This window comes from Mycoplasmopsis caviae (assembly GCF_024498215.1).
Lineage (GTDB): Bacteria > Bacillota_I > Bacilli_A > Mycoplasmatales > Metamycoplasmataceae > Mycoplasmopsis > Mycoplasmopsis caviae.
On record NZ_CP101806.1, the window covers coordinates 403700 to 461370 of the forward strand.

Below are 57671 nucleotides of genomic sequence, written 5' to 3' on the forward strand. Positions count from 1 at the left end.
TCAATCAACAAATAAATTGTTGATTGAAATAAAAATAACTTATTTAATAAGTATTGAGCCGTTGGCTCTTATTAAGACCTGTCGGTCTTAAGAAGCAAAACTTCTTTTGTCTTGCTAGACAGGCTTTCTTCTTTTTAAAAAGAAGAAACAAGAAAAACTTACTTAAATGATTTGTAATTAGCGTCAATAAATTCCTTCATTTCTTTTGTAATATCATTTAACTTTTCAAGATTTTCACTTAATAGTTTTTTAATAAATTCAATGTCTTTATTGTTTGGGTTTGCAGAATTCTTAAATATATTTTCAAGTTTTTCAAATGTACTGGATGTTCATGTTCTATTATGAAGCATGGTTTTAATTGTAGCTCTTACACCTTGATGTTGTGGATCAAGATTTTTTGATATTGCATATACATCGATTGCGCTCAATTCGTTTCCTTTCGGTACTCTGGCTTCATATTTTCTTTTCCCTCAACAAAGAATAATTTATTTTCAGGAGTTACCATGCTTTGCCTCTCCACTTTCAAACATAGAAACCCTAGCGCCATTATTATCAAATGGAGCAAGATATTTGTTGTCATATCTCACAGTATGATTAACTATTTTTCTTTTAATTACAAGATTCATCTCTTCTTCAAAAATTTCAGTATTTGGCTTTCTAAAAACATTTGATTTTTTACTTACTGCTTCGGCCTTTTTAAATTGTTTGTTGTATTCATCAATTAAAAGTTCAATTTTTCCCAAAAAGTCTTCAAAACAGTTGATTCCGTTTGTATGAAAGAATGTTCCTATTCATCTTTGTAATGTTCAAAATGATCTTTCAACATTTGGTTTTGCCTTTGGATTGTCGCTTGTTATAAGTTCAATTCCTCTTGCATTTAGCGCTTCTTCCATACTTGTTCTTGTACTATCTGAACCTCAAAAGTTCTTCTTCTATCCGTTATTATTACTTGTGGAATGCCATACCTTTTAAATAATTGTGTTAGAAGATTTTGATATCCAATTGTTGTTTCCTCAATGTCAATTCAGATTGCTAACAAACTTTTTGTTGCCGCATCAACAACGATTATAAATATGGTACTTCTTACTTTCTCCAAAAAGATGAAGTGGTGTTGCATCAATTTCAATAATTTGCCCAAAATCATAGTCAGAACTTTTATTTTGGTAAACACCTTTTAATGGATTTTTATTTAGAATTTTTTCATAAATTTTAATAAACTGTGCCTCGATTTTAGAAATATCTTGACCGTTTTCTAAAAACATTCTTCTTCTCTTAGCTCATTTTTTTACTTTTCTCGTTGCATATGAACTGCAATAACCAAGTCTAAGCATTCTTTTATAAAAGGTAGTGAAAGGCAACAATTTTTTTTCATCATTAGTAAGCTCATTATTGTAAAAATGCAACAAGGCTACACTAAGATCACCTTTTGATATTTTCTCAATATGTTCCACTAATTCATAATATCTATTAGTTAAATCAATAATAACTGAATCACTTACTTTCACACCCCTAAGTTTATTTTTATTACCATGTGATATACTGATTGCATCTTGGTTATTTGTAGATGCAATCAATATTTGATTTCTATATCTTTTAATTGTTTTTGTTGATGTTCTACAACCCAATTTTCCTAATATTTTTGATATTTCGGCATTTGGTCTATTTCAATATTGTTGAATTTTTTAAATCTAAAATTTTTTTATCTTCATAATCAGTTGTTTTACCTGTATCAACTGCTTGAAATCTGGTTTTAATTACAAGATTTTCCATAATTTAAATTCTCCTTTTTAAAAAATAATTGAAACCTAAAAATGGACAAAATAAAAGATAAAAACAGGGTGGACAAAATAAAATAAAACCATTATTATTTTTCTTAAAAAGAAAAAAGTCTTTAGAAAACTATAAAATTAAATTGTAGGGTATTTTTCCTTACTAATGTTTAATAAACATTATTTAATTACTATTTATTTTTAAGGAGATAGATTTTATGGCAAAAACAATGAAGGCTTTTGTTGTTGATAAACCAAAACAATGAAGTATTAAGGAAGTCGCAATTCCTACACCAGGACCAAAACATGTACTTATTCGTATGGAAACTTCAGGTATATGTCACTCAGACTTACATGCTGCAAATGCTGATTGATTAGTTCAACCTAAATATCCATTAATTCCAGGCCATGAAGGTATTGGCATTGTTGAGAAATTAGGACCTGGATGTACACGTCTTAAAAAAGGCGACAGAGTTTGTTTTGCTTGTTTCCACGAGGCTTGTGGTTCATGTGAGTTTTGTCTACAAGGTGAAGAAACACTTTGTCCTAAACAAAATTTAACTGGTTTTACAGTTGATGGCTCATTTGCTGAATATGGTATTGGGCATGAAGACTATGTTGGAATAATACCTGAAGGTTTTGATTTAGTATCAGGTGCTCCAATTGGTTGTGCTGGTGTTACAACATATAAAGCAATTAAGAGATCTAATGCGCGTGCTGGCCAATGAGTTGCTGTTATTGGTGTTGGTGGTTTAGGTCAAGTAGCTATTCAATTTGCAAAAGCGATGGGTTACAAACCAATTGGTATTGATCTTAGTGATGAAAAATGTGAATTAGCTATCAAATCAGGTGCTGAATTTGCATTCAATTCAAAGAAGGATCCAGACTTTATTAAAAAGTTGATTGAAAAGACTGGCGGTGGAGCACATGCTGTAATTAACACATCTGTTGCCACAATTGCTGGTGAACAAGGTATGGAAATGCTTCGCCGTGGTGGACGTCAAGTTTTAGTTGGTCTTCCTCCTACGGACCAATTAGGCAAAGATAATGTTGGTGTTTCTGTGTTCTGGACAGTTTTATTTGAAAAAGAACTTGTTGGCTCAATCATTGGTACAAGACTTGACTTGCAAGAAGCTATTCAATATGCTCTTGAAGGAAAAATTAAATCTGAAATTACCAAAGTTATAAAACTTGAAGAAGTTCCTGAAGTTTTTGACAAACTACAAAAAGGTGAATTCCTTGGTCGTGCTGTTATTGACTTTGGTTACAGAGGCAAAAAATAGAATTACTATAATTTTAGCAAGATCATAAGATCTTGCTTTTTACTAATTACACTGTTTTATACGTAAATAATAAAAATTGCACATTAGTTACAATGTGCAAATATTTGATATTACTTAACTGATTTTTTAGCTGAACTAACTTTTTTAGTTGTTGCAGGTTTTTTTGTAGCACCAGTTTTTTTAGCAACTGTTGTTTTTGATGTTGAGGTTTTTTTAGTAGATGTTTTTGGTTTAACTTCTTTCTTATCTTCAACTTTTTTAGCAACAACAGGTTTTGAAAGAGAATTTGAAACTCTTTCTGGATATACAGAGGCATATGTTCTGTTTCTTCTTGTTTCAAATTTTACATATCCAGTAATTAAAGCAAATAATGTATCATCATTTCCACGCCCACAATTTGTACCTGGAAAAATCTTTGTACCACGTTGTCTAAAGATAATTGATCCAGCTGTACAGAATTGACCGTCACCTAATTTAATACCTAGTCTTTGACCACGAGAGTCACGACCATTACGGGTTGAACCACCGGCTTTCGTATGTGCCATTTTTTAAGTCCTATCCTACTATTTTAGTAATTTCTACACGTGTGTAAGGTTGACGGTGTCCTAATTTTCTCTTGTGAGTTGATTTAGGATTATGACGATATACAACTATTTTTTTTGCTTTGCCTTGTTTTTGGATTTTGCCAGTAACTTTGGCTCCTTTAAGATATGGTTTACCAATTTTGTTGTCAACTAGTAAAACTTTGTCAAAGTCAACGGTTGAACCTTCTTTACCTTCTATTTTTTCAATAAAGATTGTTTGACCCTCTTTAACTAAAATTTGTTTGCCCCCTGTTTCGATAATAGCAATCATGCTATACCTCCTGAATTTTGTGGCTCATCTTTGAGGTGGCTATATTTAGCTCTTAAACCTGTTTAGAATGGTTACAAAAGTAACAAAGTAATTATATATCAAAATTAATTTTTTTAGCATAAATTATAAGTCATGTAATGGTTTTATTTTATTTTGTCCACCCTGTTTTTATCTTTTATTTTGTCCATTTTTAGGTTTCAATTATTATTTTAAAAAGGAGAATTTAAATTATGGAAAATCTTGTAATTAAAACCAGATTTCAAGCAGTTGATACAGGTAAAACAACTGATTATGAAGATAAAAAAATTTTAGATTTAAAAAATTCAACAATATTGAAATAGACCAAATGCCGAAATATCAAAAATATTAGGAAAATTAGGTTGTAGAACATCAACAAAAACAATTAAAAGATATAGAAATCAAATATTGATTGCATCTACAAATAACCAAGATGCAATCAGTATATCACATGGTAATAAAAATAAACTTAGGGGTGTGAAAGTAAGTGATTCAGTTATTATTGATTTAACTAATAGATATTATGAATTAGTGGAACATATTGAGAAAATATCAAAAGGTGATCTTAGTGTAGCCTTGTTGCATTTTTACAATAATGAGACTTACTAATGATGAAAAAAATTGTTGCCTTTCACTACCTTTTATAAAAGAATGCTTAGACTTGGTTATTGCAGTTCATATGCAACGAGAAAAGTAAAAAATGAGTTAAGAGAAGAAGAATGTTTTTAGAAAACGGTCAAGATATTTCTAAAATCGAGGCACAGTTTATTAAAATTTATGAAAAAATTCTAAATAAAAATCCATTAAAGGTGTTTACCAAAATAAAAGTTCTGACTATGATTTTGGGCAAATTATTGAAATTGATGCAACACCACTTCATCTTTTTGGAGAAAGTAAGAAGTACCATATTTATAATCTTGTTGATGCGGCAACAAAAAGTTTGTTAGCAATCTGAATTGACATTGAGGAAACAACAATTGGATATCAAAATCTTCTAACACAATTATTTAAAAGGTATGGCATTCCACAAGTAATAATAACGGATAGAAGAAGAACTTTTTGAGGTTCAGATAGTACAAGAACAAATATGGAAGAAGCGCTAAATGCAAGAGGAATTGAACTTATAACAAGCGGCAATCCAAAGGCAAAACCAAATGTTGAAAGATCATTTTGAACATTGCAAAGATGAATAGGAACATTCTTTCATACAAACGGAATCAACTGTTTTGAAGACTTTTTGGGAAAAATTGAACTTTTAATTGATGAATACAACAAACAATTTAAAAAGGCCGAAGCAGTAAGTAAAAAATCAAATGTTTTTAGAAAGCCAAATACTGAAATTTTTGAAGAAGAGATGAATCTTGTAATTAAAAGAAAAATAGTTAATCATACTGTGAGATATGACAACAAATATCTTGCTCCATTTGATAATAATGGCGCTAGGGTTTCTATGTTTGAAAGTGGAGAGGCAAAGCATGGTAACTCCTGAAAATAAATTATTCTTTGTTGAGGGAAAAGAAAATATGAAGCCAGAGTACCGAAAGGAAACGAATTGAGTGCAATCGATGTATATGCAATATCAAAAAATCTTGATCCACAACATCAAGGTGTAAGAGCTACAATTAAAACCATGCTTCATAATAGAACATGAACATCCAGTACATTTGAAAAACTTGAAAATATATTTAAGAATTCTGCAAACCCAAACAATAAAGACATTGAATTTATTAAAAAACTATTAAGTGAAAATCTTGAAAAGTTAAATGATATTACAAAAGAAATGAAGGAATTTATTGACGCTAATTACAAATCATTTAAGTAAGTTTTTCTTGTTTCTTCTTTTTAAAAAGAAGAAAGCCTGTCTAGCAAGACAAAAGAAGTTTTGCTTCTTAAGACCGACAGGTCTTAATAAGAGCCAACGGCTCAATACTTATTAAATAAGTTATTTTTATTTCAATCAACAATTTATTTGTTGATTGAAGAATATTTAAAAAGAAATTAACAAATGATGTCAATCCCCAAAAGTTATGAAAAAACTTTAGGATTGAAGACAAAATGAATTAATTAAAAGCAACTTCTTAATGATGTTGTATGTTTTAATATGCAAAATTTTAAAAAATGTAATTTAACATTTAAAAAATGCGGTAAACCTTAATGTTGTACACACAAAAACAAAAAAATAACACATTTTTTGCTGTTTTGGTTAAAAAAATAGCCAAACTTTTATGTGTTTTGGCTATAATTTTACAACCTTAAAAATTGGACAAAATAGAAGAAAATTATCATTTTTTTAGCATAAATTATAAGTCATGTTTAGGCCCCTGTGAATTCCAAAACAATTTGAACACTTTATGGTAATTTTTCATAAGATGATTTTATGAATAAAGACGTAAAAAAATAAGTGTCAAATTGAAGAATCATTCAGAATTTTAAAAACAACATTTGAAGTTAGACCGATTTATCTTTAAAAAAAGAATGTATTGAATGACATTTTGCGTTGTGTTATTTAACATTAGCAATTCATAGATTATTAGAATTCTCACTTGAGTCAGTTATACATCCTTTATGTTTACTACAGACAACATTGTCAATACATTAAGGAAACTTTGACTGGTTAATTTTAAGGATTTAAACAGTTCAAATAAGTACTTTTAAAACTAAAAGAAACAATAATTTATAAGTGTTTAAGACAAGTTTTGGGCATAAAACGATTGCCAAAACGGGGAAAAACAAAAGAACTTGAACAATGATAACACAAATTTAAGCGGTTTAAAATTTACTAATACAACTATTTTCTTGACTTTGACACTTTAGCCATTAAAACATATTAAAAATAAGGCTCATATACATAGTATATGAATTTTTTATTTTTTCTTGTAATTCTAGTAAAACATAGTATAATATAATTATGTTTGTTAAAGTTATTAGAGTTAGAAATAAAGAATATGTTAATATTGTGAAAAGTTATTGAGATAAGGAAAGCAAATCTTGTAAACATAAGGTTGTCCAAAATTTGGGATTATTATCCAAATTAGAAGAAAACGATCCTAATTTTTTAGAAAACCTGAGAAATGAATTTAAAAAGTATTCAAAAGATAAGGAAGAAAAGAAGTACTTTTAGGCAGAATGCTTGGGACATTTAAAGATGTTTTATCTGACGATAACGTTGACGGTGAATATGATATTAGAGATGAAAACAAGATACACAATAAATATCAGAATGAATTAGAAGTTTTAAATTATGGCAATTTAATACTAAACAATGTTTACCGAAAGTTAGATCTAGATAAATATTTTGAGAAATCAAAGAGTATGAAAAGAATCAAATATGATTTGAACAATATTGTCCAAAATTTAGTCGCAATGAGATTTTTAAAACCTTGTTCAAAAAGTAAAACATTTAATATTTTTAATGAGTATACAATAAAGAATGATGACACTCTTAAATCAATTTACAGAAGCCTTGAAATTTTGTGTGATGAAAGGCTAGATATCATTGAACATATCAACAAAAAATTAGCTGAACTATTTGATAGAAACCTAAAAGAAACATTTTACGATGTTACAACTGTTTACTTTGAAAGTATTGAAAAAATGACTTGTTAGATTACGGATTTTCTAAGGATGCAAAAATTAATAATGTACAGGTTGTTCTTGGGATGATGATTGACGCTTATGGAATTCCAATTGCATACAAATTGTTTGCCGGAAATACATGTGATTTTAAGACTTTTATCCCTTTTATAAAGGAAGTTAAGGAAAAATTAGGTATTGAAAATATTACTGTTATTGCAGACAGAGGGTTAAACTCTGGTCCTAATCTTTTAGAACTTAAAAAGATGGTTTTGAGTTCATAATGTCTCACAAAATTAAAGGAAATAAGAACCTTGTTCCGGCATTATAGATCTTGCAACATATGAGCAAGCAGTGAAGCGTTTTTATGTAAAAAAGCACCATTAACTAAAAAATTAAGGATGAATTAGGACTTGATAATTCATTGGATGGAAATTTAATTTTAAGTTTTTCAGAAAAAGAAGAAAAAAGATCAAAGTGATAGAGAAAGACTGATTAAAAAAGCCAAAAGTTGTGTTGAAAAAATGGCTCAAAAGCGATGAGTGAATTAAAAAAGGTGGCAAAAAATATGTCAACTATTCTGTTGGAGAAATTTCATTAAATGAAGAAAAATTATAGATGACGCAAGATGAGATGGATTTTACGGAATATATACAAGCAACAAAAATTTAAGCATTGAAACAGTAATAAGAACATATTCAAATTTATGAAAGATTGAAGAATCATTTAGGATTTTAAAAACAACTTTTGAAACTAGACCGGTTTATTTGTCAAAAGAAAAAACAATTGAAGGTCATTTTATGATTTGTTATTTGGCATTGGTTATTGAAAGATTCATAGAATTTTCATTAAGTTCATTAGCTAATAACAGTTTAACAACTGACAGAATTGTTGATGCGTTGAGAAAGGTAAAAATAGTACTTATTGAGAGTTTAGACAAGAAAGAAAAATACTTTTTAAGAGTTAGAGAACCAGAAGATTACACAAATTTAAGAGAATCATTGGGTTATCAAATAATTCCTAAATGGGGAAAAGTTGATGAATTAGGCCCTGTTTTACTAGAATCTAAATAATAGACTTTCCATAAAAGCCTATTTTATAGGCTTTTTAAAAATGAATTTTTAAAGTGTCAAAGTCGAGAGGAAACTTTGACTGGTTAATTTTAAGGATTTAAACAGTTCAAATAAGTACTTTTTAAAACTAAAAGAAACAATAATTTATAAGTGTTTAAGACAAGTTTTGGGCATAAAACGATTGCCAAAACGGGGAAAAACAAAAGAACTTGAACAATGATAACACAAATTTAAGCGGTTTAAAATTTACTAATACAGCTATTTTATAGGTGCATTAGTAAATTTTTTTGATTTGAAATTGTCAAACTTAGGAAAAAGTTAAATCAACACTTAATTAATCAAAAAAAGAATAAAAAAAGAATCCTTTATTGAATACTTGAAAGTAAAATAAAGGATTCTTTTTTTAACATTAATTGTTATTAAAACAAAACAGGTTTAATTAAATCTCAAATTAATTTAGATGTATCTTGAACTAATAAAGTTGCTTTTTGAAATAAATTATTGTTGCCATTTGTTATTGCAATAGATTTAATGTTAGCTATATTTAAAGCTTCAACTCCAGCAACTGCATCTTCAATTCCAACACATTCTTCTTTTTTTAATTTAAGTTGTTCTTGAGCTAAAAGGAAAATATCTGGAGCAGGTTTTCCTTTTTTAACTTCAGTAGGATTAACAATAACATCAAAATAATTTATAACTCCAAGTTTTTCTAAAATCAAAGGAGCGTTGAAACTTGAAGAGGCTATTGCCATTTTGATTTTATCTTTTTTCAAGTCTTTTAAAAATTGTTCAATACCTTCTAAAAGGCTATCTTTATTAAGATATTTTTTCAAATAACTTAAATATAATTCATTCTTTTTAGTACATAATTCATTGATTTTTTGATCATCAAAATTATTTTTAAATTTCTTTAATTTAAATATTGCAAGTAAAGTATCTTTGCGAGGCAAACCTCTTAATTTTTCATTTTCTTCTTCGCTATAATCAATGCCTAATTCATTGACTATTTCATTTCAGGCTTTGTAATGTAATTTAGCTGTATCAGTAATTACTCCGTCTAAATCAAAAATTACTCCTTTAATCATTTTTCACCTCGAAAACTTGCTTTTCATTTGTAATTTCACAATCAATACCATTAACTGATATTTTTAACTTAGAACCTTTATTTATAGTATTAATGGTAAATTTGTCTTTGTTGATTTCTACTAAAAATGGCTCATTTTTGTAACTTACTTTATAAACTAAACTATTTCAGTTTTTTGGTAATTTTGGAGTTATATGAAGTTTTTTATCAAATCATCCTAAACCACCAAAACCAAAAACAATCATTTGTCATATTGCTGCTAAAGATCCTGCATGAATACCAGCATTTGAAGTATGCATTCGTGGACCAAAATCGACATTAATACCATATTTAAATAATTCATAAGCTTTTTCAATTTTATTCAATCTAACAGCTTCAATACAATAAGTTGCAGCTGAAAGTGATGAATCGTGAGTTGTTATTGCTTCATAGTAATCAAAGTTTTTTTCCCTGATTTCTTTATTATATAACTTAGGGAATAAATAATTTAAGAGAACAACATCTGCTTGTTTTACTAACTGAGAACCTAATAATCTATGTCCTTCAGAAGTATTGAATAATTTTTTACCAGCATCTCCAAGCATTTGGAATGGTTTAACATTTTTTAAAGGTAAAGATAAGAATGTATCATTTTCTGCAATAATTTTGTCTTTATTAGGAACTTGAATTTTAAGACCTTTAATGACTTTAGTCATTTTTAAAAAATTAATTTTATAAGGTATTCTTTTTAAAATACGGTTAAGTAAGCCTGGTGCTTGTACTTGCAATTTGCGATATACTGAAATTGCCAATTTCATATTAAATAAGGCCATTTGGTTAATAAATGCATTATTATTAATGTTCCCTTTATATTCATTTGGACCCATTACATCTTTAATTTCATAACTACCATCTGGTTGTATTTCTGCACGGTTTGTGTAAAAGTAAGCTGTATCAATTATCATTTCATAGCCCATTTTTTTCATGAATTCTTCATCATTTGTAAAATGATAATATTGATAAACTGCATAGGCTATATCAGCTGAAACGTGGATCTCTTGTCTTCTACTTGCAATCGGTACTTGTTCGCCTGTTACAACATCAGTTTGGCCTCAATAAGGACAAACTTCGCCATCAGTAGGTCAGGCCATTTCTCAAGGATATTGAGCACCTAATAAACGACTTTCTTCATTTCTTTGTTTTGTTTCAAAAGCTTTATTTCTAGCTTCCTTTATCCCTTTATAACGATATGTTAGTAATCTTTTAACGACACCTGGTCTAGTAAAAAGATAATTAGGATTAATAAAGAATTCAGTATCTCAATATGTGTGTCCTTGGTAACCTTCGCCTGAAAGTCCTTTAGCTCCTACATTTAAGTTGGTTGAATTTTTAGGTACAAAATTATTTAAGTGAAAAATTGAAAATTTTAATGCTAAGGCATCATATTTACTTTGTTCATCACCTTCAATTTTGACATAAAATTGATTTCATACCTTTTGCATTGCAACAGTAGAATTTTCTTTTAATGAAGCAAATGTATTTTTTAATAAGTAGCTAAAAGTTAAATCAGATTTAGCTAAAACTTCACTGTTCGTTAATATTTTTTCTTCATCATCAATTGAAGTGTGAACTGACATTAATTTTTCTAAAACTAACTCTTCATTTGCTTTTAATTCGTTTTCAATTTTAAAGTAAACTTTACGGCGATCAGTTTGAATTTGATATTTATCATTCCCACCTAAAATTAACTTATTGTTTTTTAAAAGTCTTGTGAACATGTGGTGTACAACAAAGCGATTTGAATTAGTTGTTATTTGTTGCATCTTCAAACTTTCGGTTGTCACACGGTTTTTAAGACCTTCTTCAAAGTGTTGAGTACCGTTGTTTGTTACTTGTCCATTAATTCCTGGTAATAATTTAACCTTAACAATTTCATCTTTAGAATCTAAAATTTTAATTGTAATTTTTTGAGCATAAATATTTCTTATGTCTTGAGAAACAAAACGTTCAAAATTCAATTCAACTGTACCAAAGTCTCTTTTTGCAATAACTTTACGGCTTAAAATTCCATTTTTAATATCTAAGGTTTTAGTATATTGATCCTTTTCATTAACTTCAAAAATTTGATTATTAAAAACGATAGGAGTTTGAATCAAATCAGCTAAATTAGCTAATTCGGGAGCTTCTTCTTTAGATGTTCTATTAAAAATACCATTAACAAAAAAGTCTTCTTTGTTATATTCTTGAACTTCTTCGTCAACGCTTCTAATGCCTAAATAACCATTACCAAGTGAAAAAATACTTTCGCTTTTGCCTGTTACATTACGGTCAAATTTAATCTGTGAAATCTGATTATTATCAGGGTCATATTTAATATATTCCATAATTGCTCCTTATTTAATTTCTAACATAATTGATTCAAATGGTCTTAATTTGTCAATAACTTTTTTGTTATCTATATACGTTGATAATACTTGTTTTCCTTGAACATTTTCCACTGCTTTTTGGTGTTTTGTCATATTAATTAAAACAACTATTTTTTGCTTATTAAACGTTCTTGTAATTTGTATTATTCCACTGTTTTGTAGGTTTATTTGACTTTTTCCTAATACTAAAATGTCATGATATTTTTTAGATCTTAAGGCTATAATTTTTTTGTAAAAATTAAGAATACTATTTTTGTCTTCTATATTATTTTGAACACTAATTCATTGTGCTCTTGAGTTTGTTTTAATTCAAGTTTTTTGACCTTCATTAAAACCATTATTTGCACTATTATCTCATTGCATTAAAGCACGACCTGAGTCACGACTGTTGATATTGCAATATTTAATAAATTCATCTTCACTATAAATTTTCTTTTTGTATACTAACTCACTAAAAGCATTAAATATATCACAATCTTTGAATTCTTCTCTTGCATTAAATTGATTGTTTAATAAGCCAATTTCCTCTCCATAATAAATACATGGAATACCTTTAAGTCCAAAAAGCATTAAAGCATGAGTTTTGGCACTTTCTTTATGGAATAAGCTTTCATCTCCTCATCTTGAAATACTTCTTGAAGTATCATGATTTGATAAAAAGTTGGTTATCATACTTGGCAATACTTTTCTAGAATGTTGGAATGGTTGTTGTTGATAAACAAATTCATTGTAATTTCAATTTGAGTCATAACCATTTCTACCCGTTTCTTTTCCTCAACCGATTCATCATCAAGAAAAGTTGTAATAGTTATCAGCCACTTTTTTAGATCCAGTTCCATATTTTAATAATTCTTCTAAATTAATTCCACTTGCTTCACCTAAAGTATAAGCATCTTTTTTATTGCTAAAAGCTAGCTTATTAAATTTAAGAAGCATATTGTCTGCACCTTTGCATCATGCAAAGCAAGGATTAGTTAAAGTTTCTTCAAAGTTTTTTGAAACGTGTTTAATTGCATCAAGTCTAAAGCCTCTAACACCTAAGCCATATCAAAAATCAATAACATCTGACATAGCTTTAACTGTGTCTTGATGGTTTCAATTTAAATCAACTTGTTCTTTAGCAAAAAGGTGAAAATAATATTTTTTAACATTTGGAACATATTCTCAAGCCGAACCACCAAAAATACTTTTTGCTTCTTTTTCTTCTTTATTTAATTCTTTTCTTCAAATGAAATAATTATGTTCGATATTGTCTTCTGATTCACATGCTTTTTTAAATCATTCATGTTCATTTGACACATGATTTAAAACAATATCCATAATAATATCAATATTTCTTTTTCTAGCTTCAGCAGTCAAGAGTTTAAAATCTTCTAAAGTCCCAAATTGTTTTCAAACACTTTTGTAATTTAAAACATCATAACCAGCATCCACAAAATTAGTGTCATAAATTGGACAAAGTCATATTGCATTTATGCCTAAGTCTTGTAAATAATCTAGTTTTTTTACTATACCTAATAAGTCTCCATCACCATCATTATTTGAGTCATAAAATGAACGAGGAAATATCTGGTAAATAATTTTATCTTCTAATTTTATTGTTTTCATATCTCTCCTATTTTTTAATTAATATATATGAACAATGCCCTAATATTTCTTTGATATTAAAGATACCTATTTTTGAGCAAAATAAAGCTTTGTATTTTTTTAAATCAATTGTTTTATAGTTATATTGGTTAAAATTGTGAATAACTCTTACTTCTTCATTTTCGTTTAATTTAATTGAATAATCGACAACATTTTGATCTTTAATTTCACAATTAAATTTCAAGTATTTATTAATTTCATCGCTTGAATTTAGTCTAAAATATTTAGTACTTTGTCTAAACTTCAAGAGCCTGATAAATCAAAGATAAAGTTCTTTTTTAATTAAAGGATTTTCTAAATTATTTCATTTTAATCCATTAGTATAATCTGTAGTTTTATAAGAATTAAAATGGAATTTATTTTCATCTGGATTTAATTCAAAATAATCTTTGACATATGAATAAAATGACTTATGAAAATCTTGACCACTTTTATCTGCAGGCTTACTTTGAGCTAGCTCAGTACCTGCTAAAAAGAATTGACGTCCTTGTGTTGTGATTTGTAAAATCAAAGCTTGGCGATATTGATCTAATAAATCTTTCATTTTCATATCTTTATTTAAGGACTCTGTAATAATACGATCTCATAATGTTCCGCCATCATGACAAGCAACATAAGCTAAGTTATTTCCAACATGTTTAGTAAATAAATCATTTGGATTTTTTGAATACTCAAAATCATAACTAGGTCATTTGTAATTATTAATATTGCCTACTACACATGAACGATATTTGGCAGCCTTTTCATTATTTACTTTAGTAATTAATCCTGGTCCAACTTCAAATTCATCTCAAGTGATTATTGATCTAAGTGAATCATTAAAGTAGCCAAATGAATGATTATTATCATTAATTCCTTTAACATAAGAATCTTTGAAATCTAAATCACTAAATTGTCAAGCTTCTCCATGGATTACTAAATTAGGTTTTATTTTTCTTAAGTTTTCAAAGCAGTAATCAAATGTATCTTTATCAATAAAACTTGATAAATCAAAACGAAAACCATCAACATCATAATATTCAACAAAATGTTTTAGTGATTCATAAATTAGTTTCCTAACCATATATCTTTGACTTGCTAAAGGTGGATAAATAACAGGTTTTACTTTAGCGTTATCTCGATAATAGTAACCTGGCAGAATATTATCATAAATTGAATTTGTCATCATGTGGTTATAAACTACATCTAAAATAACTCCAATTTTACTTTGGTGTGCTTTATCTACAAACCTTTTAAATTCTTTGATTCTATTATAAGGATCATTTGGATTAGTTGAATAAGAACCATTGATACTAAAGTAATTTAAAGGATCATATCCTCAATTGTAATTAGTAGCTCAACCTTTACCATCTCCTTTTTTAAGCATTTTTATATTTCTTTCATTTAAAGAATAAGTTGAATGAATTGGTAAAAGTTGCACATGAGTTATATTTAAATTTTTTAAATATTTAAAAATATCATGTTTTAATGCTGCATCAAAAGTACCTAATTTTTCTTTTTCTTTAGCGTTCTTTAAACTGGTAAAATCGCGAATGTGAAGCTCGTAAATGATAGGATCTACTTGACAATTAAATTCACTTTTAAGAGGGTGTTTTATTATGCCACATCTTGATTTATTATTTAGATTAACTATTGCACCTTTTGCAATTTTATCTTCTTTAGCTTCTCAGTCAAAAGGAGCTAAGGAATAAGCATAAGGATCTAGTGCAATAGTTTTAGAATTATCTGGATGAGTAATTAAAAATTGATAAAATTTTCCTTCATATTTTTTGTCAATTTTTGAAACTCAAACAGTTTCTTCTTTTTCCATAGAATAAGTAATTGTTTCTTTATTATCTGAATAATTTTGAAAAATTAATAGTTTTACATCTAAAGCCAAAGGTTGTCAAAGCTTTATTTCGATATGATTTTTATGGAATTTTGTTCCTAAATCAGCTTTTTTATAGGCATATTTAGCATCAAAATCCTTAAAAAATTCTTCAGTTTGTCCTTTTATATTCATAATAATTAAATTTTAAAATCATTTTAAAATAATGTTTCAAAATGCATAATAATCTTGATGTATCAAGTGTAAAAGTCAATATAAAAAAGTATAAATAAATGATGTGAACTTCTGAAGTTGTACAAAAAAATTATAAAATATTTAATTATTTTCTTAACTTTGACATTTTCTATCAAAAAAATTTACTAATACACCTACAAAAAAGCTGTATTAGTAAACTTTTAATCTATCAATTTTGTGTTACCATAGTTTAAGTTCTTTTGTGTTTCCTCATTTCGGAATTCTTTTTATACCTAAAACTTGCCTTAAACACTTATAAATAACTGGTTCTTTTAACCTTAAAAAGTACTTATTTGAACTATTTGCATCCTTAAAAGCAACTAGTCAAAGTTTCCTTAATGCACTAACAATATTGTCTGTAGTAAACTTAAAAGGATGTATAACTGACTCAAGTGAGAATTCTAATAATCTATGAATTGCTAATGCTAAATAACACAACGCAAAATGTCCTTCAATACTTTCTTTTTTCAAAGATAAATCGGTCTAACTTCAAATGTTGTCTTTAATATTCTGAACGATTCTTCAATTTGTCAAAGTTTTCTGTAGGTATACAAAACCTCTTCATTTGTCATCTCAAAGTTGTTTGTGAATATACCATAAAAGCCATCTCATTTTGCATCATCTTCAATTTTTTGTTCTTTTAGTGTAATCTTATTAACATCATAATCAAGATATTTCTTGCCACCTTTTTGCAATTCAGACCTTGCAATTGACTGGCTATTCTTGATTAATTTTTTGCTTTTTCAACTAATCTTTCTCTGTCATATCTGTCTTTTTTGTCTTTTTTCTGAATAAGTTAATACTAATTTCCCTGGAATTTCTTGTTTAATCTTGTCGTTATCTGGCACAAATTTAACCATTTTTTCATCATTCACAAAGAATTCTTCACCCATTTTTTCATATGTTTCAAGGTCTAGAATTCCATTAACTTTATTCTTGGCATCTCTAATTTTTTGAGCTATTATAAACTTGTAACCTGAGTTAATTATTTCAAGCAAATTTGGACCTGAATTTAATCATCTGTCTGCAACTATTGTAATATCTTCAATACCTAAATTTTCCTTAACTTCCTGTATAAAAGGAACAAAAGTTTTAAAATCACTTGTATTCCCTGGAAATAATTTATAGCTTATTGGTAATCCATTAGCATCTGTCATTAGACCTAAAACAACCTGAACTTCGTTAACTTTTTGGTCTTTTGAAAAACCATGCAACCTTAAGTCATCAGCAGTAAAACTTTTAAAATATACAGTTGTAACATCGTAAAATGCTTTATTTATTTTTCTATTTGTTATCTTGTTTAAAACATTGTTTATATGCTTGATAATATCAAGTCTTTTTTCGCCTAATATTTCAAGTGAACGATAGTGAGATTTTAATGTATCATCATTTTGCAAAAAATGATTTTCATATTCATTATAAGTTCTTAATTTTGAACAAGGATTTAGGATTCTCATATAGGTAAGATTTTGAACAGTATTATTGAAATCATATTTAATTTGAGTTGTTGATTTTATTGAATTCATTAGTTTATCTAGTTTTAATTTTTCATAAATTATTTTGTAAACTAAATTACCATAATTGAAAAATTCAAATTCGGTTGACGAATTACTAAATTGCTCTTTAATCTTCTCTATGTCGAAAAGATTTTCATTTTCTAGTTCATCAAAACGCTTAACTTTTGTTAATTCTGTATAGTTAATCTCATCTGAATCTTCCTCAATAAAATTCATAAATATTTCACCAAATTTTGCTAGTTCGATTTTTCTTTGACTTTCTTGTTTTGAGAGTTCTGAATAATATTTTTTAGATTTTGAATGTAGTTTGGATCTTCTTTTAGTAAATCCTCAAGTTTACCAAGTCTTTTAACAATAACTTGTTTAACCTTTTTGTTTCCTTATCCCTAACACTGCGGGCTATTTTGACATATTCTATGCCATTTATTTTTGAAATTTTAACAAACATATATAAATTATACCATAAATGGTATTATAATGGTAACACATTTTTAAAAAAGTGAAAATTTTTTTATCTTGCTTATTTATAGGTAAATTGGTAAAAATATTACAAAAAAATGTCAAAGTTAAGTGATGACATTATGCATTGCACTTTCAGAGACCTCTAGTGTTAATGATATTTGACTTCTTATGATTCCTTTTTTATAAAGATTAACAATTCTTTTCTTAATATTCTTATCTAATTTCATAATAACCCCCCAAAAAAAAGTTTCTTTGTACAATTTAGAGGGTTCACTTCAAGAAGCACTTTTTTACAAGTGCTTCATTTAATATTTTACAAATTGATAATTATGATTTTAGCGAAAATTCTTGATGGAAAAATCTAAAGTATTTTGGATTGATATAATACTTTCCAGCTATACAAATACTGTCTTCATCATAGCCAAAAAATGAAACAACTACCAAGCTTTCATATCCAAATTTTTTAACATTTTCATATGCTAATGAATAAACCATATTATTTAAACCACCACGTTCAATTAATAAGTCAGTTAAAGATTTATTAAAATTAATTTCTTCATCAACTTCAATATTTTTACAGCTTACATAAATTTCAGAAGTTGCTAAAACATCTTTATCTTTATAATAAGTTTTTTCAAAAGTTCTAAAACCTTGAACAAAGAGAATTCTTTTGTCTACCATTCATTGAGCCAATTCTTTGCTTTTTATTTCTTTACCTTCTTGTGCTGTTACTCCTAAAAGATAACTAATTGGTTTAATTAAGTTGTGAAAGTTTTCAGCAACAAAATGTCCTCTTTTTGAAATTGAATAGATAGCTCCTAATGCTTCTAATTTTTGATATGCTTTAACAACAATACTTCTTGAACAATCAAAATGCATCATTAAGGAATGCTCACTTGGTAAAATTTTGTTTGTTGGTACTTTTTGAGTTTTAATCAAATCAATTAAATAATCAATGATCACTTGTGTTTTCTTCTTTTCTTGTAAATCCATAATATAAATATTATACACACCTTTAAATTTTAAAAAAATAAAGCTTTTTTGTTAATTTATAAATTCCACAAGCATATTTTTCCATTTTTTCTTAATACTTTTATCTAATTTCATATAAAAACCCCCAAAGTTCTTTTGTACAACATTAGGGGTTCACTTCAGAAAATCTCAATATATCAAAAAAAGATGCCGAAGCACCTTTTTAATCATTATATTAATTGTTTTTCTAAGTCCTTAGTATAAATTTTGCTTTTAGCAATAATTTGGTCATTTTTGACATATCCATATTTTGTTTTAGCAACAATTAACAAAATAAAGTTTGTTAGTATAATGAACATTCCGATTCATGCATAAGTAATTTTCATTTTATCTAAAAATAGATAAATAGCATATTTTGAACCATTTAATTCCTTAAAGTCAATAACTTTGTTAAGTTTATTAGGGCTTAGTGAGATCACAAAAAAGAATAAACAAAAAGAGGTTAATTGGAGAAATATAAGATAAATAAAGTATTTATCTGCATTACTTTTATTTGAGAAAAGTCGAATTACTGCAATACAATTAATGATTAAAGATATGAAGAGAATATTTATATTAATTATTATTAATGCAGGAAGGAAATTTTTAAGACCATAAGAAGGAGAGTTTGCAAAAGAACTATTGTAAATCCTTTCTTTAGTTGAATTGATAGCAGCAGGATCTACATCTCGAAGTCAATTTAATTCTTCATCTATTCTTTTTAAGAATAAGAAGAGAAAAGCGAACAATATTGCTATTGCAGCTATTGAAATAATAATTGATAATACTAATAAAGATTTACGAGCTAAATAATTTTTTTTAGATTTTTTTAATTTTTGATCAACTTTGAACATTAATTAATCCGTTTTGTTGTTTCTGCATCGAAGATATGAATTCTAGGTTCATAAAATTCAATGTAAACTTTTGAATAAAGCTCATAAGTATCTGTATTACTTGCTGTAATTGTAAGTTCAATATCGTCATTATCCAATTTAACAGTTACAAGTTGTTCTTTACCAATTAATTCAATATTTTTAATAGTTGTATGAATTGAGTTTGGCACTTTAGAGATATGAATTCTAATGTCTTCACTTCTAAAACCAATTTTTAATTTTTTGTCTTTTAATTGTTCCAAATATTCTTTTGGAGCTTTAATTTTAATATCTTTTTGAGCACTAACTATTGTGCCGTTTTCACATGTTGCTTTGAAAACGTTCATAGTTGGAGAGCCAATAAAGCGAGCTACAAAGACATTAGCAGGTTTAAAGTATAAGTCACGACCAGTACCATTTTGTTGAATTGAGCCATCATTGAAGACAACAATTTGATCTCCCATTGTCATAGCCTCAAGTTGGTCATGAGTTACATAGATACTGGTTGCCCCAAGCATTCTATGAATATTAACAATTTCACGACGCATACTTTCACGAAGTTTTGCATCAAGGTTAGAAAGAGGTTCGTCCATTAAGAACACTTGAGGCTTACGAGCAATAGCACGACCTATTGCCACACGTTGTCTTTGACCACCGGATAAGTCCCGTGGTTTTCTGTATAAGTAATCTTCTATTTTTAGAATTTTAGCAACATCTTTAACACGTCTATCAATAACGTCTTTTCTTTCTTTGGCTATTTTTAAACCAAAAGCAATGTTATTGTAAACGTTCATGTGAGGATATAATGCATATGATTGGAACACCATTGCAATATTTCTTTCACTAGGTAAAAGGTTGTTGTATCTTTTACCATTGAATAATAAGTCACCTTTTGTAATTGAGTTTAATCCTGCAATCATTCTAAGTAGTGTAGTTTTACCACAACCACTAGGTCCTAAAAAGATGCAGAATTTTCCTGGTTTAATATCTAAATTAATATTTTCAAGTGTGTAATTTTCATTACCTTCATATTTTTTAGATAATCCTTTTAGTTCAATATGAGCTCCTTTTTCAGTATTTCTAAGCTCACCGATTTCATCTAGCATTTTGTCCAAATCAATTGTTTCAAAGGATAAATCGTCAAAATCTTCATTTTGATTTTGAGTATTATTCAAGTCTTTATTTTTCTTTTTAAATCACATATTTTATCCTTTCACAGCTCCTTCAGATAAGCCACCAACAATGTATTTTTGTAAATACATGAATAGACAAAAGGCAGGAAGAGAAGCTAGTATTGAGCCAGCTGCATAAGCACCAGCATTTTTATGTTTTTCTTCAGCATTAAGGAAAATATCTAATCCAACAGCTAAAGTTTTTTCCTCATTACTTATTAAAACAAATTTCGGCAAGATAACATCCGTAAATGGAGTTAAGAATGATCATAGAGCAGTCATAATTAAAGTAGGCATAATAACTGGTAGAAGTATTTTGAAGAATAATCCTCAGTTAGAACATCCATCAACTCTAGCTGAATCATCTAATTCCCTTGAAACCGTATCTAAATAACTTTTCAACATAAAGGTATTTGAAGATATAGCTCCACCGGAATAAATAATAACCAGCATTAATATTGAGTTAATTCCTAAATCATTTCCCATCCGCACAATAATGTAAAGACAAATAAGAGATGAAGTAGCAGGAATCATTTGCAACATCATAATAATAGTTAATGAGTGTTTTGAACCAGCAAATTTAAATCTTGAATAAGCATAAGCATTCAATGCAACACAAGTAGTTGAGATAACCATAGTTAAGAATGCTAATAATAATGTATTACCATATCATCTTAAAAAGTAGCTCCGTTCACTTGTGAATAAATAAGTAAAGTTATCAAAACCAAATTTAAAAGGCGTTATGGCTACAACCCGTTGGTTGTTAACATTCAGTGAGGCCACAATTAATGAAACCACAGGGAAAAGCACAATTAAAGATCAGCAAATTAAGATTAAGTAATTAAAGAACAATCAAACTATTTCAATTGGTGTTGGAGGTTTTGTATCTGATAAGTTATAGTTGATACGAACTTTTTTGTTAATAACTTTTTTAGTTGAAATGTTATCAACAATTGAATCGTAGATTTTGTTTTCACTATTCATAATTAATCCCTCCTTGTCATAGATTTAATGAATCCTCTGGCTGCTACAGCGATACTTAATAGAGCTGCAAGAGTTGTTAAGGCTGCTGCAAAGGCTTGATCAGATTCAATTTTTACTGCACCAGTGGCTAGTTTATAGATAAATGAAATTAGAATATCAGTAGCACCTTCTTGATAAGCGGTTTGTTTAGCAAACGCAGGGCCCCCACCACTAAAGATACTAATAGTTGTGAAGTTGTTAAATGCTCCAACAAATTGGCCAATTAACATTGGGGCAATTGCCAATAGTAAAGAAGGTAGCGTTAATTTAAAGAATTTATGATAGTTTTTAGCTCCATCAATAGAAGCGGCTTCATAAATATCTTTTGGAATAGCTTGTAAGTTACCAGTAACTAACATAAAGATAAAGGCATAAGCTATTCAGGTTTGAACAACAATTAAGACAGCCCGAGCTGAGGTTATGTTGTTAAGTCATTCAATTGGTCTATTAATAAAATGCAGTTTTAATAGAATCATATTAATATAACCTGTTGTTCCATTAACAAAGGCACTTCTTAAGAAGTACAACATAACGAAAGCTGGAATTGCTCAAGGAATAATAAAGATTAATCTAAAGAATTTTCTTCCTTTAAGACGATTATTATTCGCTAATATCGCTAAAATAATACCGAGTGAAATAGGACAAAGAGTTGAAGCAATTGTTCAAATAAATGTTCAGCCAATAATTCTTTCAAGAGCTGTTAAAATTCCATTATTACGATAAATTCATCAAAGTCCTCATTGTTTCAAACAACTCAGTGAACTGGTTGAGTAGGAGCTTGGTGCATGTATCCATAGTCAGTAAATGAAATTAGAACTGAAGTAATAATAGGAGCTAGAACAATAAATAACATTAAGATTCAACCTGTAATTGAAATCATTCAAGGGAAACCGCTTGTATTTAATCATCTTTTTGTATATGATCATTTACTTGGTCGTGACCCTTCTTCCATTAATTTAGCTGTTCTAAATGCAATAATTGAACAAACAATAAAGTAAATTAACACTATTGTTAAGATAATAACAGATATGACACCACCAAAAAGGTAACGCCGAGCATCTCTAAAGATACCCATGCTGGAATTGAAGTGCCGTGCTCCTAAGTCAATAAAACTCAGAATCCCTTCCATACCATCAGTACCAGTAGTATAAGCTCCAAAGCTAAAAGGAATAAAGATAGCATACAATAACGTTGTTACTATAAGTAAAAATATTCCTTTAGCTTTTTGTTTAAAGAATATTAATTCTGAAAGTCCAGGAAAAATAAAACTAATTATTGCTGCTAATCATTTGATATTACGTGTACATTCAATTGGCACAGTTTTGACAGCCTCATTAACTTTACTTTCATAAATTTTTGAAACAACTCTCATTTCAGCCTGTCTTCTAAAGAATCAAGATGATAAGATTTCTTTATTTTTAAGACTGTTAGTTTGAAGTTTTAATTCATATCTTTTTTCATTGTAATCAATCTTCGCTTCCATTTTGCTATGTTTAAAAGCTTGTCTTGATATTTCCTTATTTTTATATCTTAAAGCTGTTTGCTTAACTGTTTCAAGATATTGATTATAAAGTTCTTTTTTCTTGTTAGAAACTAATTCTTTTTCGCTTTGGTATTGTTTTTTGTTTCTAACTTGTTCTTTTAAAATGTTAGGATTTTCATCTGAACTAAGATTTAAGGAATTTAGTTTTGTTTCATAAATAGCTAAAGCTTTTTCATATAAGAATTTTAGTCTTACTTGCTCTGCATTTATTGCTCTTTCTTTTAAGGCTAAAGCTAATTCTTTTTTATAATTTCCTTCATAAGAATATTTTTCATAAATTGATGATTCTTTAAAATAAAGTTCAGATTTAAGCAATCATTCAAATTCTTTTTTAAGGCTCTTTGTGTTAAAAAATCCAAAGAATAATTTTTAAATATTTTAATTAAAGCAGATGTTTTTTGTCATTATAAACAAGTTGTCCACTTTTCTTAAATGACTGTAAAACAGATTTTTGGTAATTTTTTTAGATTCTTCAATATTAGAATTTATAAAATTATTTTTAGCTAAAAATTCTAAATATTGTTGGTAATTTCTAGTAGCAACTAAATCATCAATTTTCTTTAGTTGTTGCCTGAAATTTTGATTTATAATTTTAATTTTTGAATTACCATTTTGCTTTATTTTTTTAATCTTTTCAATATTGTCTTTTTCAACACGTTTGATTTTATTTTTGTGTTCTTCGATTTTAGCATATGCTTCTTTTTTATATGCTTTTACTTCTTGTTTTTGTAATTCTGCTTTATGATTATACTTATATTCTAAAGCAAGGATTTTTTGGTTTGTTTCTAATTTAATGTTGTATTTGTTTGCTTTATAAATCTTTAATTCAATAGATTTATTATTTTGATATTTGTGGTTTAGTGAATTACGTTTTTCAATTAATTTTAAACGACGATTTTCTAATTTTTGATAAAAGTTTTGGAAATAAGATTTTGGATCTTCTAATGTATTTAATACTTTTAGTTCTTGTTCATGTAAATGGTTTTTAATTTTATCGATGTCAAAATCTAGATCTGGATTATGTTTAAGATATTTTAGAGTTATATTGAATAATGCATATTTAGAAAGAATTTCATTTTCTTCTTTAATTGTTTTTTGCTTTAATTCTTCTAACAATTCAGTCTTCTTTTCATCAGTGTCAGCTGTTAGTCTTAGTGATTTCTGAAATTCTAGTACATATTTTTTAAGAGCTTTTTTCTCTTTTATTAATGCTTTAATTTCATACTTAATCAATGAGATTGTGCTATTAGCAAATGATATCTTTTTAATAGCATCTTTAATAGCTTTAATCTTATTTGAATAAGATGCATACAAACTCGAAAGTTCTCTTTTTAGATTATCTTGCAATTTGGTTCTAGCTCGTAAAAATAAATTTTTGTTAATCTTCTTTTGTGAATTAATTTTATCGATACGCCGATTAACAACATTTCTAACATGATGTTTATAGGCTTTTAAGGTATCTTGTTCTTCAGGAAGAATTGTGTCAAATTCTTCTCCATATCAGTTAAAAAGTTTTAATTTTTCCATATTAATGTCCTTTATTCATTGTGTACCATTCATAATGGTGCATTCTTCGAGCTAAATGCAATTTTACTGCTAAAAAAATTAGATAAGAAAGTATTATCACACAAAAGATTGTAATAAATACACCTACAATAATTTCTTGTTTTAATAAAACTTTAGTGCCTCTAAATCAAGGCAAAGCCCCTAAAAGAGCAAATACTAAAATTCATATAATGAAAAACCCATATCCTGCTTTTAATTTATGCCTTAATAGAACAATGTAAATTAGAAAGCAAATTAAGGCTAATGAGTTTGCAATATAGGAAACAATTTTAGTTATTGCCACCTGTTTAGCAATTTGTGCTTTTTCTTCATCGCTAAGACTTGATTCTATAAATTTAGAACCATAAACAAAAGGAATTAAGGCTCAAAAAATCATTAACGCTGTAATTACTGCTAAACAAGAAACTAAAAAGTAAAAACTAAATTTGTCTATTTTTAATTTGGGTTTAATGTATGGACTTTGATTCATTATTCAAATTTAATAACAGCTGTTGATTCGGGTGAACTATTAATTGTGTCAATTTTTTCTTTGTAAATTGCTGTTAATTTTTCATACATTACTTTTTGGAATGCATCAAGTGTTTTAGTTTTTGATGAAATTTCAGAATATAATAATTTATTTCCAAATACAGCATCATTTCATGATTGTCATGCAACATTACCAAATTGAGGATTTGATTGGTCAATACGTCCCGGTTGGTATTGAATTACATTCAATCCGCCATCAGCTAATGATTTAGTTGAAGATAATGTTTGATAAATTAAGTCAATTGCTTGATTTTTTCTATATTGTTCAACAATTTCAATAACTTCAGTGGCTGGCACTTTAGTGCTTTTATCTTTTGCTGGGAATTCAAATTCTTTAGTTAATTTGTCACCAAGATTTCTAACTTCAGCTTGGTTAATGTATCTTGCGTAAAGGTATGCTTTAACTGCTTTTGTAATAACTTCATCAGTTACTGCTTTTTTAGTTAAAAGCTGTGAGACTTTTTTAGCTTCAACAATTTTTTTATTGATTAAATCTTGCAATTTGTTTTCTTTTAATGCTGTTTTGAATTCTTCGATAACAGCTTTGTATTCATCAGCGCTGTCACCATCAGCACCAAAAATGATTTTTTCAAGCTTTCTAATATGAAATGCATTATCGCCTTGTTTTGCATTTGCAAATAATTCGTTTGAAACATTTGCTTCGTTTAATTTTGTGAAAGCTACTTGTCAACTTTGACCATTGGCTTCTAAATCTGAAAGTTTTTCCAAACCTAAAATTGCTGCTAATGCATTGCGTAATCCGGTACCTTTTTCAGTATATTTATCACGAATATCTTTGAAATTCATTCCTAATTTAGATTCTAATACCTGGTCTAATAAAGAATGGACAGGTAACTTATCAGCTCCATACATATTTGAATCTGCAAGTGGTTCATCGGTTGTTTTATTTTCTCAAGTACTTGCGCTTGGAGAATCACCTGCATTAGATAAATTATTAATTTCTTGAATTGATGAATCATAATCTTTATTAAATTCAGCAACATCTGTATATTTCAATTTGTTCATTAATTCTTGTAATTTTGTATTTTGAGCAGCTGAATCTTGATCATCTTTTGTTTTTAATTCTTTTTGTAAGTCTACAACAAATGGAACTTTTGAATCACTCTTGAAGTATTCATAGAATGATTGAGAATCAAATACACATTCAAGAAATTCTGCAATAGCTTCTTTTCTTGCATTTGATTTACCGTTATTTCTAACATTTACTAAATATGATCATGAACCAGAAGCTTGACGGTATGTATAAGTATCATTTAATTTACCAGCATTAAAGAATGTTTTGGCATTACCTGATTTTTGAGCTACTTGAACATCTCAAGTACCAATTAAACCATATTCTAGTTTACCTTCTTTCATTAATTCAAATACTTTGTTATTTACAGCTCCCATGTCATTGTTTAATAATGCTTTTAAGTCGTCTTGTTTAATATTTCTTTTACCTCACACAGAAGAAGCATATGCTCCTGAGTCTAGGATATATGCAGCTTCATATATAGGGAAGAAGAATTCTGACATTAAATCAACTGCTTTTTTGAATTCAACATGGATAGGATTTTCTTCATAAAGGCCTGTTGAAATTTTTCCTTCTTTTAAGAAAAGTAATTTCTTCATCATGTCTTCAGCTTTGTATTCATGAGCTACTGCACCTAAAATACCATTACCATATCAGAAGTCTTGGAATCTTAAAAATGCACGACCTTGTTTTACTAATTCTAGCAATGTGTCATTTTCAGGTTTAGCTAAGTCTTCTCTAACATCTGCTAAAGATTTTGTCGAAGCAATAACAACACCTTCAGTGTTGTGTTTAATACCAAAAAATTTTTCAGTTGGTGATTGAGTAGTTTTTTCTATACCAACTACTGAACCAAATGATCTAATTTGTTTCTTTTCTTCTTCAGTTGCTTTAACTTTTTTAGCGATACGATCTAATAATCCTGGTGCAAATTGATCTAAATCAGCAACTGCGTTAGATGCAACTAAGGTTGTAATTCTATCGTGTGGTGCATAGAAAATGTCTGGTACGATTTTTTCATCTGTTGCCCCAGTAGGCATATCTAAAGCACCTCAAACGTCCTTAGCTATTTTTTTAATTTCATAGCCATTTTGGCCTGATTTTGTTTTCTTAAACAATTCAATTGCTTTGTCATAGAATTTTTGTTGAACACCATCAACCGCAATTAAAATTGTTTTACTTTCAGTAGTACCACAACTAATTGTAGCTAATGTTGCTGCTTGAGCTGCTAAGGTTGCAGAACCAATTGCTATTTTTTTAGAAAGTTTCTTAAAACTATTCATAATTTCTCCTTGTTAGCTGACTATTCAAAAACGATTATATTTTTTTCATAAGCAACTATTGAAAAGATAATTGCTATTGGACTAAGAAAAGTCAAGGCAAATATTGTTGCAATAATTCCACTTCATTTGTAAAATTCAGTTTTATCCAGAATATAGTAAATATGGATGCAAACGAATATCGCAAATATATAAGAAAGTAATGCAGCTGAAAATAAAATTCTATAAGTATAACTTTTTATTTCGTTAACTATGTTTTCTAAATATTTGCCTTCAAAATTTCATTTATTTTTGCCTAGTAAATACAAAATTAATATTTCTAAAATCAAAATAATGATTTGAGTAAAAACTAATAGCATGTATTCAAGAATTTTAGGTAATGATCTTCTTTCATTTGGTCATTTGCCCAAAAAAAGTCATCTCATTCTAGTTTTAAATGAAACTTTTGTACTTTTTTTGTTTTCTAATCTCCTATTTTTTTGCATAATTAACTAATTAAATTATATTTAAAATTAAAATATATGCTCTTGTCAGCGTGCAATTCTTGATTAAATATATGAACATTACCCTTGCCAGTCAAGATAATAAAAAAGTCAAAAAACAGCAAATTTTAATGTAAAAAGTTACTTTTTGCTGTTTTTTATGTATTTTATTTACTATTATTCATATAATTTAATTGTGGAAATGTTCTCATATACGAAATTTTAATTTTTAATAGGTTAATTCAACTAACATTAAACCAGTATTCTTATTAAAAGTTATTTTTTCATTGTTTATTGAAGAATTATTAGAAAAAATAACATTAATTTTAGTTGGAATATTTTTAAAAACTAAATTTCATTCTTGACCATAAGCTGTATGGTCATAAATTGAATTAACTAAAACTAAAAACTTATTGTTTTTTTGCTTTGCTTTAACTAATTTATATCCAAGTCCTTTATAATCATAACCAGGTTTAAAGAGATCATCTAAATTAGCATAAGTATTTGCTTTTTCAACAAACATTTCTGGATTTTCTTTACGATAATCAATTATTTTTTTAGCTAAATTAAAATTAGATTTTTTATTCTTTTGAGCTTGTTCAACTGAGTTTTCATTTTTAGATAAATTTAAAGATATATGACTATCTTCTATGCCAGAACGCCTTTCATAGAAATCTACTTGGTATTTTTTATTACTTCATTTAAAAGCTTCTCTTAAAAAGGCATCGGAATGTGCTTTTGGACCGCCTCTCATATTTAATTCATTACCATTAAAGAGAATTGGATTACCGCTTTGAATTAATAGATTACTTAATCCATAACTCATTGTATTTAATGCCTTAAAATCATTTTGCTTAATTTCAAGAAAAGGGGTTTTAATCCCAAAAAATCGATTATTATAGTAATGCTTGTTAATTCATCTATCCTCATCATGGTTATCTAAAAATGGCAATCATGTTCTAATATGATTTTCAACTTCATGGTCTTTTAAAATTTTTTCATAATCTTTTTTTGATGTTTCAATAAAGAAACCGTTTTTAAAACGAGATCCATCAATTACAGTATTTAAACCAATTCTTTCTTCATAAGGTTTTGTTGCATCATTAATTACAAAATATTTATGAGCTTCACTTGGATTATTTCATCATTCGCCAAAGAAAAATATATCATCACTTGATCTTTGATCTTTTGTTTCTTTTATTACTTCTCTTAAAGCTAATCTTTGTTCATTAAATAATTTAGTTTTTTCTAAACCTGTAGCGTCTTTAAATTCATGATTATTTTCAGAATCCATAATGTAATAAAAGGCATCAAATCTAAAACCATCTACTCCTTTTTTAACTCAGAATTTCATAGCATTAATAATTTCTTTTCTTGTTTTAGGATTCTTTAAATTTAAATCAGGCATACCACCTCAGAATTCAGCAACATATCTTTTATGTGAAGGCTTTTGATTAGAATCTATATTGTAAAATAAATTTCTTGTACTAGAATCATCGATACCATATTTTTTTTCACCGCTATATTGAAAGTTGTAAAAATTATAAAATTTGTCAAATTCTTCTTTATTTTGAAGACCAGCTTGGAATCAAGGATGCTCAAAAGAAGTATGATTAATGACTCAGTCCATAATGACTTTTATGCCTTTTTTATGCGCATTAATTAAGAATTGATCAAAAGCTTCCATGCCACCTAATTCAGGCGCCACATCAGTATAATCAATGACATCATATCCATGATATGAACTAGCTGGATGAATTGGTGAAAGATATAAAGTATCGATTCCTAAATTAGTAAAATAATCTAAATTTTCGTTTAGTCCAATAAAGTCGCCAATACCATCATTATTACCATCTGCAAAAGAATAAACTGTTAATTGATACATAACATTTGAAGGCTTAATAGATTTGTTAAAAGGTGCAATAAATTTTGCATTTCTAAATTCATCTTCATAAGACAAATTATTCATATTTTTTCTTTTTATTTGTTCAACAAATTTTTCATTGTTTCACAATTGATAATCTTTTTTAACACTTGTACAACTTGCACTTAGACCTAAAAAAATCGGTCCAATTAAAGAAAAATATGATAATTTTTTGCTAATTTTTTTACTCATTTTTATTTCCTCTTTAATAGAAATATTATATTAAATATAATATAAATAGTTTAATTATTTTGATTGTATAATAGTTTTATTTTATTTTGTCCACCCTGCTTTTATCTTTTATTTTGTCCATTTTTTAGGTTTCAATTATTATTTTAAAAAAGGAGAATTTAAATTATGGAAAATATTGTAATTAAAACCAGATTTCAAGCAGTTGATACAGGTAAAACAACTGATTATGAAGATAAAAAAATTTTTAGATTTAAAAAAATTCAACAATATTGAAATAGACCAAATGCCGAAATATCAAAAATATTAGGAAAATTAGGTTGTAAAACATCAACAAAGACAATTAAAAGATATAGAAATCAAATATTGGTTGCATCTACAAATAACCAAGATGCAATCAGTATGTCACACGGTAATAAAGATAAACTTAAGGGTGTGAAAGTAAGTGATTCAGTTATTATTGATTTAACTAATAAATATTATGAATTAGTGGAACATATTGGGAAGAAATCAAAAGGTGACCTTAGTTTAGCATTGTCGCATTTTTACAATAATGTGCTTACTAATGATGAAAAAAATTGTTGCCTTTCACTACCTTTTATAAAAGAATGCTTAGACTTGGTTATTGCAGTTCATATGCAACGAGAAAAGTAAAAAATGAGCTAAGAGAAGAAGAATGTTTTTAGAAAACGGTCAAGATATTTCTAAAATAGAGGCACAGTTTATTAAAATTTATGAAAAAATTCTAAATAAAAATCCATTAAAAAGTGTTTACCAAAATAGAAGTTCTGACTATGATTTTGGGCAAATTGTTGAAATTGATGCAACACCACTTCATCTTTTTGGAGAAAGTAGGAAGTACCATATTTATAATGCTGTTGATGCAGCAACAAAATGTTTGTTAGCGATCTGAATTGACATTGAGGAAACAACAATTGGATATCAAAATCTTCTAACACAATTATTTAAAAGACATGGCATTCCACAAGTAATAATAACGGATAAAAGAAGAACTTTTTGAGGTTCAGATAGTACAAGAACAGCTATGGAAGAAGCACTAAATGCAAGAGGAATTGAACTTATAACAAGCGGCAATCCAAAGGCAAAACCAAATGTTGAAAGATCATTTTGAACATTGCAAAGATGAATAGGAACATTCTTTCATACAAACGGAATCAACTGTTTTGAAGACTTTTGGGAAAAATGGAACTTTTAATTGATGAATACAACAAACAATTTAAAAAGGCCGAAGCAGTAAGTAAAAAATCAAATGTTTTTAGAAAGCCAAATACTGAAATTTTTGAAGAAGAGATGAATCTTGTAATTAAAAGAAAAATAGTTAATCATACTGTGAGATATGACAACAAATATCTTGCTCCATTTGATAATAATGGCGCTAGGGTTTCTATGTTTGAAAGTGGAGAAGCAAAACTTATGGTAACTCCTGAAAATAAATTATTCTTTGTTGAGGGAAAAGAAAATATGAAGCCAGAGTACCGAAAGGAAACGAATTGAGCGCAATCGATGTATATGCAATATCAAAAAATCTTGATCCACAACATCAAGGTGTAAGAGCTACAATTAAAACCATGCTTCATAATAGAACATGAACATCCAGTACATTTGAAAAACTTGAAAATATATTTAAGAATTCTGCAAACCCAAACAATAGAGACATTGAATTTATTAAAAAACTATTAAGTGAAAATCTTGAAAAGTTAAATGATATTACAAAAGAAATGAAGGAATTTATTAATGCTAATTTCAAATCATTTAAGTAAGTTTTTCTTGTTTCTTCTTTTTGAAAAGAAGAAAGCCTGTCTAGCAAGACAAAAGAAGTTTTGCTTCTTGAGACCGACAGGTCTTAATAAAACCAACGGCTCAATACTTATTAAATATGTTTTTTTATTTCAAGCAACAATTTATTTGTTGCTTGAAGAATATTTAAAAGAAATTAACAAATGATGTCAATCCCCAAAAGTTATGCAAAAAACTTTAGGATTGAAGACAAAATGAATTAATTAAAAGCAACTTCTTAATGATGTTGTATGTTTTAATATGCAAAATTTTAAAAAAATGTAATTTAACATTTAAAAAAACGCGGTGAACCTTAATGTTGTACACACAAAAACAAAAAAATAACACATTTTTTTGCTGTTTTGGTTAAAAAATAGCCAAACTTTTATGTGTTTTGGCTATAATTTTTACAACCTTAAAAATTGGACAAAATAGAAGATGATTAACAATATATGTCCTTGTCAGTGTGCAATTCTTGATTAAATACAGGAACATTACCCTTGCCACTACAAGATAATAAAAAAGTCAAAAAACAGCAAATTTTAATGTAAAAAGTTACTTTTTGCTGTTTATTTATGCATTTTATTTACTATTATTCTTAATTTAATTGTGGAAATCTTTTCATATACGAAATTTTAATTTTTAATAAGTTAATTCAAGTAACATTAAACAAGTATTCACATTAAAAGTTATTTTTTTCATTGTTTATTGAGGATTGCAAATTATAAAAGTGAAGTGCCCATAAATATTAACAAAAATTATAAAAGTGATCCACCTATAGACATTAATACAAAAAAATAAAAAAGTGAAGTTTCATTGGAACAAAACTTCACTTTTTTTAATTTTTAGGATTCTTTCTTAATTAGTTTATTTGCTTTATATTCTTCGTATTTTTCTAAAGAACCAAATTTTGCCTTGTGAACAATATCTTCAAATACAGCAGGTAAGAATGACAATCCGGCATAGATTCCTAACACAACAATAACCATAACTCTACTTAATATTAATGATTTTTTTGCATCTCCTGTCAGGATATTATTATCAATGCCAAAAAGTAAGAATAAGTCAATAACCGGCACTAAAACTGTTACAATAATACCAATGAATACTAGAATAACTGAAATTCAAGCAGCGGGTAAGAAATATTTTTTCTTATCTTTAATTTCAACCTTTTTTGTTTTTCTATTAATAATAGCACCCAAGATTGCCACAGCAATAAATCCAAAAGTAAACACAGCAGTTCAATCTGCCATTAGGTCGCAGAATGAATATAATCTACCCATTCCACTACCATATACATTGTCGCCATAGCCAACAGTATCCAGATAAGCAAGAGCCCCAATTGTTGTAAATATAATAACAATAGGAATTGTTAATACCAAAGAGTAAATAATACCAACAATAGGTTTGTTTGCATTTAATTTACCTTGTAGTTTTTCTCAAAATGGTAAGTCACCTTGTGCAAGAAGATCTTCTACAAAACGTGGAGCTCACATTGAGAATCCATTAAGAATTCCTAAAACACCTATTGCAATACAAATATTAATAATACCAAATGTTATGTTTGCAGCTTTTTCTCCCATTAATGATTTCATAAAATCTAACATTTTAGAGAAACTGCCACCATTTATTGACATCGCAATAGCAATAATTAAATAAATAATAGTTGTAATTCCTAAACCAAGAAAAATAGCTAGAGGTGTTTTCTTAGGTTCTTTCATTTCTGACTGAATGCCAGCAGCAACATAAAAGCCATCATATGCAAAGAATATTGCAGCAATAGAAATAAAGACACCTAAGCCAGCACCAAAACCTGCAAAAGCTTTAACACTTCCACCTTCTTTAATTATTTGTGAAATTGTTTTTGTACTTTTAGGAATTGTTCAATTAATATCTGCTGTTCCGCCTTTTCCTGTAGCAGCAAGAACAAAACCCAAGATTACAACAGCAACAAGAGGTATAAATTTAATTGCTAAAACAACAATGTTTTGAATGTTACCTACTTTTGATCAATAGGCTGGAACAATTAAGAAGTATGCAGACATTCCAAGTCCAATAATCAACCAAATAATTCAATCAAAATTTGTGCCAAATTTTGCATTACCTGTCAATGCACTTAAACCATCTTGTAATGATAAAATAACATAAAATGGCATAAATAAGTATGTAAGTGGTAAATAAATGTATGTCATAAAGTCTTTTGAAGCACGGTAAATTCGCTTACTGTTAAAGACTTTACATCAACTCATCAGAGATAAGTTGTCGTTTTTTACACTAGTTAATTCTATAAGTGCAAGACCCATTGCAATAACTGCACATGCAGCAATAATTCAACAGAATATTGCGAGAATTAAACTAGAATGAGAGTAGCCAAGAATTTTATCTGATTTAAAGAAGATACCAGCACCAACTGAACCACCGATAACGATGAGCATAGCCGAAATAAATGATATTTTCTTTTCCTTAGAAGGTTCTTGAACATTTTTTGTTTCTTTATTATCCATGTTTAAAACTTTCTATGCGTGGATTCTTGTTCCACTTGTTCCATCAATAGCCTCTGCAACTTTCTCGAGTGAAGCTATGATAGCAATATTTTTAGGGTTTTCTTTAACAAATGCAATAGCAGCTTGAACTTTTGGAAGCATGCTTCCAGGAGCAAATTGATTTTGTTCAATGTACTTTTCAAGTTCAGCAATTGAAACATCTGTTAATTTCTTTTCGTTTTCTTTGTTGTAGTTTATATAAACAAAGTCAACTGCGGTAAGCACGATAAAGTAGTTAGCACCAACTTTTGAAGCAAGCTTGCTTAGTGCAAAATCTTTATCGATAACACCATCAACACCTTGATAGGTGTTTTTTTCTTCGATGGTAGGGATTCCACCGCCACCACCGACAATAACTATAGAACCATCATCAAAAGTTTTTTTGATTGATTTCATTCCAATAAAGTCAATTGGAAGAGGAGAAGGAACAACTTTACGGTAACCACGACCAGCATCCTCAACAATAGTTGAACCTGGTGTATTAGCAGCAACTGCTTCTTCTTTGGTTTTATAGAATTGACCAACTGGTTTAGTTGGATTTTTAAATGCTTTATCGTTTTTATCAACGATAGTTTGAGTTAAGAAGTATAAAACATCTTTCTCAATTTTTGATTTTTTAAGTTCATTAGTAATTGCTGTTAACATGTGGTAGCCAATATATCCTTGGCTCATACCACCTGCTTCAGCAAAAGGTACAGCAGGAGTTTTTTCATTTACTTTTTTTGCATCTGCAAAAGCATTGAAAATCATTCCAACTTGTGGTCCATTTCCATGACCAACAAGAACCTGATGTCCTTTGCTTACTAATTGAGCAATTTTTGATGCTGGTAATTTTACTAATTCTTTTTGTTCAATAGGATTATTTCCTAATGCATTTCCACCTAAAGCAATAACTATTTTAGACATAATTAGTATCCTAAGGTAGCTAAAATTACAGCTTTAATTGTATGCATCCTGTTTCCAGCTTGTTCAATTGAACGGTTGTGTTTCGATTGGAAAACTTCATCAGTAACTTCCATAGCACCTGTTGCTACAACTGGGAACTTTTTACCAAATTTTTCTTTAATTTCTGCAGAAAACAATGTATGGTCATCATGGAATGCTGGTAAGCAGTGCAAGAAGATTACATCATCTTTTGCAGCTTTGATCATTTTCATATCAACTTGGAATTCTCCCAGTTCTTTGATACGAGGTTCAAATAATGAGAAATCTTCTCCAAGTGATACTCAAACGTCTGTGTATATTACATCTGCATCTTTTGCAGCTTTAATTTTGTCATCTGAGAAGGTTACTGAACCACCATTAAGTTTGAATAACTTTTGGCATTTTTCGTAAACTTCTTTGTATCCTGCTCCTGTTTGAATAAGTTTAGCTTGTTCTTTAGGGCCACATAATACAACATGCATACCTGTAAAGGCTGCACCAATCATTATTGAACGTGCAACATTGTTTTTAATGTCGCCGGCGAAAACTATTTTCTTACCCTTAAGGTCTCCCTTGTATTCTTTAATGGTCATATAGTCAGCAAGCATTTGTGTTGGATGTTCTGCATCAGTTAAACCATTTCATACAGGAACACCTGAATACTTAACTAATGCATCAACATCAGCTTGTTTAAAACCACGGAATTCAATTCCATCATAAAATTGACCCAAAACCATTGCTGTATCTTCGATAGATTCTTTTTTACCAAAGTTTGAACCAGCAGGTCCTATATATGTACATCCAGCACCCAAGTCAAAGGCTGCAACTTCAAATGCACATCTAGTTCTTGTTGAGTCTTTTTGGAACATAATTGCAATGTTTTTTCCAATTAATGGACGATTGCGTGTATGAAGACCTTGCATCTTACTTTTTTTAAGTTCAATAGCTAGATCAATCAAATAATTAATTTGATCGGTTGTAAAATTTAGTGCACTGTCTAAACTACGACCTTTTAAATTTATTGGCATATTTCTCCTTATTATATAAATAAGTCATGTATTTCTTTTTTATTTTGTTTGTACGTTAAATTAAATTGAGATATTATTCGATGTCTTCTCTTACAAGAGGCATTGACATACATCTTGCAGAACCCATACCTAATGATAATTGATTACCATCGAATGATAGAACTTTAACACCTGCTTTTTTAAGAGCTTTTTCGGTTTCTCTGTTTCTTGAGTAACCTACAACAACACCTGGAGCAATTGTTAGGTAGTTTGTACCATCAAAGTGTGTTTCGATATCAATATCTAATTGTGAAGCACCTACACCTGCAATAGGAACCAATTTAGGTTTTTTACCAATAATGCTTTCTAACATGTCTGATAATGATTTGTTACTTTCAACCATTTCAATTTCATCTTTTGAAAGGTCAATTTCTCAAATTTTTAACACTGACATCATGTTTGGTGAGTATAGGAATACATCACGGTCAACCATTGTCAATCATGTATCAAGGTGCATTAAGTTTGGCATTGGTGGAACATTAATAGCAACAATTTTCTTGAATTTATTTTCACTATTGTGTTGAATATTTTTTGCAACAGTCATAACTGCATCCTTGTTTGTTCTTTCACTAACACCTAATACAAGTGTATCTCTGTTGTAAATAAATACGTCTCCACCTTCAATGTTACCTAGATTTGTTCTATCAAATCATTTTGGTGTGTCTTTGTAGTCAGGGTGTACTGTAAATACAAAGTTACAGAAAGTTGTTTCTCTTTTTCTTGTAACATATTTCATATTGTTCAATGTAATACCGTTACCAGCTGATGCAAATGGGTCACGTGTAAAGTACAAGTTTGGCATTGGGTCTACAACTAGATCTCTATCTAACTCAATGTTCATTTCTGTTTTAAGAATTCCAGCCATCATTGTCCTTATCATTTTTTTAAGGTTTTTTTGACCGATTCCTAAAATATATTCTTTAACTTTTTCTCTGAGAGAACCTTCAAGAACTGGTTCCGCTTTATCAAGTCATTCATTGATAAATGCATCTTTTTGTTCTTGTGTAGCTAATTTGTATGTTTCAACTACTAGATCATCTAATTGAATAGCTTTAATTTTATTTTCTTTTAAGATTTTAAGAAATCTTTTGTGCTCTTCAATTGCTGAATCAGCTTCTAAAATAGCTGAAAACAATAATTCATCCAAACGAGATGGTGCAACACGTCTAATTTCATCACCTGGGGTGTGAACTAGAACTTCTTTTAGTTTACCAATTTCGCTATATACATTAATTTTACTCATGCTTTTCTCCTTAAAAACTAAAATGAAGCATTTTTTACAAAATAAAGTAAATAAATACCTCATAATAATTATATTATTTATAAAGTTCAAAAATTTTTTTAAGCCTTTTTAATGCCTTAAAAAACAAAAATATGTAAAAGTTTCCACACATTTAAGAACTTATTGATTTTTACTACTTTATTCATTTTTTAAATGATTAAAAGTTTAATAATAAAAATAAAAAAAGTGCCAAGCACTTTTACATTGATTTTGGAGCTGAAATTCCTAGAACTCTTAATCCATTTTCAATTGTTATGCTTACAGCTTTTATTAATGCAAGTAAGCTTTCTTCATTTTCAGCACCAATAATTTTTGGTCCATTTGAATATCATGAGTTAAATTCTTTAGCAAGTGAAATTAGGTATTGTGTAACCATATTTGTTGCTAACTTTTCAGCTGATTTTAAAATTACTTCCGGGAATTCTAATAAGAGTGAAATTAATTTTAGTTCGCTTTCGTTTTTATAATCACTAGCCACTATTTTTTTAACATCTAATTTAGTTTTTTGCAATAAACTATGAATTCGAGCATTAGCATATTGAATTAAGAAAACGGCATTATCATTTGATTTTGTTGTAGCAATATTTAAGTCAAAGTCAATTTTTGTATTAGCTGTTCTATCTAAAAGATGGAAACGAGCACTATCTTTACCAACTAATTTAACAAAGTCTCTTAGTCAAAAACTTGTGCCTCTTCTCTTAGACATTTTATATTCTTGACCATCTTTTACCAATCTTACAAGTTGCATGCAAATAATTTTTAGATTTTCAAGTTTATATCCAAAAGTCATCATCGCACATTCCATTCTTTTCTTGTAACTTAGGTGGTCTGCACCAAAAATGTCGATAATAGTACTATCTTTACCCGTTCTAACAAATTTACTATTGTGGTAAACAATGTCAGGAGTTAGATATGTATAGTCACCATCACTCTTAATAATTACACGATCTTTATCGTCATCAAAATCTGTGGTTCTTAATCATAATGCACCATCTTTTTCATATGTAACATCTTTAAGTTTGGTTGCAATTGTTTCTTTAATAACTTTTTTGTCATTTGCATATAGTGATTTTTCACTAAATCAAGTATCAAATTTACATCCAAATTTGCCTAAATCTGAAGCAATAGCTTTTAAGAATAAATCAACAGCTAAATATTTAAATTTTTCAAATTGTGCCTTAGAAAGTTTTTCGCTCTTAAATTTGTCACCATATTCCTTGTAAATTTGTTTAGCAGCTCAAACAATATCTTGTCCACCATAACAGTCTTCAGGCATTGGGTATTTTTTGTCTCAAATTTGCATATATCTTGCAAATGTACTTTTTCCCAAAACATTAATTTGATTTCCAGCATCATTAATGTAGTATTCTCTTAAGATTTCGTAACCAGAAAATTCTAAAATGTTTGCAATTGTACTACCAAGTGCTGCGTTTCTTGCATGTCCAATGTGTAAAAAACCTGTTGGATTTGCTGAAACATATTCAACATTAACTCTTCCTTTATTATTACCTTTTCCATAATTTTTTTTGGCTTTAAGAATGTCATTAATTGTTTGAATGTAAATTTCTTTTTTAAGTGCAAAATTGATAAATCCAGGTTTAACAACATCAACTTTTTCTAAATATAGTTCATCAAAGTTAAGTTTTGAAACAATAGTATTAGCTAATTCAATTGGATCATATCCCTTGTTACCCATTGCTATATTAGTTGAAAAATCACCAAAATTTTTAGCATCAATTAACATTGCTTTTCTTTCAATGTTTAATTCTTTTAAAATCTTATCTAAACAAACCAAAATTTTTTCTTTAATTTCATTTTTACTCATAGTAGGTCCTTAAATATCATTATTTGATTAATTAAATTATATTATAAGATTGTTTTTAATTAAGTAAAAAGCTAAGCTTTTATGACAATAAACATGATTGATTTAACAGTAAAAATAGCTAAATTTTAAAAACACCAAAAGAACTGTTTTATAGTGGTTTTGGTGTTTTTTTTAAAAAATAAATGTCAATCAATCTATATTCTAATTAAGCAACACTTAAGGAAAAACTTTTTTAAACTCATCATCGCTTAATGTTCAAAATCCATACTTATTTTCTTTTGCGGTATTTTCGCATATTTCAAGTTCATTATAGTATGAAGTATTCTTTGTGTAAAATTCACTATTTTCATCTAATGAAATATATTTTTTAATTGCAAGTCCTTTGCTAACTAGCAATGTATTTAGGTTGTAAATTCTGTTATTCAATTTGAAAAAAACTATAGCAACCATTCTGTCATATTTATCAAAATAAGGTTGATCTTTTCCTATTGTTTTTGTTTCCTGTGGAACAACATAAATTGATTGGACTTGTTTAGTTAATGTTTTATTTGAAGTAAGAAATGAATGTACAAAACATTTAACCTTCATTGCATATAAATATTGAATTCCAACTGTATTTTCTCTTATTTTAGATTACAAATTAATTTTCGTTGCCTCTGGAGTATCAATTCCAGAAAAACGAATTCCATTGACTCCTTTTGCATCAATTGTGTCTCCATCTCTTGTGGAATAAAAATCAATTTGACTTGCTTTATTAATAACAAAATTGTCTTTATTGTGATATGGATATTGGTTAAAAAATTCTGTTTCGCTTTGGCTCTTCATATTGCTTATATCTTCAAGTTCGAGAGGCACCTTAATCTCATGCAGAAATTTTCTTTTTGAAAATTTATCTTCCACATTTAAAATTAAGCCCGCTTCTTGGGTGTTGTAATCATATGAATTTTGAGAGTTATTGATAGTGCAATTGAATTTATCATGGTCATAATTAAATTCAAAGTTTTTAAATTTATACTCTTTTATATTAGTAAAATAACCAATCAAAAAATCTCCAAGATTAGGTGCTTTTTTGATACTAAATGATTTAAGAAATTCCTGCTTAAGTTGATCTATTTTGCTATCTTTAAAATGGCAACTAGTAGAACATAAAGAAAATGCAATAGAAGGCAGAGTGGCATGAGACAATAGAGTTAAATAAAATTTCTTTTTCATACTTACTTCCTTAATGAATCTAAATAATCTTGTTGATATTTTTAAATATCATCTTTTTATAAGTAAACAAAATGAGGAAAATTTTTGCCCCCATTTTGTTTTAGTTAAATTTGTACTATAAAGTCATTTCTTTTAAGAATTCGATAATTGTTTGATAAACAGTATCTAATTGCTCATATAATTTTTTGCCAATGTACTTATCTGTCCACTCGAGTGTATCTAGATCGCTATGTCAAATATTACCTCTTAGCAGGATCTTGTCTTCTGCTAAATTTGGTTCATAAACATCAATATCTGTGTTTGGATATTTCTTCTTTTCAATTAACAATTTTTCTTTATCTGCTGGATCGACAGTTTCCCAAAAAGCCTTATTTATAGTCATTGAATAACCATCATATTCACCTGTGCTTGATAAAATATGGAAGTTTGTTGCTTCAATATTAGCATTTGGAATATTTGCAACAATCCCGAATGCAGCATGATCTGATCAATCGCCTGTTTCACCAACATCGAAACCTTGGCCTTGCTGATTAACAAGAGGCATTTTTGGATGAATATTTAACAATTCTTTGTCACTATTTAATTTTGCTGCTCTTTTTTTAGAAACTTCTGCAAATTTATCTCTTAATTTAGGATCTGTATTTCCACCATTACTAGGTTTCCTTGAATGAACATAAAGAATATCTCCACCTGCAACAGTATCAATATTTAATGCGCCTATTGATGATTTTTGTAGATTGCTGTCTTTTAAAAATTGATGAACAAATGCAAAGGTTCCAAAGACACCAACTTCTTCTGCATCAGCGAAAAGAATGTGTAATCTGCACTTAAGCAGTTTTTGATTTTCAACTTTTGAAAAGAATTTTAGCAAACTCAAATTTGTTCCAACGCTTGTTCCGTTATCTGTTGCTCCTCATGAAGCTTTTTTTGGTCCTTCTGCTGTTGAGTCATAGTGTGAAACAATGAAAAAATCTTTAATTTTTGCTGGATCGCTTGTAATGGATGAATCAGTCGGGTTTATTGTTACACAGATATTGGTCCCAATATTATTTGCACCGATTGTTCCATTAATTCTATCAACACCATTTCATAAAAATCCTTGGCTAATAAAACCATTTTCCAAAAGTTTATTTGCTAAAGCGTTGTTGTCCTTTGAAAAAGTTATACCCTCAGCAATCGATTTTTCTTTCCCGTTAACTTCTATTGTCGTTTGACTTCCAACTTGTTCAAAGAAACTTTGACCTTGGTTCTCAATATTATAGAAGTCAACTTTTCTACCATTAACATCTTTTTCTTCAATAGTAACTTTAAGTTTTTGAGGATATATGACTTCTGGATTATTATTTTTATAGCCCATATCTTCAATAGTTTTCTTTAAATATTGATATGCATGCAGAGAACCATAATTAACTTTTGATGGAGTTACTTGGATACCAAGATTATTGATTAACTTAGTTTTAAGTTCTGTTTCTGTAAATGTTTTGTTATTTCCTATATCTTTTAGTGAACCATCTGTTTCTAAATCTGTGGCTTTAAAGTTATTAGCATTACCTGTTCAACGTCCTTGAACGCTAGTTAAGAATTTTTTATAGAATTCTTCAACTAAAATACTTTCTTGAATATCTTTCTTAGGCAACTGCTTAGATGGACAACTAGTTGAAACCCCAATAATTGGAACACAGCCAGTTAAAAGACTTCCTAACAAAATAATATTTCTTTTTTTCATATGATTAACCTTTTCTATATATGTTCTTTTTTGCCATATATAATAATTATAATCTTTTAATAATGCACTTTTGTGCTACATATATTACGTGTGTTAAAAATTCGAATTTTTTTAACCAATTATGTAGTATTTAATAATATTAAAAAAACAAAATTGTATATAATTAACACTATGAAAAGTAGCAGAGAAAACAATGATTTTAATGTTGATAAATTAGATATTAACGAAAATACTTGTGATGATTTTGAATCAAAGGACGAGAATGTTGAAAAAAACGATGAAAAATCGCTTGATAATCTTGAATTAGTTCGCGACAATTATGATAAGGATAATCCTAATTGCAAATCAGCAAAAAAACGTCTAACAAAATTGTATGCTAGGCGTCTAATGTTCATATTTTTATCAGCATTAATATTTAATTTTGGTGTTCAAGTGTTCTTAAATAGGGGAGAAACAATACCAAGTGGTCTTAGTGGAATACCTCAGTTAATTACACTTTCTCATCCAATAACAAAACCATATTTTGCTCTTATTTATTTAGGATGTAATTTACCCTTATTGCTTGGTTTTGGATTTAAAATTAAGAAAAGTTTTTCAATATTAACCACTTTCTTTATGTTGTTTCAAATCGTGACTAACTTTATTCTGGTTTCGATACCAATTGGTAAAATAACACCAGATCAGACAAAGTATATTATTGACTGACTACATGAGAATATAAATTTTGCACCAGGCTGAACTAAGGTTATTAATGTAGGTGGGAAGAATTTAGAGAATCCAAATACATGGCCAATATTTATTTACGGTGCAATTGGTTCAGCATGTGTTGCAATGGGGATTGTGATTGCTTGAAAAAATGGTGGCTCAACAGGTGGAACTGACATTATTGCTTATTATTTTTCAACTAAAAAACAAATGAGTATTGGTAATATTTTAAGTATTATTTCAGTTGCTACTACACTAACATTTTTAATAATTTTTGGTTTTGTTCAACCACATAATAATTATGCAACAATAGATTATGTTAATAATACTCAAATATATAAAGATTCTGGAATAAGAACTGTTTTTGGAATGAGAGAATTTACAACATTCTTCTATATATTTATTGTTAATATCTTAATTAATTTAACATATCCTAAATATAAGAAAGTTTCGCTAGAAATTTCGAGTGTAACATATCCATCATCTGTTTTAACCTACTTTAGAAAAATTAACTACTGACATGCTTACACCATTAGTGAAGGCACAAGTGGTTACACTGGCAAAAAGACTTATACAGTAGTAACAACAATGTTACTTTTAGAAACACGCAGTATTATTAGAGATCTTAAAGCACTAGATCCAAAACTATGAATTTCTATTAAACCAGTTGTTAGTGTTTCAGGCGACTTTAACACCAAATATATTGATAGTAAATAGAAAAAAATGAACTTTTCCAATAAAGTTCATTTTTATAATTAACCTATAAAACAGGACTTTTAGGCAAAAAACCAAAGCAACTATGTTTTAATTATTATTTATTTGATTTCATTAATAATTTTTACAAAATTATCAAATTTTGATTGTGCCTCTTCGTTAGTTTTGCCGAAAGCAAAAACATAAAATTTAATTTTTGGTTCAGTTCCAGATGGTCTTAAAGCAAGTCATGAATCATCATTTTTAAACGTGATTTTAATCATATTTGATTTTGTGAAGTCATTTTTTTGATTAAAATCTTCAACTATTTTGTTACTTATGTTTAAATTAATAAATTTATTTTGAATATCACTTAGTGAAGTGTTTTCATCTGTCATAATTTCAACATTTCCACTAACAATATAACCATTTTCTTTGTAAATTGAATTTAAAACATCAACTATGCTTTTACCTTGTGCTTTGTATTCAGCAGCAATTTTAGTCAAAATTGCAACTGATTGAATTGCATCTTTGTCTCTTGCAAGACTTTCATCAATAAGTGAGCCATAACTTTCTTCAAAAGCAAACAAACAGTTTTGAGATTTTTTAATCTCATCATTTATAATCATTCCAATTCACTTAAAACCTGTAGGAACTTCATAAACATTAATATTATTTTTTCTTGCAAGTATTGCTGGCATATTCGATGATACATAAGAATAAACCATATATTTATTTTCTAATGATAGTCTGCCTGCTTTTTTAATAAGATAATCGAAAACAATTGTTGCTGTTTCATTTCCATTCAATCTCACATATTCACCATTATGCTTAACTGCCAAGCCAACTCTATCACTATCTGGATCAGTAACTAAAATAATGTCTGTGTTATATTTCTGAGAAATTTTTATTGATTTGTTATATGTTTTTTCAATTTCTGGGTTTGGATATTTGCAGTGTCTAAATGATGTGCTTGGGTACATTTGACTTTTAACATAATGAACATTTGACAAATTCATATTATATTTTTTTGCAAATTGTTCAAAGATGTCCACAACAAATTTTCGACCTGTTCCATGTAGTGGAGAATAAACAAGTGAAATATTTGACAGGTCTACATCACCACCTATCTTAACAATTTTGCTAATGTATTCGTCGTAAAGTTTTTTTGAATAAAATTTGTGATTACTTATATCTCTTAAAGCAATTTCTTTTTTTGGCACTTTAAGGTTTTCATCATATTTTGAATAATCATCAAAGTAAGAACTAATTTGCTCAATTTCATCTGGCAAGCATTGACTACCCATATTGTTATAAAGTTTAATACCATTATATTCAGCTGGATTATGACTAGCAGTTATATTAATTCCACCTTGAGCTTTTTCTTTTAAAATTGCAAAACTAACAAAAGGTGTTGGTGTTAAATATAGTGGAAAAATAACTTTGATATCATATTTGCTTAAAATTTGAGCACTTAGTGTAGCAAAACTTGATGACATTTTACGATTATCGCGGCCAATAACTACTGTAATTGGATTTACATTTTGATATTTATTCTTTAAGTACTTTGCAAAACCATGTACAACACGTTGCACGTGTGCAACGTTTAGGTGATCTTCGCCAGAACCTAATATTCCTCTGATTCCAGCAGTTCCAAATTCTAATTTATTACTCATACATTAATAATATATTAACAATAAAAAAATTTGAATATATAATAGAAAATAATGAAAAATAATGAAAAAACTATCATACCTAGCAATGATAATGTGCAAAAACCTTTTGATCAATTGTCATTTAGCCAGAAATTTAAGCAACATTTTGCTAAATCATTCAGATTTAGTGTTTTAGATGTTGCTCTTGCTGGTCTTCTATTATCGTTTCACTTTGTAACAGTTATGGTTTCAAGATTTACAATTCTTAAGGTTTTCCCCCTTGAAATTGAAGTAATTTTTTTTATATTATATGGGATATTTTTTGGTCCGTTTAAAGGTTCACTCATTGCAATTTTATCAGATACTTTTGTAATGCTTATGACTGGAACAATTGGAACCTGATATTATCTATATGCATTAATTCCTGTTGGAATATGTATATTAAGTTCACTATATTACTTTTTTTATCGTGCTTCATATTTGTTTAAAATTATTTTTCCTCTTTTGATTATTTCAATGGGTTTTATTTTGCTCTTTTATACTGTGGTAACAAACTCAAGTTCAGCTGGTTACCATTATAAAGGTCGGAACAAACCACAATATTTACCTAAGAAAATTGTTTTAGCGATGTTGCTAGTATATTTTAATTTTAGTGTCGTAGCATTTGTTATCATATTTTTTCAATTACTTTTTGCCAAAGGTAAAATTGTTAAAGAAAAGTGATTTAATTATTTATTTGTCTTTAGTATTATTAGTTTTATTATGATAATTTTTCGTTGACTAATTGGACCTTTTGTTTATATTAAATATTATAACTACATTAATGGTGGTAAGAGAACATTGAATTATTTTGGTACAGATTATTATTTAGTTAAGATACCAATTTTAATTAAAAGTATTTTTACTATTCCAATTTATTCACTAATAATGAGCCCAATTTTTTCAGTAACAATTTATTTAAGAAATAAATTTTTAGAAAATAATAATAAAATTTCTTATTAAAATTTAAGATTTTAAAAATTCCTAAAAGAACTATAAAAAAGTCCTTTTAGGAATTTTTCTAATTATCTATTTTGACTTGATAAGTATTCTTTCAATTTACTGTACATAAAGACTAAAATTTTCTTTTGACTATAATAAACAAATTTATTTTTAGCTCTTGAAATTGGATAATACTTAACTTTAAGTACCTCACTTTCTTGCTTAATAGGTTCTTTGTCATCAAGTTGAATAGCAAGAAAGTAAACATCTTCTTTTAAATTACCATTTTGTAAAGTATAGTGATCACTGATTCTATTCTCAGAAAAATATTTAAAATTATTCAAATTGACTTCTTCACTTGTTTCTCTAAGTGCAGTTTCAATTTCATTTTCATTACCTTCAACATGACCTTTTGCAAAACTTCAAACATTATTAGTTTGCTTTAAAATTAAAACCTTTCAACCTTTTTTAAATTTTCTAAAAATAACAAGACCGCAAGATTTTTCGCTCATAATATGTACCTCAAAACTAATTATACAATAGTTTACTGGTTTTTAAAAATAGTGTCAATATTTAGATAAAAAATATATAATAAATAAACTATTAATTATTATTAATAAATAAGGAGGAATAATGTTTAAATTAATTAAAATGTTACCATCAAAAATTAAATTATCATTCATTCTTGGTGCATTTCTTGTTTTTGTCAATGTTATTTTTTCTTTACTTTTGCCCAATATTATCTCGCAATATATCAAGCTTTTATTTGTTGATGATTATTCAAAAGAAGTATCCCTTTCATTCTTTGATGGACGTTGAATTGTAAGAGGAATTTGTCGAGACTTAATTAAATATTTAAGTATTGCAGTAGTAGTTCAAACACTTTCACAAGCAATTTTGTCCTTTAGTTCATTTATAACTATTGTATGAGCTGCTGAAAAAAGTAGTAGATTCTTTAGAAATTCACTTTTTACTAAGATTCAAAAATTTTCACTTAAAAATATAGCCGATCTTAAAGCAGAAAGTATTATTACTAGAGTTTCGAACGATGTTGCAATCTTTTGAGAATTCTTAGTTAATGGAACTAGTGTTTTAATTAAAGGGTTCTTTTTAGCACTAGGTGGTGTTACCTTAGCAATTTTAAATGATGCAAAGATGTCGCTAAGCATTTTGGCAATTATACCTATTATCTTTATAATGGTTTTAATCATTGGTTTAACTACTAACCCACTTTTAAAGAAAACTCAAAGTGTTGTTGAAGAAATTACAAAAGCAACTGATGAAAATATTTTAGGGACAAGAGTTATTAAAACCTTTAACCTTGAAGAAAGCAGAAAACTTCACTTCAATGAATATAACAATAGATGATACAAAGTTCAATTAAAAACAAATCTTATTTTTGCTTTTGGTGTCCCAGTTTTCTTTGCTTCAATTAACTTACTAATTATTGGAATATATGCTTTTGCTGGTAATGAAATGTACAAAGAAGTTGCAACAAGTGACTCACTTGTTAAAGTTAATATTTTTATTGAATACTTATTTTCAATTAGTTTTGGTCTAATTATGACTGTTCAATTTTTAACTTCAATGTTTAGAGCAAAAGTTTCTGCTAGCAGAATGAATGAAATTTTAGAAACAAAAGTTGACCCTTTATATGTAGATGAGGGCAAAAAAGTTGTTGACAATTTTGATCTTGATGTTAATAACCTTTCATTTCGATACTATGAAACCAGTCCAACTTATTCACTTATTAATGTTAATGTTAAACTACCTTACAAACAAAGCTTAGGAATTATTGGCCCAACAGGTAGTGGTAAAAGCACTTTTATAAATTTATTGTTAAATAACTATATTTACAATGAGGGTTCAATTAAAATTGGTGGACATGAAGTTAGTCAAATCAATACTAAAAACTTACATCAAACTGTTGGTGTTGTTTATCAAGAAGCACTATTATACACTGGAACCATCAGATCTAATTTACTATGAGCCAAGCCAGATGCTAGTGAGCAAGAAATGTATGAAGCTCTTAAAAATGCATGTGCTTATGATTTTGTCTCAAAATTTGAAGATGGCTTAGATCATAAAGTAACACAAGGTGCTAAAAATTTAAGTGGTGGTCAAAAGCAAAGAATTTCCATTGCTCGTAGTTTATTAAGAAAACCTAAGATTTTAATTTTAGATGACTCAACTAGTGCCTTAGATAATATTACAACTCGTAAAGTTATTGAAAATGTAAAAAATAATTATGATTGTTCAACAATAATAATTAGCCAAAAAATTGGTGCAATTAAAAATGCAGACAATATTATGGTTCTAACTAATGGAGCCATAATGGATCAAGGTAAGCATGCACAATTAGTCAAGTCTTGCGAATTTTATAAAAAAATTTATGAAACACAACTAGAACAATAAGAAAGGAGATAAGTGTAATGTCAAAAAAACAAAATGACAAAAGAACATCATCATGAAAACTATTTACAAAAGTCTACAGTTTTCTAGATAAAAAAGACAAAAAACTAGTTATTATTGGCAGCATAATTTCTTTTCTTAATGCACTTTTTTATGTTTCAGGGACAACTTTAACAGGTGTTATAATTAGCTTGTTTTTTAATCAAAAAATGTTTGATACAAGCGGAAAAGTGATACCAGGTTCTTTTGATGTTAAAAAATTTATTATTTGAAACACATTTCTAGCTCTTTGCTTTATATTTTATGCCACTGTGCGACTAATACAAAGTAGAATACTTATTTCAGTAGCTTATAAAGCTGCATCAAAAATGCGTAAAATAGCTATGGAAAAATTAATTGATATGCCAATTAGTTTTTATGATAAAGAAAAAAGTGGTGATTTAATCTCAGTTTTAGTTAATGATATCAACAACTTAGCTAACTCACTTGTTCAAATGTTTAATGAAACCTTAAGTAATATTTTTAATGTTCTTGTTTCAACTATGGCCATGACTTTTGTTAGTCTTACACTAACTTCTATTGTAGTTCCCTTATCAATTTTATTTTTCTCTCTGGCTTATATAATGATAAATAAAGCACAAAAAGCATATGTCAAAGTACAGCAAAATTTTGGTGACTTGAATGCTTATGTTGAGGAAATGCTAACCAATAGCAAAATAACAAAAACATTTGATCAACAAGAAAGTGCAAAAAAAAGTTTTGAAAAAATTACAAATGATATTTACAAAAATGCATTCAAAGGTGATGTATATATCAAACTCTTTGATCCTTGATTTATTGTTTCAACAAACCTTTTAGTTCTTTTACTTTCACTTTTTGCGATTTTATTTAACATTAATGGAGTACCAACATTAAGTGTATTTAGTTTCTTTAAAAGACCTGATGCAGGTTTAATGATTGCATATACTTCACTACTTTGAAACTATACAGGAACACTTCAAGTTTTCTTTAATGTTATATTCTCAATACAAATTGGTCTTTCATCTACAAAACGTGTTTTTAGACTACTTGAATTAGATATGCCAACAAGTGTTAAGAACCCAATTGAATTAAGCGATATTAAAGGTCATATTGAATTTAGAAATGTAAGTTTTAAATATGATAAAGATTCATCAAAATATCAACTAAAAAATGCAACATTCGAAGCGCTTCCAGGTCAAACTATTGCTATTGTTGGACCTACCGGTGCAGGAAAAACAACAATTATTAACTTGTTAAGCAAATTTTATGAATATGATGAGGGAGTAATTAAAATTGATGGTGTTGATTTAGCAAAAATTACTAAGAAAAATTTAAGAAATTTAATGTCAGTTGTACTTCAAGATTCATTCATGTTTAATGAAAGCATTATGTCTAATTTAAAGGTTGCATCAGACAAAATCACGAATCAAGAAGTTTACGAAATGGCAAGTTTAACTTCTGCACACAATTTTATTCAAAAGCTTGAAAAAGGTTATGATACAGTTATTGAAAATAGTGGCCAATGCCTAAGTCAAGGCGAGAGACAACTTCTTTCGATAACTAGAGCATTATTAGGTAAAAAGAAAGTTTTAATTCTTGATGAAGCAACAAGTAATGTTGACTCAAACACTGAACAAATAATTCAAAGAGCACTTCAAGAAGAATTAATGAAAGATCGAACATCAATTGTTATTGCTCACCGTCTAAGTACAATTAAAAATGCAGATAAAATTTTAGTTGTTGATGATGGTCAAATCATTGAACAAGGAAACCATGAGTCGTTAATGAGGCTAAAAGGTTATTATTTCAATCTTTATGAGAATCAATTCAAATAAACCAAAAAGGCTATAAAACAGCCTTTTTCTTTTGTTTTTGTAGTTAATTTTGTACAAATTTAATCCATCAATTTTCTCTTATACTAGTCAAAAAATTGACATTTATTACACTTTCTTATATAATAATTAATATTAATTTAATACTTAAATAGGAGTTAAAGATGTTTAACAAAATTAAGGGCACAAGAGATTTTAGCCCACTTGAAAATAATGTAATTGAACTAATTAGATCAGCATTTGTTAATTATGCTAGAAATTATAATTTTCACTTAATAGAAACACCTATTATTGAATCTGCAACACTATATAAGCGTTCAGTTGCAAGTAGTGATATTGTCAAAAAAGAAATGTATGAATTTAAGGACAAAGGCGGTAGAGATATAGCGCTAAGACCAGAGGGAACAGCAGGATTTGTTAGAGCACTTGTTGAAAATAAATGATATGCAACACTAAAAACTACTAAATTTGCTTATTATGGCCCAATGTTTCGTTATGAGCAACCCCAAAAAGGACGTTATAGACAATTTAATCAAGCTGGATTTGAAATTGTTGATACAATAATAAACCCATATAATGATGCTGAATTAATCATTGCAGCTGCATCGCTTTTGCAATGTTTAGATGTTAAATATGTTCTTAAAATTAACTCAATTGGTGATGAGGAAACTAGAATTAGATATCAGAGTGAATTAAAGAAATACTTTGAAAAGTACAAAGATCAACTAAATCCAATTAGCCTTGAGAGACTTGAAAACAATGTACTTAGAATTCTTGATGATAAAGAAGAAAGTAAAAAAGATTTTGTTAAAAAAGCACCTAAAATTAATAAATATTTAAGTGAAAATAGCACTAAATTTTTCAAAAAGTTAACATCAATTTTAGACTTCAATAATATTAAATACCAAGTTGACTATTCATTAGTTCGTGGCCTTGATTACTATGATGAAGTTGTCTTTGAATTTGTTTCAACATCTAGTCAATCAGGCAGCCAAAACACAGTTATTGGTGGCGGTCGATATTCAACATTAATTAAAGAGTTAGGTGGACCTCAATTATATTCATGTGGTTGAGGTCTTGGAGTTGACCGCATTGGTGACATAATTAGTGAGGAAAATAGTGAAAATAATGAAGCAGAAAAAATTAATATTTTAGTTTCATCAACAAGTGAAAAAAACCTTGATATTTTATTTTCACTAACCAATGAATTAAGAAACTACGGTAGTAAAATTGAATTTATTAAAGAAGTTTCTAAGAGTAAAAAAATATTTGATAAAGCGCAAAAATTACAAGCCGATGTTGTAATTTTTGATGATGTAATTAATGGGCAAGAAGTCTTTGTTGCTAAAAGCCTTAGTGATAATGATCGTATAATTTTCCAATACAATGAAGATGGTTATGCAGATTTATTAGACTTTTTAGCTGAGCATAATTTGCTTAGTGATCTAGTTGCACAGGACGAAGATGAGGAATAGAAATGAAAAGTAAATACATAAAGAATAATGAATTAAGAGCTAAGGATAAAGGCAAGATTGTTACCTTACATGGCTGAGTAGCTAACAAGAGACGCTTTGGCGAAATGACTTTCATTGACCTTAGGGATCGTTATGGAATCACTCAATGTGTTTTTAAAAGCGACCTTAATGTAACAAAAGAAAGTGTAATGGAAGTAACTGGTAAGGTTGTTTTAAGAAAACAAAAGAACCCTAATTTAAAAACTGGCGACATTGAAGTTTTAGTGAGCAAATATTCAATTTTTTCACAAGCAGTTGAAGAGTTACCTTTTGCAATTAGAGATGATATTGATGTTAAAGAAGAAACAAGAATGAAATATCGTTTTCTTGATCTAAGGCGTCCAGTTATGCAAAATAATATAATTACAAAGGATAAAATTATGTTTGCCGTGCGTGAATTTATGCACCAAAACGGCTTTATTGATATTGAAACACCAATGCTTGCAAAAAGTACTCCCGAGGGTGCAAGAGACTTTTTAGTTCCTACCAGAAATAAAAATGAATTTTGAGCACTACCTCAAAGCCCTCAACTTTTTAAGCAACTTCTAATGTGTTCCGGTTTTGAAAAATATTATCAATTTGCTAGATGTTTTCGCGATGAAGACAGTCGAAAAGACAGACAACCTGAATTTACTCAACTAGATATTGAAACATCATTTTTAAATGTTGAAGATTTTCAAAAATATATTGAAAAATTATTTAAACATATTTTTAAATCATTAGGAATTAAAATTAAAACCCCATTTCAGAGAATTAAGTACTTTGATGCTTTAAGAGACTATGGAACTGATAAGCCAGATTTAAGATATGATTACAAAATTGTTGATATTAATGACTTTTGCAACAATACAGAATTCAACATTATTAAGGATGCGAAAAGTAAAAGAATGCTTTTTACTGGCACACTGATTTCTAAAAGTGATTTTAAGGATCTCGAAGAAATTGCAAAGAAGAATAAGGCCAATATTTTATTCTATTTTGTTTACCAAAACGGCGAAATTGTTCATACAAATTTTGCAAATAAGGTTAAAGATGCATGTCTTGACCTAGTAGCAAAATTTGGTAATAAAAATGGTTCATATTTTATTGTAGCCAATAAATATGAACATGCTTCACAGGCTCTTGGTGCTGTTAGAGTTGAATTAAATGATAAGTTCAATTATGCAAGAAAAGAATGAAATTTATCTTGAATTACTGATTGACCAATGTTTGAATATGATGAAGAAAATAGCACTTGAGCAGCAGCACATCACCCTTTTACTCGCTTTGCTCACTCACTTCAAGATTTAGAAACTATGAAGATGGAAGACATTAGAGCATTATCATATGATTTAGTTCTTAATGGCTTTGAATTAGGTTCTGGTTCAGCAAGAATTTTTGATAAAGTAACTCAAAAGAAAATGTTTGATTTAATTGGTATGAGTCAGCAGGAACAACAATCGAGATTTGATTGATTTTTAAAGGCTTTTGATTATGGAATTCCACCTCATTGTGGCATTGGTTTAGGACTAGATAGATTAACAATGATAGTTACTGGCCAAAAAACAATTCGTGATGTTTTAGCATTTCCAAAAAATGCAAAAAATCAAGACGTATTCACAGGCGCACCTGGAAGTGTTGACCAAAAACAGCTTGACGAATTATTTTTACAAATAACGAAAAATGAAAAATAAAAAACGAAACCTAAATATGTAAAAAATTTACATTTATTTTATTAAAAGTGTAAATTTTTTACATTCAATTTTAACTAAAAGACCTGTTTTATAGTCATATATGACAAAAAATAAGGTTTTTTTTTTTTTTTTTTTTGAAGAGCATTTCTTATTTATTGAAACAAATAAAATTTTTCAAAGGAAGAGAGAAAAATGAAAAAACTAGGACTATTAACACCATTCCAATGTATATCATTAACAGTACCTTTAGTTGCTTGTAATTGCAATTACAAAGATAACAAGGTTGATATCAACGAGTATGCATCAAAAATTACTGTAAGCATTAAGAAAATCAATACAAAAAGTATTGATGAAATCAATTCAATTGATGATTTTGATTTGGAAAACTTTAACAAAAATAATTATAGTATTGCTGATTATAAAATAGAGAAAAATTTTATTTCTAATAACTTAAAATTAATGTTTAAAATTAAAGATTTAGATAACAATATTAGTAATGAACAAGCTAGAAACTTTGATGGTTTCAAACAAAAAATAAATGAAACAAATACAATACAGGAAATAGATAGTGATAATTCAAGCTTAAAATTGGATGTTTTAGAAAAAAATAATAAGATAAACACTTCTATTAAATCATTAAATGATTTTAAGATTCTGAATCTAGACGAGAAAAAATACTCAATTTATGATTTAAACATAACTTATCCCGATTCAAAGAGTATTAAAGTTCATTATTCAGTTTTGAGGCAATCAGATTTCAAATTAAGTTCAAGAAAAGAACAAAAAATTGATGGATTTAAAGATGTCATTACGCCTTCAGAAGCAATTAATTCATTAAAACTTTCATTAATAAACCCTAATTCAAATTTTGATGAAATTAAAAGTAAAAAAATCAATGCATTTGCCATTTCATCATATGATAAAAGCAAATTTAAGGTAGAACTTGCTGATGATAAATTGGTTCGCAACGGTTCATTATTAACTGCAAGATTTTCACTAGTTTCGTTAACAAATCCAACCGAAAGAGTTTCAAAAGATTTCTATTTTAATATTATTACAAAAATAAATCAAAGTGATTTAGAAGTATTTAAAAACTTATTAAATTATTTGGCTAAATTGACTAAACCTATATTACTAATTAAGAATGAATATGCAGATAAAATCATTGCTAATTATGAATCGAACCTCTTTTTTTATTTTAAGAACCTGAATAGTTCAACAATTGCTAAGATAAGAACAATTGAGAAAATAAATACAGATAAAATTAAGGTTTCATATATTCTTGTAAATATCGAGAAAAATATTTCTTCTGATGAACAAACTGAAATAATTACACTAGAACCTAAAACCACATCATTAAAATCATATGAAGAATATGCAAGACAAAAAATCTTACCTTTATTAACAGAAATAATCAATATGAGGGAAAAGGTAATGCAAATGAAACCCCTAACATATTTGGGTTTAATATACCTAAAAAATATAGAAGCACAAATATTAGATAATTTTTTTAACATTAAATAAAAAATCTTTTAATATAAATTTTAAAATAATATAGGCAAACGGATTTACATTTTTTATTAAGTAAACAGAACGCTAACAATTCAAACGTCATAAATTGAGTATAATTAATGTGTAAAAGTAATGATAATTTCTGCTTAATTTTTTTGTATCGATTAATAAATATTAACTTTAAGTCAGCAAAATATTATTAATGTTTATATTGGAGATTTTATGAAAATAAATAAATTACTCAGGAACGGTGTTCTAGTTACTAGCCCACTATTTTTATTGACTATTGTATCATGCCATGATAAGTCAACTGATACAAGTAAAACAATTAACCCAAAAACATTTTTTGATTTTAAAAAACCTATTGAAACAAAGGATGTTACTAAATTAACAAGTGTTGAAAAACTAAAATATTGCCAAGAGGTTCTTTGAAAAATCAAAAATTATTCAGTTTTTAAAAATGTAGAACTAGAAGAATTCAATAAGCAAGATTTAGAAGAATATGGACCAAATAATGTTTTGAACATATTTAAATATGAAAAGTCTATTCTTATATCTTCATTATTTGCTAAGCACCTAAATATTAAATCAGCAAAGACGTATTATGATAAATATAGAGAAGAATTTCGAATAACTGAAAACTTTGAGGATTATTTAACACTTCACTATACTAAAATGACAAAAGCTCTTGAAATATATCAAAAATCTAGTGATAAAGATACAGTTTCAAAGATTAAACGCGAACTAAATGATGTGAGCAAACTTAATGAGATAAAAATAAAATTTAAAGATGTTAAAAATAAGACAATAATGCTTATTGATGAATTGCTTAAAATCAAAAAGAATGAAAATCTATTTAGATCAATTGAAGAATTAGGTATTACTTTAGGTGAATTGAGAGAAAAGATTGAAAAAGATGAGCCAAATTCACTAGCATTATCACTTTTTACAAGATTTAATTCATTGATCAAAAATAAGGAAGAAATTCCAACAAGTCTAATTAAATCACTTAAAGGTAAGTTGCCTAAAAATGAATTTGATAGTTTAAGTGGTTCATTTGACGAGTTAAATTCCTTATACGATTACCTAATTGATTATGTTAAAGAAAATCAAACACTATAATTATTAAAAAACAATACGATTAATATATAAAATTTGGAGGTTTTATGAATATTAAAAATTTATTAAGAACTAGTGCATTAGTTAGTTTACCAATTTCAACAGTACCTATTGTTTCATGTTATAACAAAGATAAAGTTTCGATTAATCCTAGCACATTTTTTGATTATGAGAAAGCTACTAAGGTTGAAGATATTACAAAATTAAATAAGCAAAAGAAATATGAATCTTGTCAAATATTTTTCAATAAGTTATCTGAGTTATCTATATTTAAAGAAGCTAAACAAAGTGATTTTGATACTGCTAAGGTTTCAATTTATGGACCTGAGAAAATTTATGATTTTGTTAAAGATAAAACTGCTCAAATACACTCATTTTTATTCAACAATGAATCTAATTTTGAGATTGCAAGTAAGCATTTCGAAGAGAATAAAACTGAATTAAATTCAAATAATTTTGAAGATTATTTGACAACTCAATACTCAAGTATGACAAAAGCATTTGAAATTTACTTAAAAGCACCTAATTCTAAGAGCGTAGCAAGCATTAAAGAAGAATTAAAAGACACTGAAAAGGTTAAATATATTAACAACAAAATTAATGACTTTAAAAATGAATCAAAAAAATTGATTGATGAGCTTCTCAAGAATTCAATTGCTAAGGAATATGCTGATCAAGCGCTTGAAACTTTTGGATTCAGTGTTGAAAAATATAAAGATAAAATAGATGAATATGATAATAACACTCATGCAAAAAAAATATTTATTATGCAAAACATTCTATCTAAGGAATTTGCGAAAAATCAAA

The 57671-nt window shown here is 27.9% G+C and carries 54 protein-coding genes and 2 pseudogenes (1 of these 56 cut by a window edge); 23 read left to right on the forward strand and 33 right to left on the reverse strand.

Annotated features, from left to right (window positions below):
- Nucleotides 1-158 precede the first annotated feature (158 nt).
- The 4 genes from NPA07_RS01960 to NPA07_RS01975 all read right to left on the reverse strand — a co-directional run bounded on the left by NPA07_RS01960 (nucleotide 159) and on the right by NPA07_RS01975 (nucleotide 1625).
- On the reverse strand, nucleotides 159-428 hold the full coding sequence (locus NPA07_RS01960) for a hypothetical protein (RefSeq protein ID WP_256553166.1): 270 nt from the start codon (nucleotides 426-428) through the stop codon (nucleotides 159-161).
- Complete coding sequence (locus tag NPA07_RS01965; protein ID WP_256553137.1) at nucleotides 368-505, reverse strand: hypothetical protein; 138 nt, start codon at nucleotides 503-505, stop codon at nucleotides 368-370. The genes NPA07_RS01960 and NPA07_RS01965 overlap by 61 nt, the downstream gene beginning before the upstream one ends.
- Entirely contained in the window at nucleotides 486-893 is a 408-nt protein-coding gene (locus NPA07_RS01970; RefSeq protein ID WP_256553274.1) for a hypothetical protein, read from the reverse strand. The genes NPA07_RS01965 and NPA07_RS01970 overlap by 20 nt, the downstream gene beginning before the upstream one ends.
- 75 nt (nucleotides 894-968) lie before the next feature.
- Nucleotides 969-1625, reverse strand: a complete 657-nt coding sequence (locus NPA07_RS01975) for a hypothetical protein (protein WP_256553275.1) — start codon at nucleotides 1623-1625, stop codon at nucleotides 969-971.
- Between the two features lie 374 nt (nucleotides 1626-1999).
- Here NPA07_RS01975 and NPA07_RS01980 point away from each other — a divergent pair, with 374 nt between their 5' ends.
- Nucleotides 2000-3052 carry a zinc-dependent alcohol dehydrogenase gene (locus NPA07_RS01980; protein ID WP_126118634.1) on the forward strand — a complete coding sequence of 351 codons (1053 nt, stop codon included), beginning with the start codon at nucleotides 2000-2002 and terminating at the stop codon, nucleotides 3050-3052.
- Between the two features lie 275 nt (nucleotides 3053-3327).
- On the opposite strand, the pseudogene rpmA reads toward NPA07_RS01980, so the two are convergent.
- Together rpmA and rplU are read right to left on the reverse strand one after the other, a co-directional pair.
- Nucleotides 3328-3597, reverse strand: a pseudogene (rpmA, locus tag NPA07_RS01985) (50S ribosomal protein L27); the annotation flags it as partial.
- A 10-nt stretch (nucleotides 3598-3607) separates the two neighbouring features.
- A complete protein-coding gene (rplU, locus tag NPA07_RS01990; RefSeq protein WP_126117910.1) occupies nucleotides 3608-3907 on the reverse strand; it encodes a 50S ribosomal protein L21 in 300 nt (99 codons plus the stop codon).
- 426 nt (nucleotides 3908-4333) lie between these two features.
- On the opposite strand from rplU, the gene NPA07_RS01995 reads away from it, so the two are divergent.
- From NPA07_RS01995 to NPA07_RS02035, 9 genes are all read left to right on the forward strand, one after another.
- Entirely contained in the window at nucleotides 4334-4534 is a 201-nt protein-coding gene (locus NPA07_RS01995) for a hypothetical protein (protein ID WP_256553151.1), read from the forward strand.
- 59 nt (nucleotides 4535-4593) lie between these two features.
- A complete protein-coding gene (locus NPA07_RS02000) occupies nucleotides 4594-4872 on the forward strand; it encodes a hypothetical protein (protein WP_256553276.1) in 279 nt (92 codons plus the stop codon).
- Entirely contained in the window at nucleotides 4866-5420 is a 555-nt protein-coding gene (locus tag NPA07_RS02005; RefSeq protein ID WP_256553277.1) for a hypothetical protein, read from the forward strand. Before NPA07_RS02000 ends, NPA07_RS02005 begins: the two co-directional genes overlap by 7 nt.
- A complete protein-coding gene (locus tag NPA07_RS02010; protein WP_256553071.1) occupies nucleotides 5401-5538 on the forward strand; it encodes a hypothetical protein in 138 nt (45 codons plus the stop codon). Before NPA07_RS02005 ends, NPA07_RS02010 begins: the two co-directional genes overlap by 20 nt.
- Nucleotides 5478-5747 carry a hypothetical protein gene (locus NPA07_RS02015; protein ID WP_256553166.1) on the forward strand — a complete coding sequence of 90 codons (270 nt, stop codon included), beginning with the start codon at nucleotides 5478-5480 and terminating at the stop codon, nucleotides 5745-5747. The genes NPA07_RS02010 and NPA07_RS02015 overlap by 61 nt, the downstream gene beginning before the upstream one ends.
- Nucleotides 5748-6833: 1086 nt before the next feature.
- Nucleotides 6834-7046: a hypothetical protein gene (locus tag NPA07_RS02020; protein ID WP_256553208.1), complete on the forward strand. Its 213-nt coding sequence runs from the start codon at nucleotides 6834-6836 to the stop codon at nucleotides 7044-7046.
- 5 nt (nucleotides 7047-7051) lie between these two features.
- Complete coding sequence (locus NPA07_RS02025; protein WP_256553278.1) at nucleotides 7052-7531, forward strand: hypothetical protein; 480 nt, start codon at nucleotides 7052-7054, stop codon at nucleotides 7529-7531.
- Nucleotides 7525-7782, forward strand: coding sequence for a transposase (locus tag NPA07_RS02030; protein ID WP_256553279.1), 258 nt, complete (start codon nucleotides 7525-7527; stop codon nucleotides 7780-7782). Before NPA07_RS02025 ends, NPA07_RS02030 begins: the two co-directional genes overlap by 7 nt.
- Before the next feature lie 483 nt (nucleotides 7783-8265).
- Nucleotides 8266-8571 carry a hypothetical protein gene (locus NPA07_RS02035; protein ID WP_256553280.1) on the forward strand — a complete coding sequence of 102 codons (306 nt, stop codon included), beginning with the start codon at nucleotides 8266-8268 and terminating at the stop codon, nucleotides 8569-8571.
- 419 nt (nucleotides 8572-8990) lie between these two features.
- Here NPA07_RS02035 and pgmB read toward each other — a convergent pair whose 3' ends face one another.
- From pgmB to NPA07_RS02125, 17 genes and pseudogenes are all read right to left on the reverse strand, one after another.
- Entirely contained in the window at nucleotides 8991-9656 is a 666-nt protein-coding gene (gene pgmB, locus NPA07_RS02040) for a beta-phosphoglucomutase (RefSeq protein ID WP_126117907.1), read from the reverse strand.
- Nucleotides 9649-12018 carry a glycosyl hydrolase family 65 protein gene (locus tag NPA07_RS02045; RefSeq protein ID WP_126117906.1) on the reverse strand — a complete coding sequence of 790 codons (2370 nt, stop codon included), beginning with the start codon at nucleotides 12016-12018 and terminating at the stop codon, nucleotides 9649-9651. Before NPA07_RS02045 ends, pgmB begins: the two co-directional genes overlap by 8 nt.
- A gap of 9 nt (nucleotides 12019-12027) precedes the next feature.
- On the reverse strand, nucleotides 12028-13668 hold the full coding sequence (locus NPA07_RS02050; RefSeq protein ID WP_126117905.1) for an alpha-amylase family glycosyl hydrolase: 1641 nt from the start codon (nucleotides 13666-13668) through the stop codon (nucleotides 12028-12030).
- A gap of 7 nt (nucleotides 13669-13675) precedes the next feature.
- Nucleotides 13676-15709, reverse strand: coding sequence for an alpha-amylase family glycosyl hydrolase (locus tag NPA07_RS02055; protein ID WP_126117904.1), 2034 nt, complete (start codon nucleotides 15707-15709; stop codon nucleotides 13676-13678).
- Between the two features lie 240 nt (nucleotides 15710-15949).
- Nucleotides 15950-16240, reverse strand: a complete 291-nt coding sequence (locus tag NPA07_RS02060; RefSeq protein ID WP_256553281.1) for a hypothetical protein — start codon at nucleotides 16238-16240, stop codon at nucleotides 15950-15952.
- Complete coding sequence (locus tag NPA07_RS02065) at nucleotides 16195-17502, reverse strand: IS1634 family transposase (protein ID WP_256553282.1); 1308 nt, start codon at nucleotides 17500-17502, stop codon at nucleotides 16195-16197. The genes NPA07_RS02060 and NPA07_RS02065 overlap by 46 nt, the downstream gene beginning before the upstream one ends.
- Nucleotides 17503-17852: 350 nt before the next feature.
- Nucleotides 17853-17975 carry a hypothetical protein gene (locus NPA07_RS02070; protein ID WP_256553283.1) on the reverse strand — a complete coding sequence of 41 codons (123 nt, stop codon included), beginning with the start codon at nucleotides 17973-17975 and terminating at the stop codon, nucleotides 17853-17855.
- Nucleotides 17976-18075: 100 nt separating this feature from the next.
- A complete protein-coding gene (locus NPA07_RS02075; RefSeq protein ID WP_126117902.1) occupies nucleotides 18076-18741 on the reverse strand; it encodes a GntR family transcriptional regulator in 666 nt (221 codons plus the stop codon).
- Between the two features lie 209 nt (nucleotides 18742-18950).
- Entirely contained in the window at nucleotides 18951-19613 is a 663-nt protein-coding gene (locus tag NPA07_RS02080) for a hypothetical protein (protein ID WP_126117901.1), read from the reverse strand.
- Complete coding sequence (locus tag NPA07_RS02085; RefSeq protein WP_126117900.1) at nucleotides 19613-20833, reverse strand: ABC transporter ATP-binding protein; 1221 nt, start codon at nucleotides 20831-20833, stop codon at nucleotides 19613-19615. The genes NPA07_RS02080 and NPA07_RS02085 overlap by 1 nt, the downstream gene beginning before the upstream one ends.
- Nucleotides 20834-20836: 3 nt before the next feature.
- Entirely contained in the window at nucleotides 20837-21787 is a 951-nt protein-coding gene (locus tag NPA07_RS02090; RefSeq protein ID WP_126117899.1) for a sugar ABC transporter permease, read from the reverse strand.
- A gap of 2 nt (nucleotides 21788-21789) precedes the next feature.
- Nucleotides 21790-23093: pseudogene (locus NPA07_RS05740) on the reverse strand (ABC transporter permease subunit); the annotation flags it as partial.
- A 654-nt stretch (nucleotides 23094-23747) separates the two neighbouring features.
- Nucleotides 23748-24896 (reverse strand): V-type ATP synthase subunit I domain-containing protein, encoded by a 1149-nt coding sequence (locus NPA07_RS05745; RefSeq protein ID WP_256553285.1) that lies wholly within the window; start codon nucleotides 24894-24896, stop codon nucleotides 23748-23750.
- A gap of 1 nt (nucleotide 24897) precedes the next feature.
- A complete protein-coding gene (locus NPA07_RS02110; RefSeq protein ID WP_126117898.1) occupies nucleotides 24898-25404 on the reverse strand; it encodes a hypothetical protein in 507 nt (168 codons plus the stop codon).
- Entirely contained in the window at nucleotides 25404-27779 is a 2376-nt protein-coding gene (locus tag NPA07_RS02115) for a type 2 periplasmic-binding domain-containing protein (RefSeq protein ID WP_126117897.1), read from the reverse strand. The genes NPA07_RS02110 and NPA07_RS02115 overlap by 1 nt, the downstream gene beginning before the upstream one ends.
- Nucleotides 27780-27799: 20 nt before the next feature.
- Entirely contained in the window at nucleotides 27800-28261 is a 462-nt protein-coding gene (locus tag NPA07_RS02120) for a hypothetical protein (RefSeq protein WP_126117896.1), read from the reverse strand.
- Nucleotides 28262-28487: 226 nt separating this feature from the next.
- The gene (locus NPA07_RS02125) at nucleotides 28488-30374 is read right to left on the reverse strand and encodes an alpha-amylase family glycosyl hydrolase (RefSeq protein ID WP_235659521.1); all 1887 of its coding nucleotides are present in this window, start codon (nucleotides 30372-30374) and stop codon (nucleotides 28488-28490) included.
- 165 nt (nucleotides 30375-30539) lie between these two features.
- Here NPA07_RS02125 and NPA07_RS02130 point away from each other — a divergent pair, with 165 nt between their 5' ends.
- The 4 genes from NPA07_RS02130 to NPA07_RS02145 are packed head-to-tail and all read left to right on the forward strand — an operon-like array spanning nucleotide 30540 to nucleotide 32152.
- Nucleotides 30540-31025, forward strand: a complete 486-nt coding sequence (locus tag NPA07_RS02130; RefSeq protein WP_256553286.1) for a hypothetical protein — start codon at nucleotides 30540-30542, stop codon at nucleotides 31023-31025.
- Nucleotides 30997-31587, forward strand: a complete 591-nt coding sequence (locus tag NPA07_RS02135) for a DDE-type integrase/transposase/recombinase (RefSeq protein WP_256553287.1) — start codon at nucleotides 30997-30999, stop codon at nucleotides 31585-31587. The genes NPA07_RS02130 and NPA07_RS02135 overlap by 29 nt, the downstream gene beginning before the upstream one ends.
- Complete coding sequence (locus NPA07_RS02140) at nucleotides 31575-31943, forward strand: hypothetical protein (RefSeq protein ID WP_256553288.1); 369 nt, start codon at nucleotides 31575-31577, stop codon at nucleotides 31941-31943. The genes NPA07_RS02135 and NPA07_RS02140 overlap by 13 nt, the downstream gene beginning before the upstream one ends.
- Nucleotides 31883-32152: a hypothetical protein gene (locus tag NPA07_RS02145; protein WP_256553289.1), complete on the forward strand. Its 270-nt coding sequence runs from the start codon at nucleotides 31883-31885 to the stop codon at nucleotides 32150-32152. The genes NPA07_RS02140 and NPA07_RS02145 overlap by 61 nt, the downstream gene beginning before the upstream one ends.
- A gap of 861 nt (nucleotides 32153-33013) precedes the next feature.
- On the opposite strand, the gene NPA07_RS02150 is transcribed toward NPA07_RS02145, so the two are convergent.
- The 8 genes from NPA07_RS02150 to NPA07_RS02185 form a co-directional block, all read right to left on the reverse strand.
- On the reverse strand, nucleotides 33014-34672 hold the full coding sequence (locus NPA07_RS02150) for an APC family permease (RefSeq protein WP_126117894.1): 1659 nt from the start codon (nucleotides 34670-34672) through the stop codon (nucleotides 33014-33016).
- 12 nt (nucleotides 34673-34684) lie between these two features.
- Nucleotides 34685-35617: a carbamate kinase gene (gene arcC, locus NPA07_RS02155; RefSeq protein ID WP_126117893.1), complete on the reverse strand. Its 933-nt coding sequence runs from the start codon at nucleotides 35615-35617 to the stop codon at nucleotides 34685-34687.
- Between the two features lie 2 nt (nucleotides 35618-35619).
- On the reverse strand, nucleotides 35620-36663 hold the full coding sequence (gene argF / locus NPA07_RS02160) for an ornithine carbamoyltransferase (protein WP_126117892.1): 1044 nt from the start codon (nucleotides 36661-36663) through the stop codon (nucleotides 35620-35622).
- Nucleotides 36664-36736: 73 nt separating this feature from the next.
- Nucleotides 36737-37945 carry an arginine deiminase family protein gene (locus NPA07_RS02165; RefSeq protein ID WP_126117891.1) on the reverse strand — a complete coding sequence of 403 codons (1209 nt, stop codon included), beginning with the start codon at nucleotides 37943-37945 and terminating at the stop codon, nucleotides 36737-36739.
- A 238-nt stretch (nucleotides 37946-38183) separates the two neighbouring features.
- On the reverse strand, nucleotides 38184-39809 hold the full coding sequence (argS, locus tag NPA07_RS02170; protein ID WP_126117890.1) for an arginine--tRNA ligase: 1626 nt from the start codon (nucleotides 39807-39809) through the stop codon (nucleotides 38184-38186).
- A 216-nt stretch (nucleotides 39810-40025) separates the two neighbouring features.
- Nucleotides 40026-40397, reverse strand: coding sequence for a thermonuclease family protein (locus tag NPA07_RS02175; protein ID WP_126117889.1), 372 nt, complete (start codon nucleotides 40395-40397; stop codon nucleotides 40026-40028).
- A gap of 45 nt (nucleotides 40398-40442) precedes the next feature.
- A complete protein-coding gene (locus tag NPA07_RS02180) occupies nucleotides 40443-41021 on the reverse strand; it encodes a hypothetical protein (RefSeq protein WP_126117888.1) in 579 nt (192 codons plus the stop codon).
- A 115-nt stretch (nucleotides 41022-41136) separates the two neighbouring features.
- The gene (locus tag NPA07_RS02185) at nucleotides 41137-42747 is read right to left on the reverse strand and encodes a M28 family peptidase (protein ID WP_126117887.1); all 1611 of its coding nucleotides are present in this window, start codon (nucleotides 42745-42747) and stop codon (nucleotides 41137-41139) included.
- Nucleotides 42748-42918: 171 nt separating this feature from the next.
- Here NPA07_RS02185 and NPA07_RS02190 point away from each other — a divergent pair, with 171 nt between their 5' ends.
- Nucleotides 42919-44169, forward strand: coding sequence for a YitT family protein (locus tag NPA07_RS02190; RefSeq protein ID WP_126117886.1), 1251 nt, complete (start codon nucleotides 42919-42921; stop codon nucleotides 44167-44169).
- A gap of 98 nt (nucleotides 44170-44267) precedes the next feature.
- On the opposite strand, the gene NPA07_RS02195 is transcribed toward NPA07_RS02190, so the two are convergent.
- On the reverse strand, nucleotides 44268-45821 hold the full coding sequence (locus tag NPA07_RS02195; RefSeq protein WP_126117885.1) for a phospho-sugar mutase: 1554 nt from the start codon (nucleotides 45819-45821) through the stop codon (nucleotides 44268-44270).
- 51 nt (nucleotides 45822-45872) lie between these two features.
- Here NPA07_RS02195 and NPA07_RS02200 point away from each other — a divergent pair, with 51 nt between their 5' ends.
- A complete protein-coding gene (locus NPA07_RS02200) occupies nucleotides 45873-46802 on the forward strand; it encodes an ECF transporter S component (protein ID WP_126117884.1) in 930 nt (309 codons plus the stop codon).
- Nucleotides 46803-46864: 62 nt separating this feature from the next.
- Here NPA07_RS02200 and NPA07_RS02205 read toward each other — a convergent pair whose 3' ends face one another.
- Nucleotides 46865-47293 (reverse strand): NUDIX domain-containing protein, encoded by a 429-nt coding sequence (locus NPA07_RS02205; protein WP_126117883.1) that lies wholly within the window; start codon nucleotides 47291-47293, stop codon nucleotides 46865-46867.
- Nucleotides 47294-47414: 121 nt separating this feature from the next.
- On the opposite strand from NPA07_RS02205, the gene NPA07_RS02210 reads away from it, so the two are divergent.
- From NPA07_RS02210 to NPA07_RS02240, 7 genes are all read left to right on the forward strand, one after another.
- Nucleotides 47415-49196 carry an ABC transporter ATP-binding protein gene (locus tag NPA07_RS02210; protein ID WP_126117882.1) on the forward strand — a complete coding sequence of 594 codons (1782 nt, stop codon included), beginning with the start codon at nucleotides 47415-47417 and terminating at the stop codon, nucleotides 49194-49196.
- 17 nt (nucleotides 49197-49213) lie between these two features.
- Complete coding sequence (locus tag NPA07_RS02215; RefSeq protein WP_256553290.1) at nucleotides 49214-51049, forward strand: ABC transporter ATP-binding protein; 1836 nt, start codon at nucleotides 49214-49216, stop codon at nucleotides 51047-51049.
- Nucleotides 51050-51210: 161 nt separating this feature from the next.
- Nucleotides 51211-52521 (forward strand): histidine--tRNA ligase, encoded by a 1311-nt coding sequence (gene hisS / locus NPA07_RS02220; RefSeq protein ID WP_126117880.1) that lies wholly within the window; start codon nucleotides 51211-51213, stop codon nucleotides 52519-52521.
- Between the two features lie 2 nt (nucleotides 52522-52523).
- On the forward strand, nucleotides 52524-54233 hold the full coding sequence (gene aspS / locus NPA07_RS02225) for an aspartate--tRNA ligase (protein ID WP_126117879.1): 1710 nt from the start codon (nucleotides 52524-52526) through the stop codon (nucleotides 54231-54233).
- Nucleotides 54234-54425: 192 nt separating this feature from the next.
- Complete coding sequence (locus tag NPA07_RS02230; RefSeq protein ID WP_126117878.1) at nucleotides 54426-55757, forward strand: hypothetical protein; 1332 nt, start codon at nucleotides 54426-54428, stop codon at nucleotides 55755-55757.
- Nucleotides 55758-55967: 210 nt separating this feature from the next.
- Nucleotides 55968-56867 carry a hypothetical protein gene (locus NPA07_RS02235; RefSeq protein ID WP_126117877.1) on the forward strand — a complete coding sequence of 300 codons (900 nt, stop codon included), beginning with the start codon at nucleotides 55968-55970 and terminating at the stop codon, nucleotides 56865-56867.
- A 44-nt stretch (nucleotides 56868-56911) separates the two neighbouring features.
- Nucleotides 56912-57671, forward strand: the 5' portion of a protein-coding gene (locus NPA07_RS02240; RefSeq protein ID WP_126117876.1) for a hypothetical protein. It continues 134 nt past the right edge of the window; 760 of the gene's 894 nt are visible here — the first part of the coding sequence; the start codon lies at nucleotides 56912-56914; its stop codon lies beyond the right edge, outside the window.